The organism is Candidatus Nitrotoga fabula (assembly GCF_905221025.1).
GTDB lineage: Bacteria > Pseudomonadota > Gammaproteobacteria > Burkholderiales > Gallionellaceae > Nitrotoga > Nitrotoga fabula.
Genome location: NZ_CAJNBL010000008.1, coordinates 57672 through 115342, shown reverse-complemented (window position 1 = coordinate 115342; position 57671 = coordinate 57672). Strand labels below are relative to the sequence as shown.

Sequence of the window (57671 nt, the reverse complement as noted above, 5' to 3'; positions counted from 1 at the left end):
GCATCCCTTGCCAACGCGCGCATGCAGAATATCCAGGCCATCTATAACTGGCACATCGCCAAGGCAGTCCTGGCCCAGTCGATGGGCATGCTGGACTTTCCGGCCCAGGCCCCGGGCAAAACCAGCCGTTAACCGTTATCTGGATGCATCTATGAAACCAAAGCAATCGCGGTTGTTGAAAATCATGGGGATGCTTGCGCTGATCCTCCTCGGCGCAGGCGGATACCTGTACTGGAAGCAGCTGCATACCGTGCCTCTCCAGGAGCGCTATCATTTCCAGGCGCTGGAGAAGGGAGATATCACCCAGACCGTTTCCGCCAATGGCACGCTTAATCCCGTGGTTCTGGTGAATGTCGGCACCCAGGTTTCAGGTACGGTCAGGAAACTGCATGCAGATTTCAATGACCAGGTCAGCAAGGGACAGGTACTGGCAGAACTCGACCCCTCCCTGTTTCTGGCGCAGATCGGCCAGAGCGAAGCGAATGTAAGCAGCGCGCAGGCATCGCTGGAACTGGCGCAGGCCAATGAAAAAAGAATGCGCGAACTGTTCCGGCAGGAATACATATCAAGACAGGAGCTGGACCAGGCGGTGCAGGCATTGAAATCGGCACGCGCGCAGCTTGCGCTGGCGCGGGCGCAATTGCAGAGAGACCGTACCAATTACGGCTATTCGATCATCCGTTCCCCGGTTTCTGGCGTCGTGGTATCGCGTGTGATCGATATCGGGCAGACCGTGGCTGCCAGTTTTCAGACGCCTACCCTGTTCACCATCGCCCAGGACCTGACCCGGATGCAGATCAATTCCAGTTTTGCCGAGGCCGACATCGGCTTTATCGAGGTTGGCCAGGAAGTGCACTTTACCGTCGATGCGTTTCCCAGGCGCACCTTCCGGGGCACTGTCCGGCAGCGCCGGCTGAATCCCACTACCGTGCAGAATGTGGTGACCTATGACGTGGTGGTGGAAGTGGATAATCCCGAACGAATCCTGATGCCGGGCATGACCGCCTATGTCAACATTATCACCGCCCAGCGCGGGAACGTGCTGCTTGTGCCCAACACGGCGCTGCGCTTCAAGCCTGCCGATGCCGCCCCGAATAACAGGACGCAGGGCAGCAGAAAAAACGGGCAGCAGGGGAAATCCGCCGCGGCAACGGTCTATGTCCTGGAGCAGGACAGGCTCAGGCCGGTTGCGATCGTTCCCGGCATTACGGACAATAAATATACCGAAGTGCTATCGGGGAAACTGGCGGCCGGGGATCGGGTGGTAACCGGAGAAGTGGTGCCATCCGGGGAGGAAGGGCCATCGCAGGGCGTCATGAAAATGAGACTGTTCTGATGGACAAGGAGCCGATCATCCAGACCATCGGCCTCGGCAAGGATTACCTGACCGCGGCCGGCCCGGTTCCGGCGCTGCAAGAAATCAGCCTTTCCATCTATCCGGGAGAGTTTGTCGCCATCATGGGGCCTTCCGGCTCGGGGAAATCCACCTTCATGAATCTGCTTGGCTGTCTGGACATCCCCTCGGCCGGGGAATATTACCTGAACGGAACCAGCGTGCGGACGCTGGACCGGAACCAGCTGGCGCGACTCAGGAACGATGCAATCGGTTTTGTGTTCCAGGGGTTCAACCTGCTTCCCAGAATCAACCTGCTCGCAAATGTGGCGCTGCCGTTGATTTATGCCGGGGTGAGTAAGGCAGAACGGGAAGAGAGGGCGCAGCAAATGCTGGACAAGGTCGGCCTGGGCAAATACGGACTTTCGCTACCCGGCCGGATTTCAGGCGGGCAGCAGCAGCGGGTGGCCATAGCTCGCGCCCTGGTCAACCGCCCGCGGCTGATCCTGGCGGACGAGCCGACCGGCAACCTGGATACCCGTACCAGCCAGGAAATCATGAATCTGTTCACGCAGATGAACCGCGAACAGGGAATTACCGTGATACTGGTAACCCACGAACCCGATATCGCCGCCTATGCCATGCGGCTGGTGCGTTTCGTGGACGGACATCTGGCATACGACGGCGCGGTCGGGAACGATACGCAGGGAGCCCGGCCATGATCGGCGCCATGCTGGGCGAAGCCTGGCTTGCCATGGGCACGAACCGGCTGCGCACCTTTCTGACCATGCTCGGAATGATGATCGGCGTCGGGGCGGTGATTCTGATTCTGGCCATTGGCAAGGGAGCGCAGTTCATGGTGGACCAGTCCATCGCCGCGATGGGAAGCAATCTGTTCATCGTCATGTCCGGGTCAACGACCTCCGGCGGCCTGCGTATGGGCCTGGGCGCCACGCCCACGCTCACCATTGCCGATGGGCAGGCCATCTCCGAGCTGCCCGGCATTGTGGCGGTGGCGCCGAATGCCCCCGGTACGGCGCAACTGGTGTACGGCCCGAACAACTGGAGCACCCAGGTGATGGGCACTACCCCCAGTTTTCTGGAGGTGCGCGACTGGCAGCTATCTGCCGGTTATCCATTCTCGGATTCGGACGTGCGTTCTGCTACTCGCGTAGCCTTGCTCGGGCAGACCGTGGTGAAAAACCTGTTCGGAGACGAAGATCCGGTAGGCAAGACCATCCGCATCAAAAACAACCCGTACCATGTAGTGGGCGTGCTTGCTCCGAAAGGACAAAGCCTGGACGGGCGGGACCAGGATGACACGGTGGTGGTCCCGGTTACCACCGCCCAGCGCAAGTTGTTCGGTACGCAGTTCCAGGGAACCGTGCGCCTGATCATGGTGCAGGCGTCCTCGCCCCAGGCCATGCCCGCGGCGGAGCGTTCGATCACCGAGCTGTTGCGCCAGCGCCACCGCCTGCAGGAAAAGGCAGAGAGCGATTTCATGGTGCGCAACCTCACCGCCCTGGCGAATACCGCGGCTGAAACCGCGCGCGTGATGTCGTTCATGCTCGGCGCCATTGCCTCGATTTCCCTGCTGGTCGGCGGAATCGGCATCATGAACATCATGCTGGTCTCGGTCACGGAACGCACGCGGGAAATCGGCATCCGCCTTGCCATCGGCGCGCGTCAGCGCGACATCCTGCTGCAGTTCCTGCTGGAATCAATCATGATCTCCATTGCCGGCTGCGTGGTCGGGGTGGCGCTGGGCATCGGCGGGGCCCTGCTGATGAACCGGCTTGCCGATACGGCCGTGCTCATCACCCTGAGCTCCGTGCTGCTGGCGTTCATGGTGGCAACCGCAGTGGGCGTGTTTTTTGGATTCTATCCGGCCAGGAAGGCCGCACGCATGGAACCGATCGAAGCGTTGCGCTATCAGTAAATCTCGCGCTCCGGCATTCGCAGCAAATTGAAAATCCGGTCATGCGCAGAGAACTTAGGGAAGCATGGCGCGCCCTGAATACCTGAAAACAGGCTGGCCGGATAAGCAGGGGTCAGCAGGGGTGTGATCGGCGCGTATTTGCGATAGAATAATAAAATGCCCCGGTAGCTCAGTGGATAGAGCGACCCCCTCCTAAGGGGTAGGTCGGACGTTCGATTCGTCTTCGGGGTACCAGTTATTCGGAATACCAATTACTCAAACCGTTGTGTGATCAAGCCTGTGTGCTGGATTGACCCGGTGCTGTGACTTGTCACCGGTTCTTGCGATTTTATCCATTCGATTTCGGCAGATTTTTTTCCGGTCGTGGAACTAAATACTGACCTTCGACTCTGACCGTTCAGGTAATGCAAATTGCCTCACGTTTGGTTCCCCCTGGACGTGAAATCTTAACTCCCTCCTCTAAGACTGGTTAAGATACTTGCCCCTGTTCCTTCAAAGTTCAGGGGCATTTTTTTGGCCGGGATTCAGGTTCCCAGCACGGAAATGGACTCATAAATCGCAGCTGCCAGGATTGGATTTGGGACAGGGTTGGCTACCCGTGCAAGAACAACGAGGAATTTTTTTATGACCCCGTGGCATGGCTTGCTGCAAACCTTTCTTGTTGCTTATCTTCATGTGCTTAACCGTACAATTTTGCAGGGGTCAAACCTTGTTTTGAGATTTTTTTTGCGAGAGGGTAAAACTGTCTCGGCTGTAGAAAAATAGCCCTGTTTAGTGGACAATCGGGCAACCACTCAACAAGTAAAAATTTAGAATGCCTATCCTGCAATGGCTCACCCGTGAAACCGACTTGCAGACCTCGCTGTCGGTGCCATATCGCCTTCTGGAGCCTGTAGCGGTATTGTCTGCTGGTGAGCCTTCCGAAAACCTGCTGATACATGGCGACAATCTGGAAGCCCTGAAAGCCTTGTTGCCGTTTTACGCTGGCAAGGTCAAGTGTATTTACATAGATCCCCCATATAACACCAAAAGTGCTTTTGAGCATTACGACGACAATCTGGAACACACCCAATGGCTGGCCATGATTTATCCACGGCTGGAACTGCTACGGGATTTGCTTGCCGAGGACGGCAGTATCTGGGTGTCGATTGACGACAACGAGGGGCATTATCTCAAAGTAGTTATGGACGAGGTATTTGGGCGAGGGAATTTTATTGCCAACTGCATTTGGCAGAAGAAGGCTAGCCCTCAGGCTAATGCGGTTTGGTTGTCGGACAGTCATGACCATCTGTTTGCCTATGCAAAAAAGAAGGCTGTTTGGCGACCGAACTTACTGATTAGAACCGAAGAAGCCAATGCACGATATTCAAACCCTGATAATGACGAAAGAGGGGTTTGGACTTCTGGTGATTGTGCAATTAGTCTCACTGGTGGACAGCGAGGGGCTCAGTATGCAAAAACAGGGTTCTCTGAAAATATTTACGAGATAACTACCCCGTCGGGTCGTAAAGTTATGCCAGCAACTGGAACCTGTTGGCGATTTAGCGAAAAAAGATTTGCTGAGTTGGTGTCCGAAAATCGAATATGGTTTGGTAAAGAAGGCAACAATGTCCCAAGGTATAAGCGATTTCTTTCCGAAGTTCAGGATGGAATAGTCGCAATGACTGTCTGGCTAAGAACCGAGGTCGGGGACAATCAAGAAGCCAAGCGAGAGGTTATCCAATTTAATAATGAGGAAGTGTTCGCAACACCCAAACCTGAGCGGTTGTTAAAAAGGATTTTGGATATTGCAACAAAAGCTGGCGACCTTATCCTTGATAGCTTCCTCGGTTCTGGCACTACTGCGGCCGTGGCGCACAAAATGGGTAGGAGATATATCGGCATTGAAATGGGTGAGCATTGCATAACCCATTGTGTGCCTCGGTTGAAGAAAGTGATTGAAGGAGAGCAAGGAGGGATTTCCCAAGCCGTGAACTGGCAAGGAGGCGGGGGCTTTCGCTTCTATCGTCTGGGTGAGCCAGTGTTTGACGAACATGGCAAGATTAACCCCGCGATCCGCTTCGATCACCTCGCAAGCCATATCTGGTTTTGCGAAACCCGCACCGCCCTGGATAACCCTGCCAAATCCCCTTTGCTCGGAGTGTTCAATGGGGTGGCTTATTACCTGCTCTATAACGGCATTCTGGGCGACAAGCGACCCGATGGCGGAAATGTGCTGACCACTCCCGTATTGCGACACTTGCCCCCGTTTGACGGTCCCAAAGTGATTTATGGCGAGAGTTCCCGCCTTGGTGCCGAACGGCTCAAAACCGCGGGCATTACATTCAAGCAAACTCCTTACGACATCAAGGCCCGGTAATGGCTCTAACCCTAAAAACCTTCCAGCAAAAAACGCTCGATACCCTGCAAGCCTGTCTTGAAGATTCCCGTTTAATCGGGATTGCGGGGGCTTATGCCAAACATGCAAAAAGCTTGGACGGCCGTATCCCGCAATATCACACGGTTAAGGGGTTTGAGGATGTGCCATATCTCTGCCTGCGGTTGCCTACGGGCGGCGGCAAGACCTTGTTGTCTTCTCTTGCCATTCGCATTGCTGGCAAATCTTGGCTGGAACAGGATTACCCGCTCGTGCTGTGGCTTGTACCGACCAACACCATTCGGGTGCAAACACTGGAAGCCCTGAACAATTCTTCGCACCCATACCGCGAAGCCATAGACGAGGCATTTAATGGTCGGGTTCGGGTGTTTGATATTGGCGATGTGGCCAACATCCGACCCAAGGATATTCAGGACAATGCTTGTGTCGTGGTCGGCACTCTGGCCGCCCTGCGGGTGGACAATACGGACGGCAGAAAAATCTATGCTCACAACGAGAATTTTGAACCGCACTTCTCACGGGTTTCCAACACGGTTCAAGGGCTGGAGCGGATTGAGGAAGGGGCAGACACCGGAAAAATCAAGTATTCGTTTGCCAATCTGTTGCACCTGCACCGCCCGTTGGTGTTAATGGACGAAGCCCATAACGCACGCACCAAGCTGACTTTTGAAGTCCTGCAACGGGTTTCGCCTGCCTGTATCGTGGAATTTACGGCAACCCCTGACACCTCCCGCCAATCGGGTAGCAATGTGCTGTATCGGGTTTCCGCCTCGGAACTGAAGGCCGAGGAAATGATTAAATTGCCTATCATACTGACTGAACACAAGACATGGCAAGAGGCGGTCAACGGGGCAATCCTGACCCGCATGAAACTGGCTGAACTGGCGACAAATGACCCTGACGGTGTTCGCCCCTTGGTGCTGATACAGGCAGAAAACAAGGACAAGCCAGCCAATGTGAAAGTGTTGAAGCAGCACCTCATAGACAACGAGAAAATATCTCCTGAACGCATCGCGATTGCCACGGGCACGCAAAGGGAACTGGATGGTATCAACCTGTTTGCTTCCGATTGCAGGATTGAAGTGATTTTGACGGTTGAGGCATTGAAAGAGGGGTGGGACTGTTCTTTTGCCTATGTGTTCTGCTCGGTCGCCAATATCCATTCAAGCAAAGACGTCGAACAACTATTGGGCCGGGTGTTGCGAATGCCGTTTGCCAGGAAGCGGAAACAGGCTGAACTCAATCGGGCTTATGCACACCTCGCCAGCCTAAGTTTTGCCAAGGTTGCCAATGATCTCGTGGATAACCTCGTTTCCATGGGCTTTGAGCAGGAAGAAGCCAGCCAATACATTGAGCAGCAGCAGAAGGACTGGGTGGGGGTGGACGGTCTGCCACTGTTTCCAACCCCGCAACCGTTGAAAATGGTGCTGGAGCAAGTGCCTGATTTAACTCATCTCAACGAGCAGGAACGGCAATCCATTACGGTGCAGGAAATTGCCCCCAACCATGTCGAGCTGGTGGTGTCCGGTCAGTTAAACGTGATTCTGGAAGACAAAATCGTCTATGGGATTGCCGAGCCTTACCGCCTGGAAGCCAAACAGGTATTGACTGCCCACCGTGAATATCAGGAGCAGGCCAAGGCTCCGTCCGCTCGTGGTGAACCGTTTGCCGTTCCCCGTCTGTGCCTCTGGGTGCAAGACGAACTGGAACCGGCAGAAAAAGAACTGTTCCTGGATATCAACGGGTGGAATTTGCTGGATTACCCAGCCGAGTTGCCCGAATTCCGTTTCGACGAAACCGCCCATTCATTCCTGATTGACTTGGACGGTGAGCAGTTGCGGTATGAGATTTTGCGGGACAGCAAGCAAATGGCCTTGACCCACATTCCGACCCAATGGACGGATAATGATTTTGTGCGGTGGCTGGATCGGGAACTCCGCCAGCCTGATATTCAACAAGTGGTCATGCTGGAATTTTTGCGGAAATTAGTTGCCAGCCTGACGTCCGGCGGTCGTTTCGACCTGGCTACTCTTGCCCGTGGCAAATTTGTTCTCTTGAAGGTGCTACAGGAGAAAATCCGCGCCTATCGCCAGCAAGCCTGCAAGAAGGGCTATCAGGAAACCTTGTTCGGGGCTTCGGCAAGGGTTGAAACCAGCTTTGATTACGGTTTCAGTTATGACCCTGCGGCCTATCCTGCCCACTGGTTTTACAAGGATGGGCGATACAAATTTATCAAGCACTTTTATCCAGCGGTTGGCGAGCTGGACAACAAGGGCGAGGAGTTTGAGTGTGCAATGGCGATAGACCGTTTGTTCAAGGTCAAATTCTGGGTGCGCAATCTGGCTGGTCAGCCTCGCTTTTCGTTCTGGTTGCCGACTTCAAGCGATAATTTCTATCCTGATTTTGTTGCTTTGTTGGAGGACGGCAGGTTGCTGGTGGTGGAATATAAGGGCGGGCACCTTGCTACGACCGATGACACCAAGGAAAAGAAAGCGATTGGCGAGCTGTGGCAATCCAGGAGCAACGGGAAAGGACTGTTTCTGATGGCTGAAAAAATCGACAGTCAAGGACGAGGGGTTTATCAACAGTTAGAGGCTATAAGTTCTTGAGGGATCACTTTCAAGTCGGTTTTTCTGGTTGTGCTGAGAAGCCCCAGGTTTTTTCAGTGTTGAATGAGTTTGCTCAAGTAATTTCGCCGGGTTTGCATCAAGCCTGCTGACTTTATTGAGAGTTATTTTTTTTCACAGTTTCTGTGGATAACTTTGTGAGCAATGCAATGAAATGTGCGCTAACTATCCATGCCATCAGCGGTTTTTTTGAGATGCTCATATAACAGTCTAAATTTTAAATCAATAAAAACAATAAATTATAGATTGCCGTTTAAATTCTGATGGTTTCTCCATGATTTTATGGGAGTTTGGGAAGTTGTGTGGATAACCGGGCGAAATGTCAAGCATTCTGCTACACATTCAGGCCTGGTTTTATGTAAAGAAGGGTGGATGCCAGAAGTCCATGGCGGGAGAAGTGGCACGGAAGGAGATGGGCAGCGCGGGAATCATTTTTTCCATTCCGGATTGCGACTATAATCAAGAAATTTTCCCGATTTTTTTTGGATTGCGGGGATCCCCGGCAAGGTTGCACAGGGTCAGCATGGCTCAGGACCGGAGTTTTGTGGCCATGAGCGGACGCAGGCAGTGCCTGTGCAATCTCCCCGCTTCTTAATAAGGTGTGAAGAACTGCCATGCTTTGTTCCGGTTTCCGCTGTTTCCTGCGCAATGCAGTGCGCTGCCTCTGGTTAAGCCCGGGGCTGGTTCCGTTCCTGCCTGTGCTGGTGCCGGCCGCCCATGCGGCTCGGCCGATGCAGACGGACGATGCGCGCATTGTCGATGCCGGAGCGTGCCAGTTGGAAAGTTGGGTCAGGCTGAACCGTCACAGCACGGAATACTGGGCATTGCCTTCCTGCAATCCGATGGGTAATTTCGAACTGACGCTGGGGGGGGCGCACACGCATCAGGATGGTGTGGCGCAAACCACGGATGTCATGTTCCAGGGGAAAACCGTTTTTAAACCGCTGGAAACCAATGGCTGGGGCATCGGCCTGGCCGTGGGCACGGTGCGTCATCCGCAATATGCAATCCGCGGGCGGGACTGGAACGCTTATGTTCCGGCGACCTTTTCCTTTCGGGAAGATCGCGTGTTGCTGCATACCAATCTGGGCTGGTTGCGTGGCCAGGAAACAAAGCAGCATGCTGCCATCTGGGGGGTGGGGTCTGAAATCCAGCTTAGCGGGAGGATCTGGCTGATCGGTGAAACATTTGGGCAGAACCAGGGAAGACCGCTGTACCAGGCAGGACTGCGCTACTGGATCATACCGAACCGTGTGCAGATCGATACCACTGTGGGCAACCGTTTTGAGCATGAACGGGACGAGCGATGGTTTACCATCGGTTTGCGCCTGCTGTAAACCGGGCTGTCATACTTGATAATCATCGCCTGTGTTGCCAGAATTGGCAGAAGCGGGCGTTGAGGCCGGGCTATCTTTCCGGGCCATGGCCGGTAGAAGCTGTCTGGCTGCATGTGGAATTTGGTATTCACAAAGTGAAGGAAATCAGGTAGATGGATCTGCCTATATATGGTGTGCTTACTCTGCTGGTCGGATTGCTGACCGGCGCAACCTGTGTCTGGCTGGTTTTGCGTGCCCGCATTGCGGGTGCAGAATGGCAGGCAAGGGGGGAGGGGCAGGTTGAAATTGCCCGGCTGAATGAACGCCTGGCGGCTGCGCAGGAGGAGAGCCGGCGCCTTGCCGTGCAGCTGGCCGACCTGCAGAAGCAGGCCGCGCAGTGGCGCGACCAGCTGGATGCGACCGGTATGGAGCGCGCCCAGCTGGCGGAACGTGCAAATCTGGTTCCCGGGCTGATGTCCGGCCTGGAGGCGGCCAGGCAGGAGGTTGGCGCTCTCCGGCAGTCCATCGCGGACATGCGCGAGCAGGTGGGGATGGGAAATTCCACCATCGAGTCTCAAGCCAGCCAGATTGCCCAGCTCCAGCAGGAATGCGCGGCTCTGAAGGAACGCAGCGACCAGCTGTCGCGGGACAGCAGCCTGCTGAACCAGCAGGTTTCGGAGCTGAATGCGGTGCTGGAAGCGGAGCGCAGGCAATCGCAGGAAAAAATGCAGCTGCTGGTGAGTGCCCGTGAACAGCTATCCGATCAGTTCAAGGCGCTGGCCAATGAAATCCTGGAAGACAAAAGCAGGCGGTTTGCCGAGCAGAACCAGACCAGTCTTGGCGCCTTGCTGCGGCCCTTGCAGTCCCAGATACAGGAATTCAAGACCAAGGTGGAAGATATTCACCTGAAGGACACCGAGCAGCAGGCAACTCTCAAGGCCGAACTGAATCAGCTGAAGGATTTGAACCGGCAGATTACCGAGGAGGCCCATGGTCTGGCGACGGCGCTCAAAGGCCAGTCCAAGATGCAGGGCAACTGGGGCGAAATGGTGCTGGAGAACATTCTGGACCGATCCGGCTTGCGTGCCGGCAAGGAATATCGCCGTGAAGTCAGTTTCAACACCGAGACAGGCCGGAGCCGGCCGGACGTGATTGTCTATCTTCCGCAGGAAAAGCATCTTGTGATTGATTCCAAGGTATCGCTCAATGCCTATACCCGCTATGTGAATGCGGGGAGCGAACCGGAGCAGCAACTGGCGCTCAAGGAGCATGTCACCGCGATATCCAGCCGGATCCGGGAGTTGTCTGAACGGAATTATTTCGAATTGCCCGGGCTGAATTCGCCCGAGATGGTATTCATGTTTATTCCGATTGAATCCGCATTTGTGGAGGCATTGCGCGCCGATGAAACCTTGTTTCAGAAAGCCATCGAGCAGAATGTGCTGGTTGCGACGCCAACCACGTTGCTTACCAGCCTGAATATCGTGCGCCAGCTGTGGCGGTTCGAGGAGCAGAACATGCATACGGCCGAACTTGCGGATCGCGCCGCCAGGGTTTACAAGAAGCTGAACACCTTCCTGGGTTCCATGGTTTCGGTCGGCAAGCAGCTGGACAAGGCCAGGGATTCCTATAATGCGGCCATGAACCAGCTGACTTCCGGAAAAGATAATCTGGTCAAGCAGGCCAATGATTTCAGGAAGCTGGGGGTTGCAGTGCAGGCGACCTTTCCCGAGCATCTGCTGACGAGGGCAGAGCTGGAGCTGGAGCATCTGCCGGATTTAAACCTGGAAGAAAAGGCGCCATCGGAGCAGGCATGATCCATCCTCAGGTCAAAATGGACATAGACCGGCTCTGGCTGGAATTTACCACGGGGGGAATCGTCAGCTCGCTCACGATTATTGAGCAGATTTCCTGTCTGATCTTTGCCCGCCTGCTGGATATGGAAGAAACCAGGCTGGAAAAAAGCCGCACTTGCCCGGACGATGCGCCGCACCATTTTTTTCGGGCGGACCAGCAGGGCTTGCGCTGGAAGAACTGGAACACTATGCGCGACGGCGACGCCATGCTTGCACTCGTGCGCGATGAGGTGTTTCCGCATCTGCGCATGCTCGGTGGAGAAAAATACCGGTTTGGCGAATACATGAAAAACGTTTCGCTGCAAATTTCCAATCCTGCCCTGCTGGTGTCGGCTGTCCAACAGCTGGAAAAATTGCCGCTGGATGACCGCGAGTTGCGGGGGGATCTGTACGAATATCTGCTCGGCAAGCTTACCACGGCCGGGATACACGGTCAGTTCCGTACCCCGGCTGAGGTCACCCGGCTCATGGTGGAGTTGATTGATCCCCGTCCGTCTGAAACCATTGGCGATCCTGCCTGCGGAACCGGCGGGCTTCTGGTGGAGGCGGCGGAATACCTGCGCAGGACTGCGACTGAACCGGGTGAAACCCGTGAAGGGGATACCGGGGGTGGCCCGGATGGTCTGCTGCAAGTCTGTCGTGAACCTGTTCGGCAGCCCGGGTTTTACGGTTTGGATTTTGATGCCACCATGCTGCGCCTGGCTGCGATGAATCTGATGCTGCATGAGGTGGAAAACCCGGAACTCCATTATATGGACACACTTTCCAGGGCATTCCCGGAGAAGTTCCCTGTTCTGGCCGATGGCGACCAGGGCGGGCTGGATGTGATTTTGTCCAACCCTCCGTTCCGGGGTGCGATGGCCGAGGAGGTGCATCCCTCCCTGCTCCGTGTGGTGCAGACCAGAAAATCCGAATTGCTTTTCGTCGCGCTTGCGCTGCGCATGCTCAGGCGGGGTGGGCGCTGCGCCATGATCGTGCCCGACGGGGTGTTATGCGGCTCCAGCAAGGCGCATTGGGCCGTGCGCGAGCAACTGGTCGACCATAACCGGCTGGACGCGGTGATCGCACTTCCTTCGGGCGTGTTCCCGTCTTTTTCCGGGCTGGCTACAGCCATATTGGTGTTCACCAGGGGCGGATGCACGGAAAATGTGTTGTTCTACGATGCGCAGGCCGATGCGGCCTTGCGGGGAGAGGTTTGCTGGAAAGATGCAGCGCCGACCCTGTCTGAACCTGTGATCCAGTATCGTCGCTGGCGCAGCGAAAAATGCGATCTGACTGATCGGACCGCAACCGCCTTTCAGGTGCCGGCTGTGGACATCCGGGCCAATCATTTCGATCTTTCGATCGGTCGTTATCGGGAAATCCGGCAGTTGGAAACCGGTTATGAGGAGCCGGGCGCAATTCTGGAGCGTATGCGCTTGCTGGAGGCGGAAATCCAGTGTGATCTGGCGGAACTGGGGGCTATGTTGTGATGAGATCGATCAGGCTGGGGGAGGTGGCGCGGATCGTTTGCGCAGGGGCGCATGACAACCCGGGTTTATTCTACAGGGAAGACTGGCTTTCGTGGGGCGCTACGGAAGATGCCGCAGCCCGACAGGGGAGGGATGCCCAGGCAGGAGCCGCAGAATCCGGCTGGAAAGAACCTGCGGGCTTGTTGCTGGCTGACAGCCTGGTTGTGCCTGCCGGCATGGACATGGACGGGATGGGGGTTGCTGTCATGCCGGTACCTATTCATAAGGACCTTGTGGCTATTGTGGTCGAACTGGATGGGATTGACCGGAACTATTTGCGGCAGTTTCTGATCTCAAGGGCATGCAATTCCGGGTTTTGCCGGAAGGAAGGGGAGGAGAAGGGGGAGGTGGCGGATGCTCTGGAGAACATGGAGATTCCGTTGTTGCCACTCGAAGAGCAGAGGCAGGTAGCACGGATTCTTGATAAAAGCGCGAGCATTTGCCAGAAGATACAGACTGCGATCCGGCTGACAGATGACTTCCTGTTTTCGGTTTTTTCCGATATGTTCGGAGATCCGGCGAAGAACCCGAAAGGGTGGCCACACCGCCCGCTGCAGGATCTGGCGGACTGTTTTTGGACCGGTCTCGCGGACTCGGAGCCGCAGGCTGCGGTAGCCGTTGTGGACCGGGGAAGGATAGCCACTCCGGCTGGGGCTGTGCGCCATGGCCCGCTTCCGGGAGATGTGGCAGTAAGGCACAATGGAAATGCGGTGCGGTGTTTGTTCGTGACAGAGGGAGAGGATGACTGGGAGGGCGCCGCCGACTGGTATTTTCGCCCCAGGCCCGGGATGGTCGAGGCGGTTTATCTGGCTCGGGTTTTATCCGGGGTGGGGGCGAAAACCGTGCTGGAACGAATCTCGCGAAGTGTACGCATGCAAAGCCCGGGAATAGACCTTGCCGGGGAGTTGCTTGTGCCGCTCCCTCCGCTTTCAGCCCAGCAGCGCTATGCGCAGATTCACGCAAAAATGCATGTCATAAGGCAAAAGCTTGCAGGTGAACGGTCTCTTGCCAACCGGTTGTTCAGGAGTCTTGCTGCCTCGTTTTTTGCGACCTGCAGTGCAGTCTGAATTATGGGAAAAATTCGAACAGGAGGATACGGATGGCAATTTCCCGGATGGGACTGACAAAAATAGGCATCGAGAATTTCAAGGGGGTTGGTCAGGAGGTCCAGATTGACCTCAAGCCGGTCACGCTGCTTTTCGGGGCGAACAGTGTCGGCAAGAGCACAATTATGCAAGCCCTGCAGTATATGCGGGAAGTGCTGGAACGAAACAATGCCAATCCGGACCGCACCCTTCAGGGTGGGGATTTCGTGGACCTGGGCGGATTCCGCAACCTGGTCCATCTGCGGGATACAACCCGTCATATTTCGATTCAGGTTGAGATGTCGCTGGGGGGGAAGGGATTGCCGGATCTGGTTCCGGAAGCGTTTGATGACTGGCAAACCGACGATTCCAGAGTATGGGCCTTCTATAACTTGCTGCATGGAACCAAAAACCGTGTGGAGTCAGTAAGCGTCCGGCTGGAGGTGGCCTGGAGTCATCTCCGGGACAAAACGGTAGTGGTGGGTTATCAGGTGGGAGCCAATGGCGAGTGGCTTGCCGAAATCAATGCTTCTGACGATGGCCGGGATGTCAGCATCAGCATGAACGAAATCAATCCGATTTTTATGCATCCCATCCCGCAAAAGGATCCGGACAGGAACCGGGAACATTTCCTGCGAACCCATCCGGGCGCAGCCGGGCCCGGGAGCGCTGAACCCCAGAAAATCGAGACGCACTATACCGTATGGCCACATATCATCGAGACGGTAACCGATGCGGGCCTGGAAAAGACCGGGGAAGGGTTGCGCGAATGGCTGACCGGTTTTGACAGCGCATTGCCGCGGCTGGGAGAGTTGCTGCACATCCCGGCACCGGAGGTTACCGGCGCCGAGAATGTGTACATTGCCCGGGAGTTCACCGCCTTTATTTCATCCCTGATCGTGGGGCCGGGCTTGCTGGTGCGGGATGAGCTGCGCAGGCTGCGCTATGTCGGGCCGATCCGTCATGTTCCTGCACGCGATTTTGATGCCAGCCTGACCAGGGATGAGGCGGGATGGGCGGATGGCCTGGCCGGCTGGGAGGCCTTGCTGACCGGGCAGCAGAGCCTGGTAGATGATGTCAGCCGCTGGATGGCGGATGAAGACAAGTTGAATACCGGTTATGCAATCGAGCGCCGCTGGGTGCGTGAAGTGCGCGCCGAGTGGCTGGAATTGCTTGGTTCCGGAGAGCTGCCGCCGGAACGCCGGTGGATGTTGCACAAGGCGATTGAAACCCTGCAGGCCAGGCCACGCATCGGCCTGGTCGATACCCGGTCCGGCCTGGAAATGCAGCCCAGGGATGTGGGGATCGGTATTTCGCAGGTGCTGCCGGTAGTGGTGGCGGCACTGGAGCCTTCCGCAAGCCTGGTAACGATTGAGCAGCCGGAGCTGCATATTCACCCTTCGGTGCAGGTCGGGCTGGGCGATCTGCTGGTGTACAGCATTCTTCGCTACGATATGAGTTTCCTGATTGAAACGCATAGCGAGCATCTGGTCCTGCGCCTGCTGCGCCGGATTCGGGAGACTACGGAAGGAGACCTGCCGCCGGGTTTTCCGCCGGTTTTGCCGGAAATGATCGGTGTCTATTATGTCGGGCGGGGAGAGAAAGGGATGGAGATTCAGTTCCTGCCTGTGGATAAGGCAGGCGAATTTACCCGAAGCTGGCCCAGCGGGTTTTTTGATGAACGTGCCGGTGAGTTGTTCTGATGATCAAGGAATTTGCACTGGATCCGGAAGCGATTACTTCGTCCTATCGCGAGTTCTGTTACTTTACCGAGAAATTCGGCGTGAGCCAGGGACGGGTCATTTCTGCCTTTCCCAGGAAATGGAGGAAGATGGTTTGTGAGTCTGCTTTGCGAGAACATCAAGGGAAGGTCGAGTTTTCCCGGATCGTGGAAAGGCTGAACAAGCTTGGCGGAGACATTGTGTTTGATACCGGCAGGCCAAGCGGCGATGGATCGCAGGCATGGATAGACCGCGCGCTGGCGGAGCATGCGCGCAGGCCTTTTGCCGCGATTATCTCCGCTACCGCGGTAGACCATCCCGATGTACTCCAGAAGGATGAAATTGATGAAGAAAACCCGCGTTTCAGGTCCGCCCGGCAACGTGCGGTTCCCCGGACCGCAAAGGCGCTGGTAGGCTGTGCCGGGTTTCTGATCCGGCATGCTAGAATAATTAAAATTGTGGATCCACACTTTGACCTTGCCAAGCCTCGTTACTTGCGACCGCTGGAGCAGATCGCTTCCCTGTTGCAGGGCAATCAGGCTACCGTGGAAATACACCGCAGTGATGAGATTGCGGAAGATGAGCTGATTCGCCGTTTCCGGCAGTATGCTCCCTTGCTGCCTGCAGGGGTAAAGATGCAGCTGCATCTTTATGAAAAAACGCAAATGCATAATCGCTTTATTCTTACTGAAAGAGGTGGGCTGATCTACGGGGTCGGTCTCTGTGACAATGAAGATGGCGGGGGAGCCCCTGATGAGGAGGTCATCCTGATGGAAACAGAAATCAGGGATGCCCGCTGGAATCACTACAGTAAAGCCCTGCCGGTCGCTTTCTGGCCATAGCAGTAGGCCGGCATGCAACCGGAACTATGGGAATGCGTATTTTTTTACGGCATTCCGGCCAGATTGACTCGCTAATTGAATTCCTAATATTGCAGTGAATGAATTACTTTTTCTGAAATGAAATACCCTGACCATATTGATCTTCCTCCTCTGCTCAGTGCGCGGGGAACGGCACGCCTTCCCGGCTCGAAAAGCATATCCAACCGCATTTTGCTTCTTTCCGCTTTGTCTCATGGGACAACGGAAATTCATGACCTGCTGCATTCCGATGATACCGATGTCATGCTGAACGGGTTGCGCACCCTGGGAGTGTCCATCGAAGCGCTGGGGGGGCACTCCTACCGGGTACACGGGTGTGCCGGTGGCTTTCCGGTTAAGGAGGCCGGGCTATTCCTGGGAAATGCCGGTACGGCTTTCCGCCCGCTGACTGCCGCGCTTGCGCTGAGTGGAGGGTGTTACCGGCTTTCCGGGGTTCCCCGCATGCATGAGCGCCCGATTGGGGATCTGGTGGATGCATTGCGCAGGCTGGGAGCAGATATCCGCTATCTGGGCACGGAGGGTTTTCCTCCGCTGGAAATCTATCCGGCCAGTTTGAGCAGCGGCGGTCGTATTATGGTGCGCGGTGATGTTTCCAGCCAGTTTCTCAGTTCGTTGCTGATGGCGTTGCCCCTGCTCCCCGGTGCTACCATCGTGGGGGTGGAGGGTGAGCTGATTTCCAAGCCCTATATCGATATCACGCTGGCGATGATGGCCCGTTTCGGTGTCCAGGTCGCTCGGGATGGCTGGAGCTCGTTTACCGTCCCCGCCGGCAGCCGGTATACCGCGCCGGGCATGGTTCATGTCGAGGGTGATGCCTCGTCCGCATCCTATTTTCTGGCCGCGGGTGCTATTGGCGGCGGTCCGGTAAGGGTGGAGGGAGTGGGGCATGACAGTATTCAGGGGGATGTGCGTTTTGTTGAAGCGCTGCGGCAGATGGGTGCGCACATTACCATGGGGCCGAACTGGATTGAGGCAAGCGCGCCGGAATCCGGAAGGTTACAGGGGATAGACCTGGATTGTAATCATATCCCTGATGCGGCGATGACGCTGGCCGTTTGCGCACTGTTTGCCGATGGGGTAACGACGCTGCGGAATATTGCAAGCTGGCGTGTCAAGGAAACCGATCGTATCGATGCGATGGCTGCAGAACTGCGCAAATTTGGTGCAAAGGTGGAGGATGGTGCGGATTTCCTGAGCGTTTCTTTTCCCTGCGCGACTGCCGCGGTTTCCCGCCCGCCCGTGATCGATACGTATGATGATCATCGCATGGCGATGTGTTTTTCGCTGGCCGCGTTCGGTCAGACCGGGGTGCGTATCAAAGACCCGCAATGCGTCGCCAAAACCTTTCCGGATTACTTTGAATGCCTGGCCAGGGTGGTGAAGGCAGTACCTGTTATCGCCATAGATGGGCCTTCTGCTTCCGGCAAGGGTACCGTGGCGCAGCGGGTGGCAGAGGCACTGGGCTTTCATTATCTGGATAGCGGGGCCTTGTATCGGATGCTGTCGCTGGCTGCGAGGCAGCAAGGGATTGCACTTGACAGGGAAGATCAGCTGGCCGACCTGGCAGGGTGCATGGAGATTCGCTTCGAGGGAGCGGATTCCTGGCTGGATGACGTAAGGGTAACGGACGAATTGCGTTCCGAGGAATCCGCGGTGGATGCCTCCGTAGTGGCGCTCCTGCCTGCGGTGCGCGCTGTGCTGTTGGAAAAGCAGCGTGCGTTCCGCAGGAAACCCGGTCTGGTTGCGGATGGCCGGGATATGGCATCTGTAGTGTTTCCGGATGCGGCGCTGAAAATATTTCTTACGGCCAGCGCTGAAATTCGTGCCGAACGGCGTTATAAACAGTTGATAGAAAAAGGAATGAATGCTAACATTTCCAATCTGCTAAAGAGTATTCGCGAGCGGGACGAGCGGGACAGTCAGCGTAGCGTGGCACCCATGCAACAGGTATCCGGGGCAGTCTTGCTTGATACCTCCAGCCTGACGGTTGCGCAGGCGGTGCAGGAAGTGCTGGCCCGCTATCATTCCATGTCTGAAATGCCAGGGTAAAAGCTGTGAATTCAATTTGGCAGGAAAACCGTATGATGGATACGACCGCCCCGCAACCGTTTTATGGGTTCGGGTTTTTTAACTAGCCCCGCGAAATGCGGGTTTGTTCTGGATAAGATGATAAATGAATGCTAATGCTGCCGTAGTTGAGAACGATCAGGAAAGTTTCGCTTCACTGTTTGAAGAAAGCCTGACGCGCAAGGAAATGCGCGCGGGCGAACTGGTTACTGCGTATATTGTACGCATCGATCATAACGTGGTGGTGGTGAATGCCGGTCTGAAATCCGAAAGCTTTATTCCTGTTGAGGAGTTTCTCAACGCTGCAGGTGAGATTGAAGTGAAGGCTGGTGATTTTGTAACCGTGGCGATTGAATCGCTGGAGAATGGTTATGGTGAAACCAAGCTGTCACGGGAGAAGGCAAAGCGTCTTGCAGCATGGATTGAGCTGGAAGAAGCGATGAAAGAGGGCAAGATCGTTGAAGGCTTTGTGAGCGGCAAGGTAAAAGGTGGTCTGACCGCCATGGTAAATGGCATACGTGCTTTCCTGCCCGGTTCTCTGGTGGACATCCGCCCGGTAAAGGATACGACTCCTTATGAGAACAAGGAGATGGAGCTCAAGATTATCAAACTGGACCGCAAGCGTAATAACGTGGTGGTTTCCCGCCGCGCAGTTCTGGAAGCAAGCCAGGGAGCGGATCGTCAGGCCATGATGGAAAGCCTGAAGGAAGGAGCCACGGTAAAAGGTATTGTAAAAAATATTACCGATTATGGCGCATTTGTGGATCTGGGAGGAATCGATGGCCTGCTGCATATTACCGATCTGGCCTGGCGTCGTGTGAAGCATCCTTCCGAGGTGCTGGCGATCGGTGATGAGGTGGAGGCCAGGATTCTCAAGTTCGATCAAGAGAAAAATCGTGTTTCCCTGGGGATCAAACAGATGGGAGACGACCCGTGGACAGGCCTGGAACGTCGCTACCCGCAAGGAACCCGCTTGTTCGGCAAGGTGACCAATCTGACTGACTATGGTGCGTTTGTTGAAATTGAACAGGGTATCGAAGGTCTGGTGCATGTTTCTGAGATGGATTGGACCAACAAGAATGTGCATCCTTCCAAGGTGGTGCAGCTGGGCGATGAAGTAGAGGTCATGATCCTGGAAATTGACGAACAGCGCCGCCGGATTTCCCTGGGCATGAAACAGTGCAAATCCAATCCATGGGATGATTTTGCCCTGAATCACAAGAAGGGGGACAAAGTAAAAGGTCAGATCAAGTCGATTACCGATTTCGGTATATTCATCGGCCTGGATGGCGGGATCGACGGCCTGGTTCATTTGTCTGACCTTTCCTGGTCGGTTCCCGGAGAAGAGGCAGTACGCAATTACAAAAAAGGGGATGAGCTTGAGGCAGTAGTGCTGGCGATTGATGTGGAGCGTGAGCGAATTTCATTGGGTGTCAAGCAAATGGATGGCGACCTGTTCAACGGCTATATTGCGACGCATGACAAGGGCAGCGTAGTGAATGGCGTGGTCAAGTCCATTGATGCGAAAGGTGCAATTGTTACCCTGGATGGAGAGGTTGAGGGTTTCCTCAAGGCTTCCGAGGTGTCTGCGGATCGTGTTGAGGATATACGTAATCACCTGAAGGAAGGTGACACGGTAAAAGCGATGATTACGAACATTGATCGTAAGAATCGTGGCATCAATTTGTCCATAAAAGCCTTGGAGAAGGCGGACGAGACAGCAGTGATGCAGAAATTTTCTGCTGCCGCGGTTGAAAGTTCCGCGACAGCAGGAACGACCAATCTGGGTGCCCTGCTGAAAGCGAAAATGGGTACCAGCAAGGCGGACGCATCATAATTAAGGAGTGACTAGGAATGACCCGTTCTGAACTTATTGCAAAATTGGCGGAGCGTTTTCCACAACTGTTGGCCAAGGATGCCGATCTTGCAGTCAAAGAGATCCTGGATGCCATGGCAGAAACTCTGGAACGGGGCGAACGCATTGAAATCCGGGGCTTCGGCAGCTTTGCCCTGAATTATCGTCCGCCGCGGATAGGTCGCAACCCGAAATCTGGAGACAAGGTGCAGGTACCTGCGAAATATGTACCTCACTTCAAGGCAGGCAAGGAATTGCGTGAACGGGTTGATTATACGGCTTCTTGAAACCGGTTCAGCCGATCTGGATGAACCGGGGAAGGGATGGCTGTAGGAGAGAGTTTTTTCGGGAATGAAATGGACGGCCTGTCGCAAGATAGTGCCGTCTATTTTTTGGTGGCTCATGTGGCAAAAATGATTGCAGGTAAATGATGCGCTATCTGATCTGGTTGTTACGTGCGATATTGTTTCTGGTGTTTTTGGGTTTTGCCATCAAAAATGACCAACCTGTGGTGTTGCACTATATTCTTGGCTATGAATGGCATACTTCGTTGATACTCGCGTTGTTGCTGTTTTTTGCTGCAGGAATGGTTGTCGGCGTGCTTGCGGTGCTGAATAATATTCTTCGGCAACGCAGGGAGATCGCGATGCTGAAACGCGAATTACGCCTGAAAAGCAAGCTGGTAAATGAAAGCGACCTGAATTCCCCGGGAATGTAGGGTAGGGATGGAACCCGGGTCCGCTTCAGGCGAGCCTGCAAAGGACGGGATCGTTCATCTGTGCAGAGATTTTGCCTTCTGGAAAGTCAGTAACGCCTGTTTCTGCCAGGTTGGGCTGGTTGTTGTCTTTCCGCTTTGATCTGTATTCCGGTTCAATTCCATGTGATGACCATTGGTTTGTAAAATATACTGCTCATGGATTGCATCCTTTTTTAATCCGGCTTGTCTGTTATGAATTTTGAACTTTGGATGCTGCTGGTTTTTCCGCTGTTTTTTGGAATGGGTTGGGTGGCTGCGCGGATCGATATCAAGCAGTTGCTGTTTGAATCCAGATCCTTGCCACGATCCTATTTTCAGGGGTTGAATTTCCTGCTGAACGAGCAGCAGGATAAAGCGATTGAGGCTTTTATCGAAGTGGTGCAGGTGGATCCGCAAACGATCGAATTGCATTTTGCATTGGGCAATTTATTCCGTCGCCGTGGCGAAGTGGATCGTGCCATCCGGATGCATTTGAATTTGATCGAACGCCCTGATCTTGAGGAAGACAAGAAACAGCAGGCATTATTCGAGTTGGCTCAGGATTACCTGAATGCAGGGATATTAGACCGGGCAGAAGAACTGTTCCTGAAGTTGCAGGGCACTTCGTATGCCCATGCAGCGTTAAACTTTCTTCTCGAGCTGTATCAGAAAGAGAAAAACTGGGTAATGGCGATCGAGATTACCCAGCGGCTGGCGAAATTGAGCGGCAAGCCGTATGACAAGGAGGCGGCCTTTTTTTATTGTGAACTGGCTGCCGGGGATTGGGCAATGCAACGAATTGACGGGGCACGGAGCTATTTGGCGCAGGCGCTGGAAGCTAACCCCCATTCGGTGCGGGCCACGATGATGCTCGGAGACATCGAAAATGCGTTGCAAAAGTACGCAAACGCAATTGAAATCTGGCAGCGGGTCAGACATCAGGACCCACAGTACCTGCCTCTGGTTGCAGAACGCCTGCTTCAGGCTTACAGAAATCTGGGGCAGGCAGATGCAGGTATTAGTTTGTTGCAGGAATATTTGATCAATTATTCTTCGCTGGATCTGATGAATGTGCTGTTTGATGCCATCGTGAAACGGGACGGACCGGAAGCGGCATACAAGTTGGTAAGGGGGGAACTCCAGCGCAACCCAACACTGCTGGGCCTTGACAAGCTGTTGGAGGCGCGGTTGCTGGATATGTCGATGGAACATCGTTCCGATGTGGAAATGGTGAAAAATCTGGTGCACCAGCGTACCCGGCTGCTGGCCATGTATCGTTGTGCAAATTGCGGGTTCAAGGCACGGCAATTTTACTGGCACTGTCCGGCATGTCATGGCTGGGAAACGTATTTGCCGCGCAGAACGGAAGAAATCGGGCATGAAGCGAAACTATGAGAGACCCTAAAATTATTGTTGCCCTGGATTATCCCGATGCTGCTGGCGCGCTGGATCTGGTTGTGCAGCTGGAGCCAGCGCTGTGTCGCCTCAAGGTGGGCATGGAGCTATTCACTGCAGCAGGTCCCAGGCTGGTGGAACAGCTGATGCAGCGGGGGTTTGAAATTTTTCTTGATTTGAAATTCCATGACATCCCCAATACGGTGGCACAGGCATGCAAGGCTGCTGCCGCGTTGGGAGTATGGATGGTAAACGTCCATGCACTTGGCGGCCGCAGGATGATGGAGGTGGCAAGAGAAGGGCTGAGCGCATATCCCAGAGCTCCCAGGCTGATTGCTGTAACCGTTCTGACCAGCATGTCGCAGGAAGATCTGACCGGTCTGGGGATGAAGGATTCCCCTGCTGACCTGGTATTGCGCCTGGCGAAGCTGGCGCAGGATAGCGGCATGGATGGGGTCGTGTGTTCCGCCCAGGAGGCAGCTCTGCTGCGTCGGCAATGCGGTGATAAATTCTGTCTGGTTACGCCTGGTATCCGCCTGGCTAATGGCGTAGCGGATGACCAGTCGCGGGTGATGACTCCGCGCATTGCGATGGAACAGGGAGCGGATTATCTTGTGATCGGTCGCCCTGTCACTCGTGCCGCAGACCCGTTGCAGGCCCTGAACGAAATGATCCGGCAAGCTGGCGACAGGGTGTGAATTTTTTCATTCGCCATGAATCCTACGGGGTCGGGATAGCGAACGGTCTGTTGCGACCCGGGATAGCTGATCCGGATTCGGGCAGGCTTGTACATGGCCTGCCGCAGGATTGCGCGAGATTCCAGGTCAGCATCTCGGTTTCCGGAAAAATCAGGCTGGAAGATGGATTCCGGTATCCCCGAGGTTGAATAATGATATTTCTTATTTTTGAATCACGAAAGTCCACGAAACGATGAATGCTGTGTTCCAGCGGGATTTGCTGCCTCAAACGATCCTGTCCTTTCTACCGCTGACGTTATTTTTTCCGGTCGGCATCATTTATGCGTTTATTGTGCTGTTTATAATAAGCTGGCTGTATTCTGCAGGCTTTCAAGCAAAATGGCAGGCAGTCAAGATGAACCCGATGTTCACGCCGATTGCAGGCATGTTCGTTGTTTCATGCCTTGCAGCAGTTTTACTGGAGCGACCCCAGGGGACTTTCTGGTCCGGTTTTGCCCATTATCAAATCTATATTTTTCTACTGCTTTTCATCAGCGCCGGTCCCGGAGACTGGCAAAGGCAGGCGGTCAGATTCTTCTTTGCCGGCGCAGTGTATGCCGCAACCCTGTATTATCTGAATTTCATCGGACTGCTCCCGGGTTGGGGTATTTTTACCAATTATCTGGAATATAAGGGAAACAAATCCATCCTGTACGCAATCTTGCTGGCGATTGCTGCAGCGTGGATGCTCCATGAAATCGTTTCCATTGCGGATCGCAGAAGGATGTGGCTGCGAATCCTGGCATTCCTGTATGTAGTCATTGCGCTGCTGTTTCTTGCCAAATCACGAACGGCCAGCCTGATTTTCATATTGCTGTGCGCATGGATTTTCATAAAATGCTATGCCATGTCCCGGCGCAATATGCTCTGGATATTCAGCCTGGTATCCCTGTTCGCGGTTGTCTGGGTATCCGTATCGGATGTGGGGCAGCGCATACGTGGAACCTTTGGAGATATTGAGGCATTTTCACAGGGCAAGCAAATCAGCGACGACGGGATACGCCTTGAGATGTTCAGTATTACTTCCAGAATTATTGCCGAAAAGCCATGGACCGGGCACGGGATTGCAACATTTCCCATCCAGTACCGTCAATATGCGAAAGGTTTGCCAAGTGAAGGAACACACACCCCGCATAACGATTATCTGCTTTATGCTTCCGAAATCGGCTTCATCGGACTGGCAGTTCTGTTGTGGATATGGCTGACGCAGTTGATCATCGCATGGAAAATTGGCGGAACTCCCGGTATGTGGCTGGGTACGCTGGGGGTGGCTATAATGGTCGGCGGAATGTTTAATGCGATTTTGAGAGATGCAGTATTTGGCATGCCATTGATGGTGTTGCTTGCCATACCGCTTGCAGGCGTAACGCGGAGCGATCTGAATCCGATATGAAAAAAAATATTGAAGAGTCTGCCATTCCTCCCATTGCGGATATGGATGAGCGCGTCATTCTGTGCATGAAATGGGGAAGCAAGTATGGCCCAGAGTATGTCAACAGGCTATATGCGATGGTCGCGCGGAATTTGCAGGGCCGTTTCCGTTTTGTCTGCCTGACGGATCAGAGTGCAGGGGTGCGTCCCGAAGTGGAATGCCTGCCTATTCCTGATCTAGCCTTGCCTGAAGGAATTCCAGAGCGTGGCTGGAAAAAGTTGACCACTTTCGAAGCCAATCTGCATGGATTGCAGGGCACTGCGCTATTTCTTGACCTGGATGTCGTGATTGTAAGCGGCATTGACTGTTTCTTTGAGCACCCCGGGGAATTTTTGATCATTCATGACTGGAAGCGGCGGTGGCGCATTACCGGTAATTCTTCTGTCTATCGCTTCCGGCTGGGCGCGCATGCCGGGCTGCTGGAGGAATTCCGGACCGGGCAGGCTGAAATCCGGCGCAGGTTCCGGAATGAGCAGGCATTTCTATCCGACTGGTTTCACCGGCAGGGGAAACTGGGCTACTGGCCTGATTCCTGGTGCCGCAGCTTCAAATATCATTGCGTTACCCCTTGGCCAAGCAATTATTGGTGCATTCCAGTCATTCCAGATGGCGCGCGCATTCTGATTTTTCACGGGGAGGTCAACCCGCCGGATGCTTTGGCTGGGCGACGGAACCGCAGGTTTCGTTTCGTACGCCCGGCACCATGGATATCCAGGTACTGGACTGAATGAAATCCCCGTGAAAGATGGATGCCAGGTTCGGGGAATGCAGCAGCAGTTTTCTGCCAGCCAGGATATCCAAAGCGGCTGCCGGCTTTTTCAGTATCGCAGAAAGCGTGTGTGCTGAACATTCTCTTGAATCCATGTAAACTTGCTTGCCTGCCTTCAGGTTCGGTCGCTGGACTCATGCCGCGTGCACCCATTGTCAAATCAGATTGAGAAGCCCTTAACTATCGTGCGTACCGAAGTAGTCGTTTCAACTTACAATAACCCTATGGCCTTGAATTACGTACTGCTGGCCCTGGCTGCACAGCGTGGCGCTGAATTCAGCGTGTGTATTGCGGACGACGGGTCTGGCGCTCCGACGCAGAGGGTAATCGAGAGTTGGGCTGGACGAATTGGCCGGGTTCCATTGCGTCATATCTGGCAGGAGGATGACGGTTTTCGTAAAAATGCCATTCTGAATAAAGCGATCGATACTTCCCGAGCGGATTATCTGATTTTTATCGATGGCGATTGTGTAGCTCGCCCAGATTTTGTCGCCCGGCATATCTCCCGCCGTGCCGAAGGGATTTTCCTTTCCGGGGGGATGATACGGCTGCCAGACCGTTCAACGCAGGCGCTATCCGAACAGCTGGTTGCCAGCGGGGCGGTTTTCCATTTGAACTGGATAGCCGGCCAGATCGGGATACGGAAATTCAGCACCCTCCTTAAAGCTGCGGCATTACCGGCAGGGTTGGCGCGAATGCTGGAGCAGCTTTCCCCGGTCAAGCGCACCTGGAATGGTGCAAACAGTTCGGCATGGCGGGGCGATATCATTGCGGTGAATGGCTTTGACGAGTCATTGCGATATGGCGCCGAAGATGTGGAGATGGGGGTGCGCCTGACCAATAACGGCATCATCGGTAGGCACATTCGCTACAGCACCTGCTTGCTCCATATCGAGCACTCTCGTGGTTATGCCGATCCTGAAATCGTACAACGGAACAAAGAGTATGTAAGGGAAGTGAGAAAAAGAGGCATTGTCTGGACAGAAAATGGCATGGTAAAGCCCGCCGCCAGAACGGAGGAGGGGAAAGACTGTGGTCAGGCGCCGGCTTCCCGGTTGCAAGGTGCTGGCGTCCTTTCAGAGGTTGCAGCCAAATGAAACACGCATCGATTGTGGCAGCCAGGCACAGGCAGAATGAAATTTTCAGGCCGGATGATGCGGGACCGAATGGCCGGGAATTCTTTCTGCCATACAGGATGTTGCGGGATTATTTCCGTGAAGCCGGGATCGAACTTTCTACAGCCGACATGAATCGGGGGCGCGAGGTGCTTTTCGAGTTGCATGTCAATGCAAGGCGTAGCCTGCCGGAATGTCCCGCTTATGCCTATCTGTATGAAGATCCAATAGTCCGGCCGCTCAACGGCGACCCTGCATGGTTGAGCCGTTATCGCAAGGCTTTTACATCGAATGAAACCTTGATCGATCATCGGCAAATATTGCGCCTGGATTATCCAAATGACCTGAGTTTGCGGGCAGTGCCAGATTTTACCGGGCGCGACCAGTTTTGCGTGATGATCGCCTCCAACAAAGCATTGCGGCATCCCGACCCGCGCAATCTGCACGACAAGCGCATTGAAATCATCCGTTTTTTTGAGAAAAATGCCCCTGTCCTCTTTGCGCTCTATGGCAAGGGCTGGAACATTCCTGCGGTACGCCCCGGTTTGGCGGGGCGATTGATCAAGCGCGTGCACCAGTGGCGCAGCAGAATATATCCGGGCCAACCGTTCCCGAGCTATCGTGGGGTGGTGCGATCCAAAGCAGAGGTTCTGGACCGAGCCAGATTTTCCATCTGCTATGAGAATTCACGCGGCAGCCCTGGTTATCTGACCGAGAAAATATTTGACTGCTTTACCAGTGGCTGCGTACCGGTTTATATTGGTACGGCCAATGTAGCCGAGCTTGTTCCAGAAGGCTGTTATATTGACGGGGACCGCTTCAGTAATCCTGCAGAGTTGCTGTGTTTCCTGCAATCCGTAGATGCTGCCCGTTATGCTCGGTACCAGGTAGAAATCCGACGTTTTTTGGCCAGCCCGGAGAGCGTGCGTTTTACCAATGAGCATTTTTGCCGCTTTCTAGTGGATGTGATCCTGGCAGATTTGATGACGGAACACAGATTATCCAACGCATGAGATTTTTGCCCTACGAAGACGTGCTGACTGTGTATTCTGCTCTCATGATTTGCAATGGCAGTAATCCCGGCCTGCCACGAGACTGATTGGCCTCCAGGTTTTGCAGCCAGTGTGGAGAATCGTGGTGCCCTTGTAAAGATTTGTCAGGCGCTCTTGCAACTGCAGATGATCATGCAGTGTTGTCAAGGAGATAGGTTGGCGGCTGGTTGTGTCGGTCAATAAAATAAAAACATTTTGAAAGGGCGATTGCATGAAGCTGGCGATGATCGGACTGGGGAAAATGGGCGGCAGCATGGCGCGAAGATTACTCAGAGCGGGCATGGAGGTAGTGGGATACGACCATGACCCGAAAGTGGTTGCGCAATTATCTGCCAAGGATGAGATGAGTGCCGCGGCTTCGGTGGCGGATGCGGTTGCGCAATTACCCATTCCGCGCATTGTGTGGCTGATGTTGCCGAGCGGGGAGCCGACAGAGCAGCAGATTCAGGCACTTACCCCGATGCTGTCAGCCGGAGACATCATTGTTGATGGCGGAAACTCAAACTATCATGATAGCCAGCGTCGGGGTGCGTGGTTGGCAGAGCAGGGGATCGGTTTCATGGATGCAGGAACTTCAGGTGGGGTATGGGGGCTTGAGAACGGTTATTGCCTGATGGTCGGGGGAAGCGTCGGCGTTGTGAAAACCATGCAGCCCGTGCTCCAAGTGCTGGCTCCTTCCCCGGAACACGGATGGGCACGTGTCGGGCCGGTAGGCGCAGGACATTTTGCCAAGATGATACACAATGGGATTGAATACGGCATGATGCAGTCACTTGCAGAAGGCCTTGAACTGCTGCGGGGAAAACAGGAATTTGACCTTGATTTGGCCCAGATCACGGAACTGTGGCGACACGGTTCCGTGGTGCGCAGCTGGCTGCTGGACCTGACTGCAAAAGCCCTGCAAGCCAATCAGGATCTGGAAACCATTGCTCCGTATGTGCCGGATTCAGGGGAAGGCCGCTGGACAGTGATCGAATCCGTGGATCAGGGAGTGGCGACACCGGTGCTGACATCGGCCTTGCAAATGCGTTTTGCCAGCCGGAATGAAAGGGGGTATGGCTTCCGGTTGCTTTCCTTGATGCGCAATGCCTTCGGTGGGCATGCAGTAAAACGGACGGAATAAACAGGCCGGCAGGCGCGGTCAGACCAGTTGCCTGCAACAGGTTTTATTCCAGTTCCAATTCCTGAATCTTGCGCGTCATGGTGTTGCGCCCCATTCCCAGCAGGGTGGCAGCCTCGATGCGCCTGCCATCGGTATGCTTGAGTGCCTGTGTGATCAGGATGCGTTCGAACTGCCGATTCAGGCGGTCTAAAATGTCTTGCTCTCCGCGTTCCAAAGCCAGTGCTACCTGCTGGCCCAGCATAATCTGCCAGTCGCCGGAATCCATATCAGCTGTTGTGGGTGTCTCGCGCCATTCGGGTGGCAAATCGGAAATTTCAATCTGGTGGGAAGGGGTCATTACCGTCAGCCAGTGGCAGAGATTTTCCAGTTGCCTGACATTTCCAGGGAAGTCCTGTTTTGCCAGGTAACGTAGCGTGTCCTGGTTGAAGGTCTTCTGTTCGACGGACAGTTCCTCAGCTTTTTTCTGCAAAAAATATTTCGCGAGCAGAGGGATGTCTTCCCGGCGTTCGCGCAGGGGGGGTAGATAGAGGCGAATGACGTTTAGACGGTGGAACAGGTCTTCGCGAAACAATCCCTGCTTTACCCGCTCTTCCAGGTTCTGGTGTGTGGCCGCAATGATGCGTACGTTGGTTCTGATCAGTTGATTTCCGCCAACGCGGTAATAATTTTTGTCCGACAGCACACGCAATAATCGCGTCTGTAGTTCTGCCGGCATGTCTCCGATTTCATCCAGGAACAGAGTACCGCCTTCAGCCTGTTCAAAGCGGCCCCGGCGGCTTGCTGCCGCACCCGTGAATGCGCCCCGCTCATGGCCGAATAATTCGGATTCGAGCAAATCCTTGGAAATGGCCGCAGTGTTAATGGCGATGAAAGGCTGGCTGGAGCGCGGACTGTGCCGGTGTAATGCATGTGCCACCAGTTCTTTGCCAGTGCCGGATTCGCCATTGATGATCACGGTTGCATGGGAATGCGATAGCCGTCCTATCGCGCGGAACACTTCCTGCATGGCTGGCGCCTGTCCCAGGATATGCGGAGTGGCAATGGACTGTTCTGCAGGTACACTGGAGCGCATGCTCTGTTCCAGAGCGCGCCGGATCAATGCAACGGCCTGGTCGATGTCAAACGGCTTGGGCAGATATTCGAATGCTCCGCCCTGGAATACTGACACGGCGCTTTCCAGGTCGGAATAGGCAGTCATGATGATGACTGGCAAACCAGGATGTTTTTTCTGCAGTTCATATAGCAGTTTCAGCCCTGAGCTGCCGGGCATGCGGATATCGCTGATAACGACCTGGGGCGGATCATGATCCTGCAATGCTGCCATGGCTTCATCGGCCGAGGTGAAACTTGTGAAGAGAATATCCGAACGCGTCAGGGCTTTTTCCAGTACCCAGCGTATGGAGCGGTCATCGTCAATGATCCAGGCGGTTTTCATGGGCAACGTTATGATATGGCTTGGTTTCTTGGATGGGTAGTATAACTGTAAAGCAGGTGCGTCCCGGTTCGCTTTCAAATTCGATGATGCCTTTATGCTGGCTGACATAGTCCTGTGCCAGGGTCAGTCCAAGGCCATGCCCGTTATCGCGGCCGGAGACCAGTGGATAAAATATTTTGTCATGCAAATGCACGGGGATGCCAGGGCCATCGTCAATGACCTGAATGGATACCGCCAGACGGTGGCGTTCCTTCAATAAAGTGACCTGACGCAAGATACGCGTACGCAGCAGAATGTTTCCTTTCCCCTGTATTGCCTGGGCAGCGTTGCGCACGATATTCAGGGTGATCTGGATTAACTGTTCCTTGTCGCCAGTCAACAGGGGCAGACTTGGATCGTAATCACGCTGCATGTGCAGGTCTTCCGGGTATTCGGCAAGCATCAGGCTGCGAACCCTCTCAAGCACTTCGTGTATGTTAAGCGAACGGACATCGGGTCTGGATCGCGGGGTGAGGAACTGGTCCATTAGTGAAGTCAGCCGGTCAGTTTCCTGAATAACAACCTGTGTGTACTCACGCAGGCCTGGTTTTTCCAATTCGTGTTCCAGCAACTGTGCAGCGCCTCTTATGCCCCCGAGAGGATTTTTGATTTCATGGGCGAGATTCCGCAGCAAATGTCGGTTGGCCTGTGTCTGGTCCAGCATTTGCTTTTCGCGCGCGAGTTTTAATGAGCGGTCAATCGTATGGAATTCCAGCAGTAAAAATGAGTTTGGCTGCACCGGCGTAGCTGTGCAGCGTAAATGCAACTTGCTGCCAGGCGGAACCCCGAGCGTAAGATCATGTTCCGTATAACTGGCACCATGAGACAGGGCATGCTGTATTGCGGCAGCGAGTTGCTCGGTTTGGGTGAACACCTCCAGCAGCGGAAGGCCGATCAGGCTTTTGCTGCTTAATGCAAACAGATTTTCTGCAGATGGGTTGAGGTAAGTGATATGCGATTTTTCATCCAGTACAATGACTGCAGTTGTGAGATGTTCGATAGCAGGCAAACAGGTATTGGCCGGAAGCATGGTAATTTTGAAAGTAATACGTTTATTTCAGGCAGCAGGCAGTCGCTTCATAAATTCAAATTACCCGATAAAAATGATTTGGGCAAGAAATATTAAGACGCCGATGCAGGGAGTTACCCCCTGGGCGTGGATAAGAACAGGGCAGAGGGAGCATGAACAGTGGTAGAAAGACATATCCGGCAGGATGAACCTTGGGTCGGTGCCTGCGGCAAGTAATGTCCGGCTTTCTCTCTGGCGCATTCCAACCACTGGGTAGGACTTAATTTCTGGGCAAGGTCGTCTCTAATGGTTTCTTGTTGTAAGATACGTCCGGGTGGAGAGATTTCAGAATTTGGGGCTCATTTATTTTTAACGATTACATGCAATATTTTACCTTCCATCATCAAGATCTGTACCGCTCCGCTCAACGTGGACCAACCTGTATGGGGTTTACGGGATGCCTGCGTACCGGGTTGATGATGGGATGCCTGCTGTTCCTGTATGGATGTATTAATGTAGGGCCAGATTTCAAACGGCCTGACCCGCCGGATGTGGCAGGTTATACGGCACAGAAGCTGCCAGAAAAAACGGAATCTGCCCCGGTTAAACTGGGCATGGCACAGCGTTTTGTCACCCGGAAAAATGTTGAGGCGGAATGGTGGAAGAGTTTTGGATCGGCGAAACTGGATGCCCTGATTGAGCAAGCCCTGCTGGCCAGCCCAACCCTTGAGGCTGCACAGGCTACCTTGCAGCAAGCCCGGCAAACTTATGCTGCACAAAGGGGCGCTACGCTGTTTCCGCAGGTGAGCGCCAAACTGAGCGCGCAGCGCCAGGAATTTAATCCTGCAATTTTCGGGCAGCAGGGAAATTCCAAGATATTCGATTTGTATAATGCCGGAGTCACGGTCGGTTACAATTTTGATCTCTTCGGTGGTAATCGCCGCACTCTCGAATCACTAGCAGCGCAGGCAGACTACCAGCGTTACCAGTTTGAAGGCGCGCGGCTGGCGCTGGCTGCCAATATCGTTACTACTGCCATCTCACAGGCGCAGCTTGCCGAGCAGATCAAGGCAACAACCTCCATTCTGGCAGACGAAGAAAAGCAGCTTGAAATTACCAGGCAACGTTTTAAGCTCGGGGCTGTGCCGCGAAATGATGAGTTTGCCCTGGTAACCCAGGTGGAGCAGACACGTGCCAGCATCCCGTTGTTGCGCACCAGTCTTGAGAAAACCGGAAATCTGCTTGCCGTGCTGGTGGGGCAGCCACCCGGTGCGGCGCAGATGCCAAAATTTTTCCTGTCTGATTTCAAGTTGCCCACGGAACTGCCTGTTGTCGTGCCTTCCGGTCTGGTGCGCCAGCGGCCGGACATCCAGGCATCCGAAGCATTGCTCCATGCAGCCAATGCACGGCATGGGGCGGTCGTGTCCACCATTTACCCGAAAATTGATCTGTCCGGAAATTTGAGTTCGCTGGCGGTGGCTACGTCCGGCCTGTTCGGGGCGGAATCGCTGATCTGGAGCATTGTCGGTCAGGCAGTGCAGCCATTGATCAATTTCGGCTACAAGGACGAGGTCCGGGCAGCCGAATCAGGTTATCAAGCAGCCGCAGCGAATTACCGCCAGACCCTGCTACAGGCATTCCGCAATGTTGCCGACGTACTGTATACCCTGGACAATGACGCGCAGGTACTGCAGGCACGAGCCACGGCCCGTACTTCTGCGCAAGCGTCGCTGATGATTACCCGGCAGCAGTTTTCCCTGGGAGGGGTGGGTTATTTACCGTTGTTGATTGCGCAAATTCAGGCGCGCAATGCCGAGATCAATCTGATTTCCGCGCAGGCCCAGCGTTTGACGGATACGGCTGCGCTGTATCAGGCGATGGGTGGCGGCTGGATGGCTGCTTCCGGGCAGGAAGGGACCCATCAGGAACAGCCTGTCCGGCTGCCCGTACAGAATGCATTGCATGCGCAATCCGTTCAGCACGGGTTGAGCCGCAATTGAGCATGGAGTATTTGCATGGCTAAGGGAATGACCAAACGCTTGGTTATCATGCTGCTGCTGACTGCCTTGGTGTTCGGCGGGATTTATGCATTCCAGCAGTTTCGCAATAAAATGATTCAGCAGTCGATCAGGGGCATGGCAAACCCGCCGCAAAGCGTATCCACCACCGTGGTGCAATTTTCTGCCTGGCAGCCTGCATTTGAAGCGGTGGGCAATCTGCGTGCTTCAAATGGAACTAGTCTGGCAGCCGAGGTCAGTGGCCTGGTTACCGCAATTCATTTCGATTCTGGAGCTACGGTGAAAGCTGGGCAGCTGTTGCTGGAATTGAATGCATCCCCTTTCAAAGCCCAGCTGGGGCAACTCAAGGCTGCAGCCCTGCTGGCAAAACAGAATTATGACCGTGATGTTGCACAGTACAAAGTGCAGGCAGTCAGCAAGGCTGCTGTGGAAGTTTCCGCCGCCAACCTGAAAAGCGCCCTGGCACAGATTACCACGCAGGAAGCGATCATTGCCCAGAGAAGTATACGCGCCCCCTTTTCCGGCCGGCTAGGAATACGACAGGTTGATCTTGGACAATATCTGGCTCCGGGTGCTGTCCTGGTCAACCTGCAAAAACTGGATCCGATGTATCTGGACTTTAGCGTGCCCCAGGCCCATATGGATCTGGTTCGTGTTGGAGAAACCGTCGCGGTGCAGACCAGCGCGTTCCCTGGCAGGGTTTTCATGGGAACCGTTTCTGCGATTGAACCCCAGGTGGAAATCAGTACACGCAACATTAAAGTAAGGGCCAGTATCCGCAATCCAAAAAATGAACTGATTCCTGGTTTGTTTGCTACGGTAAGGGTGAACCGGGGCGGACAAAAAGAATATCTGACGCTGCCGAATGCAGCCATTTCCTATAATCCTTACGGAAGCACGGTATTTGTAGTAAAAAGGAAGGGAAAAGATGCCAGTGGCAAGCCGTTGCTGGTGGCGGAACAGCGCTTTGTCACAACCGGCCCAACACGCGGTGATCAGGTGGCCGTGCTGTCCGGCCTCAAAGCGAACGAGATTGTGGTGACTTCCGGTCAGTTGAAGCTGCGCAATGGGACTCCGGTATTGGTCAATAACAGCGTGCAGCCGTCCAGCAACCCCAACCCTGATGTTCAAGACGAATGAGCCACGCTGCTGAAGCCGCGATGCGAAAATTTACTGATATTTTCGTCGAACGACCGGTTCTGGCAACCGTGATCAGTCTGGTCATACTGGTTCTGGGATTGCGTTCGCTTGGTTCGCTGCCGATCCTGCAATTTCCCTATACACAAAATGCCGTAGTCACCGTTACCACCTCCTATCTTGGAGCCGATGCCAATCTGGTGGCGAGCTTTATCACAACCCCGCTGGAAACCTCGGTAGCCCAGGCGGATGGCATTGATTACATGACATCCACAAGCAGCCAGGGAGTGAGCGTCATTACTGCCCACCTGCGGTTGAATCATGATCCGGATAATGCGCTGACCGAGATCAATACCAAGGTCAATGCCGTTCTGAATCAACTGCCGCCCCAGGCGCAGAAACCCACCCTTTCCGTCAGTATCGGGCAGACCATCGATGCGATGTATATCGGCTTTTACAGTGATGTGCTCCAGTCCAATCAGGTTACGGACTATCTCGTACGTTCGGTGCAGCCCAGGCTCCAGGCAATCGAAGGGGTCCAGGTTGCAGAATTGCTGGGGTCGAAGAATTTCGCCCTGAGAGCATGGCTGGACCCGCACAAACTGGCTGCGGTTGGCCTGACCGCAGCCGATGTGCACAGTTTCCTGGCTGCAAACAATTTTTTGTCTTCCAGCGGGCAATCCAAGGGGCAAATGGTACAGATCAACCTGAGGGTATCTACTTCGTTGCACTCGGTGGATGATTTCAGGCGGATGGTCATCAAGCAGCAGGGTAATTCGGTAGTGCGTCTGGAAGATGTCGCGACGGTGACCCTGGGTGCTGATGACTATGATAACAGCGTGGCCTTTGACGGCAAGAAAGCGGTGTACGTCGGCATACAGATTGCTCCGGGGGCAAATCTTCTGGAGGTGCTCGCCCGTGTGCGCGATGCCATGCCTGGAATTCAGGCCCAGCTTCCACAGGGTTTGCACAGCAATATCGTTTACGATTCAACCAAATTCGTCAGTTCTTCCATCAATGAGGTGGTGAAAACATTGCTGGAAGCGGTCCTGATTGTCACGGTTGTGGTCTTCGTATTTCTCGGCTCGCTGCGTTCGGTGCTGGTTCCCGTCGTGGCGATACCACTTTCGCTGGTAGGCACGTTCACAGTGATGCTGGCGCTGGGGTATTCCATCAATCTGCTCACGCTGCTGGCTCTGGTTCTGGCTATCGGGCTGGTTGTGGATGATGCAATCATCGTGGTGGAAAACGTAAACCGCCATTTGGAGCAAGGTCTGACCCCCTTTGAATCTGCTGTCAGGGCAGCCCGCGAACTGGCCAACCCGATCATCGCCATGACGATTGTGCTGGTTGCGGTATATGTGCCGATCGGCTTCATGAGCGGGCTGACTGGTGCGCTGTTTACCGAGTTTGCTTTTACTCTGGTCGGAGCTGTGACGATCTCCGCGGTCGTCGCCCTGACGCTCTCACCCATGATGTGCTCCCGTTTTCTGCATACCCCGAGCCGCGAGGGTGGGAGCTGGCAGGACCGTTTGCAGCTTTGGCTGGATCAGCGCTTTGAACGCCTGCATCTTCGCTATGAAAAAAGCCTGCGCGGGACGCTGGATTTCGTGCCGGTCATCGCCGTGTTCGCGGCTCTGATAATCGGAGGCATCTATTTCCTGTATGCCACTTCAATGTCCGAGCTTGCTCCGCAGGAGGACCAGGGGGTACTGCTTGCGGTTTCTTACAATGCGCCGGATGCCACGCTGCGTCAACGCGAACTGTTTGGCGATCAGGTTCATCATGTGTTCAAGTCCCACGCTGAAACCGATCATACTTTCCAGCTTAACATGCCGTCTCAGGTTATTTCCGGCATGGTCCTCAAGCCCTGGGATGAGCGCGTAAAAACCGCCATGATACTGCAGCCCCAGATTCAGAATGAACTGGCGAAAATTGCCGGTTCGCAGAATGCCGTTTTCCAGCCGCCCCCGCTTCCCGGAGCGAGCGGAATGCCGATCCAGTTTGTGATTACCACCTCGGAATCTTTTCACAGGCTGCATGATGTGGCGCAGCAATTCTTGCAGGAGGCCGAGAAAACAGGAGAGTTCATTTTTGTGCAGACGGATTTGCGCATAGACCTGCCGCAAACCCGTGTGGTTATCGATCGCAACATGGCATCACAGCTTGGTCTGAACATGCAGGATATCGGTTCGGCGCTTTCCTCCATGCTGGGAGGCAACTATGTAAACTATTTCGAACTGGAAGGCCGCTCCTATAAGGTCATTCCCCAGGTGGCGCAGCGCTTCCGTCTGAACGTGGACCAGCTCTCCCATTATTATCTGCGGGCCGCGGACGGGCAGATGGTGCCGTTGTCCACAGTCGCGCATATGGAAACCACTACCGAGCCTGAAACCATTAATCACTTTCAGCAGCAAAACATGGCCACCATACAGGGAGTGGCTTTCCCTACCTCCTCGCAGGGGCAGGTACTGGAACGGCTGAAAACCCTGGCGGAAAAAAACCTGCCTGCGGGATACAGCTATGATTATGCAGGGACCTCCAGGCAGTTCATACAGGAATCCGGCGGGCTCATGCTCACTTTTTTCTTTGCTATCGTGATTATTTACCTTGCACTTGCGGCACAGTTTGAAAGCTTTCGCGACCCAGCCATCATCCTGGTATCGGTACCCATGTCTATTGTCGGAGCGCTGATTTTCATTAATCTTGGCATCGGACAGACCAAGCTTAATATTTACACCGAAGTCGGCCTGATTACCCTGGTTGCACTCATATCCAAGCATGGCATTCTGATTGTGGAATTTGCCAATAATCTGCAGCAGTCAGGGTTCAGCAAGCGGAACGCCATAGAAAAAGCAGCGGGATTACGCCTGCGCCCGATTCTGATGACCACCGCAGCCATGGTTCTGGGGGTCCTGCCGCTGATCACCGCGAGTGGTGCCGGCGCATTGAGTCGGATCAACATGGGTATCGTGATTGCAAGCGGCCTGTCGATCGGCACATTGTTCACGCTGTTTGTCGTGCCCGGGATGTATATGATGCTTGCAACGGACCGCAATCATGCGGTGAAGATGCAAGGAGAAACTGCCCGGACACAAGGTTAGGCGCAGGCCAGATTACAGGCCAGGAACCGTTGCGCCTGTCCTCGTGCCGGTTGAATTCTGCTATGGATTTCCGGGAGTAGGGTTACGGATCACAATCCAATCTCAGTCTGGCATGGATCGTATACTATCCGGTCAGAGCACCTTCCCGCCGAAAGCTTCTGCGACTTCCGCGCGTAGCAGCGGCCAGTCGCAGGGTCTGTAGCGCGAGGAAAAATGCATCGGGATGACGCAGCCTGCCCCGGCTGCCCGCGCCACTTCCCCCGCCTGGCGTGCAGTCAGATGTGATTTGCGTTGCCCGTGCGCGGCATCGCGCTCCATGAAGGCGGCCTCGATGTATAGCAGGTCTGCCTGATTTGCCAGTTCAACCATGGCATTCCGGTTATTTTCGTGCCACGCGGCATCGGTGATATAGGCAATTTTTTGGCCCGGCACGATGCGTAGTGCAGATTTCAGTTCTCCCAGGGGCACGCTACGCTCTTGCCCGGCATTTTTTTCGCGCCAGCTTACTTGTATTGCTTGCTGCTCCGGGGCATTGCACAATACCGCCTGTTTCAGGTCGCGCAGCCAGGGGCCTGTAGCCAGGCCGAGTGCGTGCAGGCGGTTTTTCCACAGGTTGACATGGGCGGTTTCTTCCAGAGCATAGGCCAGGCATGGGATGCCTCCATGATCCAGCAATGCGTAGCGCACCTGCATGGCAGGCTCACGCAGCAATAGATTTCCTGGAACCGGCACACAGGATGCATGCTCGCGGCGAAATGCGCGGCAGCAGCAGAAGCTGGCGCGCTTCGCGGTATCGCTGCCGTCCAGTTCGGTAACAATCAGGGTCAGGTTGGTGGCATAGTTCTGTACCAGATTCCAGGTATAAGCGAACAGCTTGTGCTCTACCTGGGCAAGAAAACCGGGAGGGCCATACAGATGCAGAGTTTTTTCACGGCCCAGCATGAGACGCAGGAGCCAGCCAAAACCGATGAAGTGATCCATGTGGGTATGGCTGACGAATACATGGCGGATGCGCAGCAGTTTGCGTGGGGGTAATGCCCGGATGTCGCCGAGGTCGAAAAGCAGGGCGCGCTGTTCGAACTGGCAGTCTATGAACAACGCGATATCGCCTGCCGGGCCGTTGACCAGCTGCGGACGGAAAATAGTACGCATGCTGTTTCCAGGTCTATCTGCCGGCCTGTACAGGACGAATCATTTTTCAGAGGATTGCTGGTGGCTCGGATTCGGCCTGCATGCCGCCAGGATCTGCACCACTTCCTCGTCGCTCACCTGGGGGAAGGACTGGTAAAACTGTCCCACTGCAGAAAATGATTCCGGTGCAAGCAGGCATATTACCTCGTCTGCATAGGAGGACACCCTGGCCAGGGTATCGGGCGGCGAAACTGGCACAGCGCAAACCAGTTTCTGCGGATGCCGTGCACGTAAGGCATGCAGCGCGGCGATCATTGTGGAGCCGGTTGCCAGCCCATCATCCACCACGATGACGGTGCGGCCCGCAGGTTCAAGCGCGGAATGCACCGGAGTGTAGCTGGCGCGGCGCTGGCGCAGGATCTCAAGTTGCGCAGTCTTTTCGGCCTCAATATATTGCTGGCCTCCGGCAATTTGTTCGGCATATTCGGCAAGATAGGTCCAGCCGGATTCGTCTACGGAACCGATGGCAAATTCCGGGTTTCCCGGCGCGCGCAGCTTGCGCACCAGCACCACGTCCATCTCTCCATCCAGTGTCTCGGCAATGATTTTTGCCATGGGCACTGCACCGCGCGGTATCGCCAGGATCAGGGGATGCGTGCCGCGATATCGGAGCAGTTTTTGTACCAGTTTACAGGCTGCATCTTTGCGATCCCTGAACATGCCGTTTTCTCCTTTTCAGCGGTTCATCTGCGCCGTGCGGTCTATAGGATTGCACGTCATCAGGATTATTCCAGATCGCCCGCTTCAATGGTAGATGCCGATAGTACATTTTTTGCGACCGGCAGGCTCGCCATCAGGTTCGACGTAGAAAAGCAGTGCTCTGTGCAACGAATAGCGGTGGGTGATTTCCGCTGAAATCCTGCTCCCTGTGCAGGATTTGCTGCATCCGGGCAGCTTCTGGCCCGTTCAGGGTAAGTAGTTCATAATGCGTCTGGAGTTCGGACTGTAATCCACATAGCAAACGCACCCCGCTGTCCCAACAGTGCAGGCAAGTCTGTTACACTGCAATTTCTCATTTACCCGTTTGGAGAGACACCATGACAAAATTCTTTGATGAAATTTCCGATAAAATCAGCAAAGCGGTAGCCAGCAGCCCGGCAAAAGATGTTGAGAAGAACGCCCGCGCCCTGCTGGCACAGGGATTTTCCAAGCTGGACCTGGTCACGCGCGAAGAATTTGATGTCCAGGTTCAGCTGCTCGCACGGACCGTGGAAAAACTGGAGGCGCTTGAAGCCAGGGTCGCTGCCCTTGAAGTTCAGCATAACCCTCTTGTGGGTGGCGATACAGCCAGTAACGGCTAGCTGCGGTTTGAACCATAGCGCAGCACCGGGATAATGAGCCTCGCGGTACTATACAGCCGTGCCCTTTCCGGCATGGATGCCGCGCTGGTTACGGTAGAGGTGCACCTGGCAAATGGCTTGCCGAGCTTTACCATCGTTGGTCTGCCTGAAACTGAAGTCAAGGAAAGCAAGGATCGCGTGCGAGCAGCCTTGCTGACCTGCCGGTTTGAGTTTCCATCCCGCCGTATTACGGTCAACCTTGCTCCTGCCGATCTGCCCAAGGAAAGCGGACGCTTTGATTTGCCGATCGCGTTGGGTATCCTCGCCGCATCCGGACAGATCCCCTCCACCCATCTGGGTGACTATGAATTTGCCGGTGAGCTGGCGCTTACGGGGGAACTCAGGCCGGTACGCGGAGCGCTGGCCATGACCTACCACGCGACATCCAACGGCCGGGGATTTATCCTGCCGGAAACCAATGCAGTCGAAGCCGCCCTGGTAGAGGATGCAGCCGTGTATCCTGCACGCTCCATACTGGAAGTCGCAGCCCATCTGTCCGGGCATGCTCCGCTTGCACGTCAGACAAGCAGCGCGCAGATGGAAAGGCAGGACTATCCGGATATGCGCGAAGTTAAGGGACAGGGGCAAGCCAAGCGTGCGCTGGAAATTGCTGCTGCCGGTGGACACAGCGTATTGATGAGTGGTCCGCCCGGTACCGGAAAATCCATGCTTGCGCAGCGTTTTCCGGGAATCCTCCCGGCCATGACCCAGACCGAGGCATTGGAGAGCGCTGCCATGCAGTCTTTGGGCGGAATGTTCGACATCAGCCGCTGGAAAATCCGCCCCTTCCGTGCTCCCCATCACACCGCTTCCGCCGTAGCTCTGGTCGGCGGAGGCAGCAACCCGCGTCCCGGTGAAATCTCGATGGCGATGCATGGAGTGCTGTTCCTGGACGAATTGCCGGAATTTGAGCGGCAAGTGCTGGAAGTCTTGCGCGAGCCGCTGGAAAGCGGGCGGATCGCTATTTCGCGCGCGGCGCGCCGAGCGGATTTCCGCGCGCAATTTCAGCTGCTTGCTGCCATGAATCCCTGTCCCTGCGGTTATTTTGGTCATTACAACGGCAAATGCCGCTGTACCCCGGATCAGATCGCTCGCTATCGCGGGAAAATTTCCGGCCCGCTATTGGACCGTATCGACATACTGATCGAAATTCCGGCCGTGCCGCAGGAAAACCTGCTCAGACATACAGACGGAGAATTCAGCAGCGATATTCGCGCTCGCGTGAATGCTGCGCGGCAGCGGGCATTACACCGCCAGAATAAACCCAATGCAGGACTTACGGTCAGCGAACTGGACACTTTCTGTGTGCCATGCGAACAGGGCGCGGTTCTGCTGCAGCAGGCCATTCACCGCCTGAACTTATCTGCTCGCGCCTATCACCGAACCCTGAAAGTCGCGCGCACGATTGCTGACCTGGCGGGCAGTGCAAATATTACCCCCGCCCATATTGCCGAAGCCGTGCAGTATGGCAGGATGCGCATGCAGGGGTAGCTTTTCGGCTTCCTTGCTAGGGCTGATTTTAAAATTGCCTGGGTTAAATTTAACAAACTGAAGGTGATCCAACGGGCACCGAATAACGCAAAACCGGTTTGCCATACGATTCGATCGGAAATGCTACCATTTTATGGATTGCCCGGCGTGGATATGGTTTTTCTGTTTCTGGAAATGGTATGAAGAAGCTGGATTCATACGTCGGTTCGACCCGCAATATCCTCGTCCCAGAGACCCGGTTTTTCTTTGATGAAATTATCCATCAATTCCGTGCATTTTTTATCCTCCAGCAAATCTACCTGAACACCGTGACTCCGGAGAAACTCGATGTTGCCACGGAAATTACGATTTTCTCCGATCACAACACGAGTCACTCCAAACTGGAGAATTGCTCCACTGCACATCATGCACGGACTGAGCGTAGTATATAAGGTGACTCCGTTATAGCTGGATTGACGACCAGCCCGGCGTAAACAGTCAATCTCGCCATGTGCTGTCGGGTCTCCATCCTGCACACGTCTATTGTGTCCAGCCGAGATCACCTCGCCATCTTTTACCATGACGGCTCCAACGGGAACCCCCCCTTCCAAATAGGATTTATATGCTTGCTGGTATGCCAGCCCCATCATTTTTTGATCTTGATTGTCGCTCATGATTCCACCTTGGATCGCATGAAGTGTAGTGTATACAGTGAACCTGCCCACAGGACGATATTCTACGGCAAAGCATGATCTCTTTCGGGCGGAATGGCAAATACAAACCGGCTCTCTGCTTTGTGAGGGTTTCAACAGATAACCTGATTGCAATTTTTGTGTTGTCGTTTTGATTAAGGTTAAAAGTATATTACACAGTTATACAATAAATATATGTTGAAAGTTATTTAATGTATGGTTAGAATAAACCTGTCCTACAACAGGACCATCCAAATCGAACCATCAATACTGAGGATATAACCATGAAAAGAAAAGACATCCCACTGAATAATGCACGCCGCACTGCCCTCAAGGCTGGATTTGCCGTCAGTGCACTTGCTGCAATCAGCCTGACAACCGTGAACAGTGCCAATGCCGGTACGGGTAACGATACCCGGCATGATCTGGCCATTCTGAATGCGGCTCTTGATCTGGAAAATCAGGCAATCTGGGCCTATGGGGTGGCTGCTGGAAAATTGAGTGACAGTAAAGTTGGAAATGTCATCAAAACACTGGCATTGCGCAATCAGGCAGATCATATCCAGCACCGTGATATTTTTATATCCACGATCAATGGGCTTGGCGGTACTCCCGTCAAGGCAAGGGAAAACTATGATCTTTCCGCCTACATCCAGGCGAAGGAAGGAAATCTTGATTCAGACGCCAATATCGCCAGACTGGCGCTTGCGCTGGAAGTGGATGCAGTGCTTGCCTACGCCAGTGCTGTCAGAAAGCTGCGCACACCAGACCTGATTGCTGCCGGACTGACTATCCTGCCGGACGAATCTGCGCATGCTGCAGCCATACGTGCTGTGTTCGGTACGCTGGATCCTGCTATTCATGCCGTTCCCTCCGGACAGCTGAGTAAGGAAACACGCAACCTATGGATACTGTCCGTTTGAAGACATGCGCTGCACGATGAAAATGCTTATAACATTTCCTGTAAGGATCCACTGGGCACTGGCTGTTTTGATGACAATTGGTGTCATCCACACAGCTGAAACACACGCGGCGCATCCTGATGCCAAGCAACCTGTTATCGTAAATATTGATGCTTTTCAGTATCAACCCGATATCATCAAAATTCAACGCGGTCAGAGCATAATTTTTATGAACCGTGATGACGTTCCCCACACCGTGACACCCGGAAAAAATGCGCGTTTTATTTCCTCCGGTCTGATCAAGGGTGGGGAACAGCATGAGGTGAAATTTGAATCAACGGGGATTCAAGATTACTCGTGTGATTTTCATCCCAGCATGCAGGGGCAGGTGCAAGTACAATAAAGTATTGGCGAGGAATGGGTAGCGGTCATCCTGCTTCTCGTGTGTGAAGGCAGCCTTGCTGTCCTGTTATTGGGAATTTCAGATGGCCTAATCTCGGACCGGATCAGTTTCTGTGGGCGATCCGGTCTTGGTCTTTTGCATCCTTCTCTGTATTGGATGCCAGCTCCAAATGTGTGGAAAATTGTGATTTCACCCTGCACGTAGTCTGTTTTACAATAAACAGGAAATTGTTGAAAAACAAACATGCTGAAGGAATCTGGAATGCTAGAAATGTTAGGGAGTCGCCAGCAGCAACTTTTGCGACTTCTGCAAAAAAACAAGGGTGGCCTGACTTTGGAAGAGCTTTCAGTACATCTGGATATCAGCCGGAATGCCGTGCGTCAACACATCGCTACGTTGGAAAGCAATGGATTCGTAACTTTGGGAATAATGCGTCCCTCCGGAGGAAGACCAGAACAGCTTTACGTGCTGACTGAGGAAGGAATGGAATTCTTTCCGCGTCATTATTCCTTGTTTGCGCAATTACTGGTCGAATCCATCGCCCAGGAATCCGGGGTATCAGGGCTAAGAACGCGGCTGGAAGCGATGGGAGCGAGAGTCGCCCAGCAGCTGCTTGCCCAGAATCCTGGGCTCCAGGTTGGCGCACAGAGGGTGGAAAAGCTTGCAGAAATCATGGAGTCGCTTGGTTATAGCGCCCGAAGCATTGCCATGACCGGCGGGTTACCCGTTATTGAGGCGGACAACTGTGTTTTCCATAACCTTGCGATGAAAAACCCGGAAATATGTCATTTTGATCTGGCCTTGCTAACCACCTTTACCGGCAGTGGGGTAAACCATGAAAAATGTATGGCCAAAGGCAGCCATGTTTGCAGATTCAGGTTTGACATTGAAAGCTGAGAGGCCTGGATAAATGATTGCGTTTTAAGGATGCGCTTGTCTAACACCCCTCGGAGATTAAGTGCTTTTGCATTCTGGGTTCGGGTATAGGTCGCGTGCTATATCCAGCATATTTGTGTCGGGCGGACAGTTGTTGCGTCCCAGTACGAACAAATAATTTGTGTGCATTATCTTCCACTTAATGCTAAACGGGTAACCGAGACTTATCAACTGCATAAAAACCAGTTCCGGTTCCACCCGGTTCAGCTTGCAGTCATTAAAATCATTCGGTGTGGTGATTTGTGCCGTCATATCATGCGCCTTTCGATGCCTCGTTTTTGCCATGCCCAAGGTATTTTTGACCAGTTTGTCCACTTAACTCATACCGGCGGCATAGTGGAATCGGTCAGCAATCACCCAATAATTTTGAAAGGAGGCTTGGAAAATCAGAAAAATCTTTGCGTCAGACAGCAGATTTGATACCCTGCAGAAGATTAGTAAACCGTCCGGTTAAACGGGGTAATTCCAAAATGGCAAATGCACTTCGATTCATCATTGTCCCAAAAGTCTCGCATCCTTGGTTCGACGAGGTGAATAAAGGTGCGCAGGCCCAGGCCAAAATTCTAAGCCATAAGCTTGGTGTGGAGGTTGTGGTCAACTATATGCCGCCATCCGTTGCTGACGTCGTCGAGCAGAACGCGATCCTGGAGCAGGCCGCGAAGAGTCGCCCGAGTGGCATCGCTGTGGATCCCGTTGACGCAGTAGGCCATATGACGGCGCTCAACCGCATCAGGAACCAAGGTATTCCGGTGGTTCTTTTTGATTCACCATCGCTAGATAGCAGTATCACGAGCGTCGGCAACAACTTTACTCAGCAGGGAATCATTGCGGCCGAGCGTCTTGCCAAGCTGATCGGGTACGCTGGCAAAGTGGCTGTGATGCAGGGATATCCCACGGCACCCAATCACAAGGAACGATACGAAGCCCAGTTGGCGGTATTAGGAAAATATTCCGGTATAACTGTTGTGGACGGTGGCATTGATAATGACGACATTGAGACCGCCCGCCAACAAGCTTCGGCTGTTCTCGAATTGCATCCTGATCTGAGCGGTTTCTTGTGCTGCGATGCTTCCGGTCCGATAGGCATTGCAAGCGCTATCAAAATGGCTGGGAAGGCCGGCAAAGTAAAAGTAGTTGGCATGGATGGGATCAAGCCCATACTCGATGCCATTAAAGAAGGCGTGATCGACTCCTCCTCAGCAACCATTCCGAAAATGCAGGGTTCGATATCAGTCCTGATGTTATGGCAAGCATCGCTGGGCGTTCAGATCCCTCAGGCGGTTGATACAGGCATTGACGTGATTACGCAGGAGAACGTGGATAGCTATCTCGCTGGCACAGCCTGAGCAGTAAACAGTTATCTGTTTACATAAAATTCTGGGCATCCCCGGGCGATTCACTTTTTATGTCGACGCCGGTTGGAAACTGACCAAGAGAATAAACGTCTAACGCTCTTGTACATCCATATTATAATCAAAATCATTGGCTTAAGCAATGGGAGCTCCTTCTCCTCACCTAAGCGCCGCGCCAGTTCGTCGTAGACAGCATCTGCCTCTTTGCTCCGCCCTATATTCTCGAGCACAACGCCCTTGCTCAGCAGCGTTTCAGATACTTTCATACGCAATGGCGTCTCCTTCTCCTCGCCGAAGAGCCGCGCCACTTCGTCGTAGACAGCAATTGCCTCTTCGTCCCGCCCCATCTTGCCGAGCGTCTTGCCCTTGTTCATCAGCGCTGTAGCCACTTGCTCACGCAACGGCGCCTCCGTCGCCTCGCCGAAGCGCCGCACCACTTCATCGTAGGCAGCAATTGCCTCATTGTTCCACTCCATCTGGTCGAGCGTACCACCCTTGTTCACCAGCGCTGTAGCCACTTGTTCACGCAACGGTGCCTCCGTCGCCTCGCCGAAGTGCCGCACCACTTTGTCGTAGACAGCAATTGCCTCTTCGTCCCGCCCCATCTTGCCGAGCGTCTTGCCCTTATTCATCAACGCTGTAGCCACTTGCTCACGCAACGGCTCCTCCGTCGCCTCGCCAAAGCGATGCACCACCTCATCGTAGGCGGCAATTGCCTCTTCGTTCCGCCCCATCTGGGCGAGCGCGGCGCCCTTGTTTACCAGTGCTTTTGACAGCTGAATCGGTTCAGAAGAGACTTTTTCGGCCCTAATAAATTGCGTTAACGCAACCTCATATTTTGCAGATTCAAAAGCTTGAATACCCAGCATGTTCCAATCTTCGAAGCGGTACTTATTGGGTGCTCTGGATTCTATTTCCTGTGCTGCTTCTTGCACCTTCTCTCTCTGTTTCTCACTTAATGGTTTAGTCGTATCAATTGAGTGGCTAAGATTAATCATTGCTCTCTCGTGCCGCGCTTGGAGTTCCAAACTCTTGTCATTAATCATTTGAGTTGTACGTCTTTCATCCTCCAGTTTATTGAGCACATTAGTTGCTTTGTTATCGATTTCACCCAAAGCTATTGCAATCTTAGGATTTAGCGTATCTTCAACTTTTTTAACGAGTTCCTGCTTGCCATCCTTGTCAAGCCAGGATTCAATAATATTTTTTGCTTGTGCCTTAACTTCATTTCGGGCTTCGTCTTTTGCAGCCTGCACTGCTTCCCTAGTTGAACGGAAACTAAAGAACACCACTATCACGGTCATTAACACACCAAAACAAGACAGATAAAAATTAAGGTCACTAATCCGTTTGTCTTGCAGGTCAAGCCGCTCTTTGAAAAACTCGAGTTTTTGCTGCTGTAACTTGAGGTTAGTTGAAATATCCGATGCCTGGGACGTTATTTGAATTGCCCCGGGTTTAGAGGGCAGCTTAGCTGGCTGTACAGGCGCTGCCAGTGTAGGTAAAAAAAGAAAAAACATTCCGCATAATATGATTGATATAATTTTTTTCACAATCTCTCACCTATTGATAACAATAACGGACAGTTCATGGTTTTATTAGTTCTCGCCGATTTAAATGTGAAGTGCAACGCCTGACTTGAAGAATACCTGATTAGGTGTTTGGTATCCAAGTCGCTTTCTGGGTTGGTTGTTCAATCTTTCCATTGCTGCACCCATCTTCTGCTGTGTAATCGTGGTAAAGTCCCGGTTTTTGGGAAAGTACTGTCGAATCAGTCCATTCGTATTCTCGTTCGTTCCTCGTTCCCATGAAGCGTAAGGGTGGGCGAAATAGAAGTCTGTATCCAGTTGGTTGTTGATCTCCTTGTGTTCGGCGAATTTTCGCTCGTCGTCGGAAGTAATCGTATGCACCCGTCTTTGGTGTGGGTTGAGCAGGCTGGTAGTTGTTTTTGTCACCGTCTTGGCGGTCTTTCGCTTGCCCAAGCTGACGATGGTCTGTCGGTAATTCTGGCCGATGATGGTATCTGCCTCCCAGTCGCCAATACGACTTCTGGCATCGACGATAGCCGGACGTTGTTCGATGGGCTGGCGGTTGGTGATGATGCTGCGCCGATCTGTTTTGCCATAACTCTTCCGGCGCTTCTTCTGGATTGTAATGCCTTTGAGTGTTATTTCTGAAGTATAAAAAAACCATTCTGTCGTGAGTGCTCGAATTAATTTTTGTGCTAAAGTCTCCAGGGACATCCTTGTTGGCCTGAACAAGCGTATGTCAGAAATTTTATGCTTCCGCGGCTCTGATGAAAAATCTGATCATCCTTCACCTTGAAAGCATCACCCGGCAACGGCTGGTTTCTTTTGCATCGTCGTTTCCCAATACGCGGCGTCTGATGCGGGATGCGACCGTGTTCGACAATTATTTCTCATCGGCGACTTCCACGTTGATGGTGGTCACTTACCTTTTCTATGGCAATGATTTTGAATTTGATGCAGAACCGGAATTCGAGGGGATGTGCCCTGCGGGAAACAACCCGCATCTTTTTTCCGTTCTTCAGCGCCATGGTTACCACGCGAATCTGATATGCCTCAATGCGTTTTATCCGGCAAACCCGACAAAGCTGGATTCCTGGACCGATGATCTTCCTCCGGTGTGGAGCACGAATGATTTTCCGACCCTGCTCGATCGCTTTGACAAATTAACCGATGAAGCGCCTTTTGCCCTGTATGTATGGGATCTCATCACTCATATCGAGCATAGCCTGGCGCTGGCGTCAATTGCTGATGGGCTGACAGATCAGATCCGGCGTGCATGCAAAATGGCGGATGATGCGATTGGCGTAATGCTGGCGATGCTCGAGAAAAAAGGTCTCCTTGAAAATACGACCATCGTGCTGTATGGCGACCATGGCGATGACTACTGGACGCATGGATTCAAAGGCGGCATGGTGCATGCCACGGAGCCGTATACGCAAATCACCTGGGCGCCACTTGCGATAAGCGGTCCCGGCCTGGCTCCAGGAGTCAGGCAAGCCCTGGCCAGTACGATAGATATCGCGCCAACCTGTCTTGCTCTCCTTGGCATTGAAGCGAACTCCGGGTTCCGGTATTCCGGGGTCAATTTGTTTGCAAAGCCTCATGACTTCGTGTTTTCGCAGAACTTTACGGCAAGTCAGCCCGACAGCCGAAAATGGGGTATTGCCCGGTCATTTTCAATAACGGACGACACGTATCATCTTGTCGTGAGTTCACGTGGACTCGAACTGTACGCATATCATCTGGATTCGGGAAATCATTGCAATCTGCTGTATTTTTTCAATCTCCTGCCGGATGGCAAACTGGAGTTGAGGGATTATCCGGATGCTGCAGGACATTTTCAGATGGCTTTGACAAAGAATCCGCGAGCAGTATCCAACATTGACGCACGTTTCAGAATACTGAGAGCCAATCTGGAAAAGCGTATTTTGGCCAAGCATGAGTATATTCAAGAGCATGGCGCCAGGCCTGTCTCTTTGCTCGACCCGGGTTGTCTGAATCTGATTGCAGAGGGCTCCCGGAAAGCCTTTTTCGGTACTGCAGAATCACCATCGCCAGCGCGTACCCAGAGCCCTGCATTGGCATCCTGGATGAATCTGCGCTGAGATGATCGCTTTAATCTGCCCGGTTTAATTCATGCGCTATCTGATCCTTCTGGCAGGCATTGGAAAACGCATGGGGAGCAAGCTTGGCGGACTCCCAAAATGTCTGATTGATATTCATGGCGAACCTTTGATCAAAAGGCTGTTACGGCAAATCAGAAACAATGATCCCCACGCGGACATCCACGTTGTTTTGGGGTATAAAAACGAAATGATCCTGCCGTTTCTCGATAACTGCAAGATTTTCATTAACCCGTTCTTTGACATCACCTGCATCAGCGCTTCGCTGTGGTTTGCGCGCTCTTCATTCGATCAACCTCTGATGATCATACATGGAGATGTAGTACTTTCCAGCGAACTGGCAGCGGATCTGTTTCCAGCCGAAGCCGAGCTGCTGATTGCATACGACAGCAGCATTCTGGACCCCAAAGAAATCAATATTGCAGTGAATGACACCCGTGTAACGCACTTTGGTGTCAATTTTTCCGGTTACAGTGGCGTCTATGCGTGCGTGTTCAAGCTCTCTGCGGATGCTGCGCGCATGTTCGCGGACTTGCTCGATCAGCGCATGCGGCGGGGATTCAACAAACCACATACCTATTACTTTTCCATCATGCGCAAGCTGATCGGTAACCCAGACCTGGAATGGATACCGTTTGACTTTTCCCGCTATCGCTGGAAAGAAATCGATCATTTTGAGGACATTGCCATCGCGCGGGTGAAGATCCGTGGGCAGTAAGCTGTCAAGTCGGGATTATGTTTTTGCGGACGGACTTTTGCCCGGAATACGGATGCAGGTTCGGCGCCGGGGTTTGCCCCAATAAATGAATTTCCGGTTTCGCGTGAATGGTGAGCAGCAGCACACATCCAATTTCCGGAACAGACTGTATGGCAGGGACGGCGAGTGGCACCCGATTCCTTTCGAACGGACACCCCAGCAGTATCCATGCTTGACATGTCATCCATCCAGTCCATACCATCGCGATCTTTTGTTAATTTTAATTGCCAGCGTTTTCTGGTCGCCATAATTGGGGGTTCGTTGTGTCGTTCGAAGCCATAAAACAATCTCTTGCCCCGGACATGTCCGTAGTGGACAGAGTGATCCGTACCCGTCTGCATTCGGAGGTGGCGCTGATCAATCAGATGAGCGGATATATCATCCACAATGGCGGCAAACGGCTGCGTCCGGCGCTGGTCGTGTTATCTGCCCAGGCGCTGGGATATACCGGGGAACATCATCATGATCTGGCGGCTGTGGTGGAATTCATCCATACCGCAACCCTGCTGCATGACGACGTGGTGGATGAATCTGCATTGCGCCGCGGACAGGCATCCGCCAGCGCCCTGTTCGGAAATGCTGCCAGTGTGCTGGTGGGCGACTTTTTGTACTCCCGTGCTTTTCAGATGATGGTGGAAGTAAGCAATATGCGGGTAATGCAAACGCTGGCGGATGCCACCAATACGATTGCAGAGGGGGAGGTGCTGCAATTGCTGAATTGTCATGATGCGAGTGTGGATGCAGCCAGCTATTTGCGCGTCATCTACTGCAAGACTGCCAAGCTGTTCGAGGCCGCAATGCGTCTGGGCGCGATTCTGGCGCAGGTGGATGCTGGTGTCGAAGAAGCTGTTGCAAAGTATGGCATGCATCTGGGAACTGCATTCCAGCTGGTGGATGATGTGCTGGACTATTCAGGCGATGAGCAGGAGACCGGAAAAAATCTGGGAGATGACCTGTCGGAAGGCAAGCCTACCTTGCCTTTGATCTACGCTATGCAGCATGGCGATGCCGTTCAGGCTGCCACGGTGAGACAGGCCATCGAGCAGGGGAGTATTGGGGAGTTTGCCGCGGTCATGCAGGTGGTCCAGCAAACCGGAGCCCTGGAATATACCCGGAGGCAGGCACAGAAAGAATCCGATGCGGCATGCGCTGCGCTGGCTTGCTTGCCTGAAACGGAATATAAAAGGATATTGCTTCAATTGGCTGATTTTGCCGCTACCCGTAAATTCTGAGTGCATTCCGGCCGGCTTTGGACGTTTTGGAGCGAGGCAGCCAGAAAACCCGGATCATCCTCTCCAGGCACTGATTTGGTGCATGGCAGCGTCAGTGATGCGTGCCTGTTGTGCGAAAATCCCGTTCCTCCCGGAATAGCTGCTGTACTCTGTTGTTTTAATTAAAAAAATATATTGGCATGGAATTTGCTTCATGTTGATTGGGTATTTGTTTCTTCTCAATCCTGGAAAGCATAGCCATGTACAATATCAATGCATTTATTTTCACATTGGGCGCCTTGTTCATGCCTGCGGCCATGGCTGCAGACGAGTCTCCCTCTCTGCTCAAGAAATTTGGCATTCAGGCCGGGGGCTGGGTGAATGCCGGCATTTCCCTTAATACGAACAATCCAATTGATGGATTTAATGGCCCGGTTACTTTTGCCGACCGCTCAAATGAACTACAACTGAACCAGTTCAATGTGTATCTCCAGCGTCCCATAGCGAAGGAAGGGAAAGCGTGGGATTTTGGAGGACGCTTGGATGTCATGTTCGGTACCGATGCCATTTTTGCCCAGGCATACGGAATCCCGTCTTTTGATGTCAATACGGGACAACCGTTAAGGCGGAGTAAATGGGATCTGAATCTCTGCTGTGAGGGGAGCCGTTTTTACAATATGGCCTTGCCCCAGGCGTATCTGGAAACCTATGTGCCGGTTGGAAGCGGGCTGTCGGTAAAGATCGGACACTTTTATTCGCCAACCGGATATGAAACGGTTCCTGCCCCGGACAATTTTTTCTATACACGGTCTTACACTTTCAGTAACGGGGAGCCGTTTACCCATACCGGTCTGGTGGGCAACTATACTACCAATAAAAACTGGTCATTCATGGGTGGGGTCATTACTGGCAGCTCAACTGGTGGGTGGGATGGGGGTATGGACAAGGAGTTGAGCAACTGGGGAGGGCTGGCCGGGGTAACCTGGACCAGTAACAGTAAGAGAACCTCGGTTAACCTGACTGGTTCCTACAGCGAAACCTCTACTCGAAGCGATGAGCCGTGGGGCTTTTATAGTCTGGTTGTGCAGCACAAGGTTACTCCTGAAACGCTACTGGTTTTGCACCAGACCTTTGGTTACGCGGGTGGAGTCTTTACGCCTGCAGGTAACCGGAATGCTGAATGGTATGGGATTGACCTGCAGTTGCAACATGAGCTGGCAAGCGATTTGTCCGTGGGTGTTCGTGGAGAATGGTTCAGTGATAAAAGTGGATTTCGCGTTTGTTCACCGGTTCGGGTTGCCCAGGCAACGAACAGCGTGCACATCAGTTTTGCCGCCAATTTTGAGGCTACCTGCGTACCCGCCGATTATTTCGACATTACCATGGGGATGAACTGGAAACCGGCAAAGAAGCTCAAATTGGAGCATACTTTGATGCAGAACCTGAATATCCGTACCAATATCCGCTATGACTCGGTGGATGGGTTTGGGCGGGCATATTTGCCGTTTGATAACAGAAGGAATCAATTGCTGATTTCGCTCGATGCAACGCTTCCGTTTTGATTCTCCAATGGCTCGTATATACCAGGTTTTTTCAGGCACAGCCGTTCGCAGAGGATTTATGGCAAAGCGCTCTGGCGATTGGGGCAGGTTGGGCGAAAAGTTTTCAAGTTTTTAAACACACATCAGGAGTCCGGATTATGAAAATGATTACTGCAATTATCAAGCCTTTCAAGCTCGATGAAGTTCGGGAGGCACTTACCGCGATTGGCGTGCTGGGCATTACTGTGACGGAAGTGAAAGGGTTTGGTCGGCAAAAAGGACATACCGAGCTGTACCGGGGTGCGGAATATGTGGTGGATTTCCTGCCCAAGGTTAAGGTCGAGGTCGCCGTTCAGCAGGAGATGCTGGATACGGTGGTGGAAGCGATTGAAAAGTCCGCACATACCGGCAATATTGGAGACGGAAAGATATTTGTCCATACGATCGAACAGGTCATCCGTATCCGCACAGGGGAGACCGGCATAGAGGCTCTGTAGGGCAGGGATGGGGACATTTCTTAAGATTCTGCCCATATGTAATTGATATCCAATGTCAGACGCCGGGAAGCATGGTTCCCGGCGTCTAGCCTTGCCCGTGCATCCGATTATCTCCGGGGCATGGTCTTGGTCATGTTTCATCGGTCCCGACGAATGACTGCACCTCGGCACTGTATCAACAGAGGACGGCAGGAGAGCAGGTCAGTGCTGACTGGCTGGATGCGTGTCGCCGTGAGAAGGTGCCATCAGGCGATCGATGTAGGCCATGGCAACGGCCGAAGCCACAAAAGTCATGTGAATGACCGTTTGCCACAGCATGGTTTTTTCGGTCAGGTTAGGGGCATTGATAAACGTTTTCAGCAGATGGATGGAGGATATGCCGATGATGGCGGTGGCCAGTTTGATCTTGAGCAGATTGGCATTGACGTGAGATAACCAGTCCGGTTCGTCCGGGTGACCTTCCAGATCGAGGCGTGAAACAAAAGTTTCATAGCCCCCTACGATTACCATGATCAGTAGATTGGAGATCATGACTACGTCGATCAAACCGAGCACGATCAGCATGATGTCGGCTTCAGCCAGGTGCGGAACCTTTTCAACCAGATGAGTTAGCTCGACCATGAAATGAAATACATAAACGCATTGAGCGACGATTAGCCCAAGATATAGGGGCAGTTGCAGCCATCGGCTGCCAAACAGGATGCTGGTCATGGGCTTGAAACGCGGAGAGGTATTTTTGTATTGCATTGTTTTCCTTAAGTATTAGACAGATTGATTGCGCGGTGCCGGCAAGGAGGTTGAATCCGGCCGGGAAGTTTGCCAATCGTAGCTTTTCCGGCCAGGATTCTAGTAATGTCAGCAAATATTCCCATGCCCCATATGATACTGGATTTATCTCGATCTCTGCAGTGCTTTGTCCGGGCGAATCCTGGTACGGCATGCAAGAATGAAAGGCATCGGGGCCCCGGCAGAATGTTCAGGTATCCACCTTGCACAAGACAGGTCGGGATTTTGCAGAATTTACCCTTGCTTTAAGAATATCCAGCGGCATGCAGGACGCTGGAGAAGTTGCCGCAGGGGACAGAAGGTTCGACATGAGGCTTTTAAGCGCCTTGTTCCGGAACAGACCCGTCCGTATTACATTCTGCAGTCGTCTTGTGCGATGCGGATTTCCAGGCGCTGACGTAGCGACCATTCGCCAATCGCTGCCCAGCTTATTACATTTAATTATAAGGTAAGAACAAAATGTTATAAGTAAAATCCACGGGAGTGTGGTTTGATAATGCCAGGGAGGTGCGCTACCATGCGCGCCGTTTTAGGGAGTTTGGATGGACTGGCTATATACATTTTCGGGTTTCGTGGTCGGCTTTGTAGTAGGCGTTACGGGGGTGGGGGGCGGTTCTTTGATGACTCCGGTTCTGGTGCTGCTGTTCGGGGTCGCCCCGGCCACAGCGGTGGGTACCGATTTGCTGTATGCCGCGCTCACCAAGATGGGGGGGAGCTGGGTACATGGGCGACGGGGCACGGTAGACTGGAAAGTGGTAAGGCTGCTGGCAGTGGGCAGTCTTCCTGCCGCTTTATGCAGCATGATTCTGCTTCATTACCTTGCGCTTGACGAGAAGCATTTGAAATCGCTCATTACCAGCGTGTTGAGCGTTGCTTTGTTGTTGACTGCGGCAGCCATGCTGTTCAAGCCCTATCTGGAAAAAATCGGCAAACGTCAGGACGGATTGATTTTCGAGCTGCATGCGCACCATTTGACCGGTGCAACGGTGATGACCGGTGCCGTACTCGGAGTGCTGGTAACCATTTCATCGGTCGGGGCTGGCGCCTTGGGAGTGGTGGTGCTGCTGTTTTTGTATCCGCGTGCGCCGATGTCCAAAATAGTCGGTACCGATATTGCCCATGCCGTTCCGCTCACGCTGGTTGCCGGACTGGGGCATGCGGTGCTTGGAACAGTGGATTATGGACTACTGGGGAGCCTGCTGTTGGGCTCGCTGCCTGGGATCTATCTGGGAAGTCACATTGGGGTCAAGGTTCCTGACCGGGTGTTGCGCCCGATTCTGGCGAGCATGTTAACGATTATCGGTGTCAAGCTGATGCTGCACTGAACGTGGTTTCCAGACATGTGGCCGGAAAAGTGCAATAAATATTCGCAAGCGAGGGCGGGTTTGGCTTGGCGTGGCTTATAATAAGTAGTTTCTGTAAGGAAATTAAAAATGTATAAATATGATGTGTATGATCAGCAGATTGTGAATGAGCGTGTCGCCCAGTATCGTGATCAGGTGCAGCGCCGCTTGTCCGGCGAGCTGACAGAAGATGAATTCCGTCCATTGCGGCTGCAAAACGGGCTGTACATGCAAATCCATGCTTACATGCTGCGGATTGCCGTGCCCTATGGTTTGTTGTCTTCCAAGCAGATGCGCATGTTTGCACATATTGCCCGTAAATACGACCGCGGCTATGGTCATTTCACTACGCGCCAGAATATCCAGTTTAACTGGATCAAACTGGAAGAGACGCCGGATATTCTGGCCGACCTGGCGTCGGTTGAGATGCACGGCATCCAGACATCCGGAAACTGTATCCGAAATATTACATCCGATGAATTTGCAGGGGTTGCTCCGGATGAGATTGTTGACCCCCGCCCCTATGCGGAAATATTGCGCCAATGGAGTACTTTCCATCCGGAATTCGCCTATCTGCCGCGCAAATTCAAGATTGCGATAAGCGGCGCTGCAGAAGACCGCGCAGCGATTGCTGTACATGATATTGGGTTGTCTGCAATCAGGAATGCGCAGGGCGAGATTGGTTTTCGTGTGCTGGTGGGAGGAGGAACGGCTCGTACTCCGATCATAGGAAGCGAAATCTGTGACTTTGTGCCCTGGCAGCATATGCTGACATACATTGAGTCCATCATGCGTGTTTATAACCAGTATGGTCGTCGCGACAATATGTACAAATCCCGTATCAAGATACTGGTAAAGGCACTCGGAATCGAAGAGTTCAGACGTCAGGTCGAAGCGGACTGGGCGGACATCAAGGGTGGTCCGGGTACGCTGACGGTGGAAGAGGTAAAGCGGGTCGCGGAATATTTCGCCCCGCCCGGATATGAGGTTTCGGCAGAAAAGGACCCCGCACTGGATCTGTTCAAAGAGCAGAACAAGGCTTTTGCCGATTGGATGCAGCGTAATGTCAGACCGCACAAGATGCCTGGCTATGCAGCGGTATTGTTGTCGCTGAAGAAAACCGGCGTGGCTCCCGGAGATGTAACGGCCGACCAGATGGACCGGATTGCAGACATGGCGGACCGCTATAGCTTTGGCGAACTGCGTGCCACCCATAAGCAGAACCTGGTCCTGGCCGATGTGAAACAGTCCGATCTTGTCAGCCTCTGGAAAGAGGCGTCTGCGCATGGTCTGGCAACGCCGAATATTGGTTTGTTGACGGATATGATCTGCTGCCCCGGTGCGGATTTCTGCACGCTGGCATTCGCCAGGTCGATCCCGCTGGCGAAAATGATTTCCGATCGTTTCGACCGTGCAGATTTCCTGCATGATATCGGCGAGATTGAATTGAACATGTCCGGGTGTGTGAACGCATGCGGTCATAACCATGTCGGCCATATTGGTATCATCGGCGTCGACAAGAAGGATGGAGGAGAGTGGTACCAGGTTTCCATCGGGGGCGCGCAGGGAAATCAGGCCGCGATCGGTAAAATTCTGGGTCCGTCGTTCAATTTCCAGCAGATGCCGGAGGTGATCGATCGGATTTTGCAGGTGTATCTGCGTGAACGCCTGGAAGAGGAGCCGTTCATTGACACGGTTCGCAGAATAGGCGTAGAACCCTTCAAAGAGTGGGTGTATGCAACTCCGATTGAGGCGGACGACTCTGTCGATAAAACCAATTACGGGTTCATGGAGAAACCGGATCATTATACGGTACAACGTAAATCGAGGTTATAGCAGAAATGATTATTAAAGACAAAGCGGTAGTCAGTGATGACTGGACGATCCTGCGCCTGCAAGAAAATGAAACGCCAGAATCGGCTTCCGTTC

At 53.5% G+C, this 57671-nt stretch carries 50 protein-coding genes and 1 tRNA gene (2 of these 51 cut by a window edge); 43 read left to right on the top strand and 8 right to left on the bottom strand.

Annotated features, from left to right (window positions below):
- From KJA68_RS03590 to gnd, 26 genes are all read left to right on the top strand, one after another.
- A protein-coding gene (locus KJA68_RS03590; protein WP_213035566.1) for a TolC family protein crosses the window boundary here: on the top strand, positions 1 to 132 show its 3' portion. The gene continues 1323 nt to the left of window position 1, outside the view; the window shows 132 of its 1455 coding nt (coding positions 1324-1455); its start codon lies beyond the left edge, outside the window; the stop codon is at positions 130 to 132.
- A gap of 19 nt (positions 133 to 151) precedes the next feature.
- Positions 152 to 1336, top strand: a complete 1185-nt coding sequence (locus KJA68_RS03585; RefSeq protein WP_213035565.1) for an efflux RND transporter periplasmic adaptor subunit — start codon at positions 152 to 154, stop codon at positions 1334 to 1336.
- Positions 1336 to 2055, top strand: a complete 720-nt coding sequence (locus KJA68_RS03580) for an ABC transporter ATP-binding protein (protein WP_213035564.1) — start codon at positions 1336 to 1338, stop codon at positions 2053 to 2055. Before KJA68_RS03585 ends, KJA68_RS03580 begins: the two co-directional genes overlap by 1 nt.
- Positions 2052 to 3272, top strand: a complete 1221-nt coding sequence (locus tag KJA68_RS03575) for an ABC transporter permease (protein WP_213035563.1) — start codon at positions 2052 to 2054, stop codon at positions 3270 to 3272. Before KJA68_RS03580 ends, KJA68_RS03575 begins: the two co-directional genes overlap by 4 nt.
- 158 nt (positions 3273 to 3430) lie before the next feature.
- Positions 3431 to 3506, top strand: a tRNA-Arg gene (locus tag KJA68_RS03570).
- Between the two features lie 580 nt (positions 3507 to 4086).
- Positions 4087 to 5631: a site-specific DNA-methyltransferase gene (locus tag KJA68_RS03565; RefSeq protein ID WP_213035562.1), complete on the top strand. Its 1545-nt coding sequence runs from the start codon at positions 4087 to 4089 to the stop codon at positions 5629 to 5631.
- On the top strand, positions 5631 to 8258 hold the full coding sequence (locus KJA68_RS03560; RefSeq protein WP_213035561.1) for a DEAD/DEAH box helicase: 2628 nt from the start codon (positions 5631 to 5633) through the stop codon (positions 8256 to 8258). Before KJA68_RS03565 ends, KJA68_RS03560 begins: the two co-directional genes overlap by 1 nt.
- Positions 8259 to 8595: 337 nt before the next feature.
- A complete protein-coding gene (locus tag KJA68_RS03555) occupies positions 8596 to 8871 on the top strand; it encodes a hypothetical protein (RefSeq protein WP_213035560.1) in 276 nt (91 codons plus the stop codon).
- Between the two features lie 19 nt (positions 8872 to 8890).
- On the top strand, positions 8891 to 9613 hold the full coding sequence (locus KJA68_RS03550; protein WP_246487048.1) for a hypothetical protein: 723 nt from the start codon (positions 8891 to 8893) through the stop codon (positions 9611 to 9613).
- Between the two features lie 152 nt (positions 9614 to 9765).
- Positions 9766 to 11409 carry a DNA recombination protein RmuC gene (locus KJA68_RS03545; protein WP_213035559.1) on the top strand — a complete coding sequence of 548 codons (1644 nt, stop codon included), beginning with the start codon at positions 9766 to 9768 and terminating at the stop codon, positions 11407 to 11409.
- Positions 11406 to 12920, top strand: coding sequence for a class I SAM-dependent DNA methyltransferase (locus KJA68_RS03540; protein WP_213035558.1), 1515 nt, complete (start codon positions 11406 to 11408; stop codon positions 12918 to 12920). Before KJA68_RS03545 ends, KJA68_RS03540 begins: the two co-directional genes overlap by 4 nt.
- Entirely contained in the window at positions 12920 to 14026 is a 1107-nt protein-coding gene (locus tag KJA68_RS03535; protein WP_213035557.1) for a restriction endonuclease subunit S domain-containing protein, read from the top strand. The genes KJA68_RS03540 and KJA68_RS03535 overlap by 1 nt, the downstream gene beginning before the upstream one ends.
- 32 nt (positions 14027 to 14058) lie before the next feature.
- The gene (locus tag KJA68_RS03530; protein WP_213035556.1) at positions 14059 to 15747 is read left to right on the top strand and encodes a DUF3696 domain-containing protein; all 1689 of its coding nucleotides are present in this window, start codon (positions 14059 to 14061) and stop codon (positions 15745 to 15747) included.
- A complete protein-coding gene (locus KJA68_RS03525; RefSeq protein WP_213035555.1) occupies positions 15747 to 16607 on the top strand; it encodes a hypothetical protein in 861 nt (286 codons plus the stop codon). Before KJA68_RS03530 ends, KJA68_RS03525 begins: the two co-directional genes overlap by 1 nt.
- A 117-nt stretch (positions 16608 to 16724) precedes the next feature.
- A complete protein-coding gene (locus tag KJA68_RS03520; RefSeq protein ID WP_213035554.1) occupies positions 16725 to 18695 on the top strand; it encodes a bifunctional 3-phosphoshikimate 1-carboxyvinyltransferase/cytidylate kinase in 1971 nt (656 codons plus the stop codon).
- A 124-nt stretch (positions 18696 to 18819) separates the two neighbouring features.
- Positions 18820 to 20550, top strand: coding sequence for a 30S ribosomal protein S1 (gene rpsA / locus KJA68_RS03515; protein ID WP_213035553.1), 1731 nt, complete (start codon positions 18820 to 18822; stop codon positions 20548 to 20550).
- A gap of 17 nt (positions 20551 to 20567) precedes the next feature.
- A complete protein-coding gene (locus tag KJA68_RS03510) occupies positions 20568 to 20855 on the top strand; it encodes an integration host factor subunit beta (RefSeq protein WP_213035552.1) in 288 nt (95 codons plus the stop codon).
- Between the two features lie 140 nt (positions 20856 to 20995).
- Positions 20996 to 21286 (top strand): LapA family protein, encoded by a 291-nt coding sequence (locus KJA68_RS03505; RefSeq protein ID WP_246487047.1) that lies wholly within the window; start codon positions 20996 to 20998, stop codon positions 21284 to 21286.
- Between the two features lie 231 nt (positions 21287 to 21517).
- Positions 21518 to 22699, top strand: coding sequence for a lipopolysaccharide assembly protein LapB (gene lapB / locus KJA68_RS03500; RefSeq protein ID WP_213035551.1), 1182 nt, complete (start codon positions 21518 to 21520; stop codon positions 22697 to 22699).
- Positions 22696 to 23397, top strand: coding sequence for an orotidine-5'-phosphate decarboxylase (pyrF, locus tag KJA68_RS03495; RefSeq protein ID WP_213035550.1), 702 nt, complete (start codon positions 22696 to 22698; stop codon positions 23395 to 23397). Before lapB ends, pyrF begins: the two co-directional genes overlap by 4 nt.
- The gene (locus KJA68_RS03490) at positions 23394 to 23585 is read left to right on the top strand and encodes a hypothetical protein (protein WP_213035549.1); all 192 of its coding nucleotides are present in this window, start codon (positions 23394 to 23396) and stop codon (positions 23583 to 23585) included. Before pyrF ends, KJA68_RS03490 begins: the two co-directional genes overlap by 4 nt.
- Positions 23586 to 23629: 44 nt before the next feature.
- Positions 23630 to 24829, top strand: a complete 1200-nt coding sequence (locus KJA68_RS03485; RefSeq protein WP_213035548.1) for an O-antigen ligase family protein — start codon at positions 23630 to 23632, stop codon at positions 24827 to 24829.
- Positions 24826 to 25599: a hypothetical protein gene (locus KJA68_RS03480; RefSeq protein ID WP_213035547.1), complete on the top strand. Its 774-nt coding sequence runs from the start codon at positions 24826 to 24828 to the stop codon at positions 25597 to 25599. The genes KJA68_RS03485 and KJA68_RS03480 overlap by 4 nt, the downstream gene beginning before the upstream one ends.
- A gap of 181 nt (positions 25600 to 25780) precedes the next feature.
- The gene (locus tag KJA68_RS03475) at positions 25781 to 26734 is read left to right on the top strand and encodes a glycosyltransferase (protein WP_213035546.1); all 954 of its coding nucleotides are present in this window, start codon (positions 25781 to 25783) and stop codon (positions 26732 to 26734) included.
- Positions 26731 to 27765 (top strand): glycosyltransferase family 10 domain-containing protein, encoded by a 1035-nt coding sequence (locus KJA68_RS03470; protein ID WP_213035545.1) that lies wholly within the window; start codon positions 26731 to 26733, stop codon positions 27763 to 27765. Before KJA68_RS03475 ends, KJA68_RS03470 begins: the two co-directional genes overlap by 4 nt.
- Positions 27766 to 28015: 250 nt before the next feature.
- Positions 28016 to 28927, top strand: a complete 912-nt coding sequence (gnd, locus tag KJA68_RS03465) for a phosphogluconate dehydrogenase (NAD(+)-dependent, decarboxylating) (RefSeq protein ID WP_213035544.1) — start codon at positions 28016 to 28018, stop codon at positions 28925 to 28927.
- 43 nt (positions 28928 to 28970) lie between these two features.
- On the opposite strand, the gene ntrC is transcribed toward gnd, so the two are convergent.
- On the bottom strand, positions 28971 to 30362 hold the full coding sequence (gene ntrC, locus KJA68_RS03460) for a nitrogen regulation protein NR(I) (protein ID WP_213035543.1): 1392 nt from the start codon (positions 30360 to 30362) through the stop codon (positions 28971 to 28973).
- Positions 30340 to 31431, bottom strand: a complete 1092-nt coding sequence (gene glnL / locus KJA68_RS03455; protein WP_213035542.1) for a nitrogen regulation protein NR(II) — start codon at positions 31429 to 31431, stop codon at positions 30340 to 30342. The genes ntrC and glnL overlap by 23 nt, the downstream gene beginning before the upstream one ends.
- A gap of 422 nt (positions 31432 to 31853) precedes the next feature.
- Between glnL and KJA68_RS03450 the strand changes: the two genes are divergently transcribed.
- The 3 genes from KJA68_RS03450 to KJA68_RS03440 are packed head-to-tail and all read left to right on the top strand — an operon-like array spanning position 31854 to position 37669.
- Complete coding sequence (locus tag KJA68_RS03450; protein ID WP_213035541.1) at positions 31854 to 33410, top strand: efflux transporter outer membrane subunit; 1557 nt, start codon at positions 31854 to 31856, stop codon at positions 33408 to 33410.
- Between the two features lie 15 nt (positions 33411 to 33425).
- On the top strand, positions 33426 to 34568 hold the full coding sequence (locus KJA68_RS03445; protein ID WP_213035540.1) for an efflux RND transporter periplasmic adaptor subunit: 1143 nt from the start codon (positions 33426 to 33428) through the stop codon (positions 34566 to 34568).
- Entirely contained in the window at positions 34565 to 37669 is a 3105-nt protein-coding gene (locus tag KJA68_RS03440) for an efflux RND transporter permease subunit (protein WP_246487046.1), read from the top strand. Before KJA68_RS03445 ends, KJA68_RS03440 begins: the two co-directional genes overlap by 4 nt.
- A gap of 132 nt (positions 37670 to 37801) precedes the next feature.
- Here KJA68_RS03440 and KJA68_RS03435 read toward each other — a convergent pair whose 3' ends face one another.
- Complete coding sequence (locus KJA68_RS03435; protein ID WP_213035539.1) at positions 37802 to 38821, bottom strand: ribonuclease Z; 1020 nt, start codon at positions 38819 to 38821, stop codon at positions 37802 to 37804.
- A 39-nt stretch (positions 38822 to 38860) separates the two neighbouring features.
- Positions 38861 to 39520 carry a phosphoribosyltransferase gene (locus KJA68_RS03430; RefSeq protein WP_213035538.1) on the bottom strand — a complete coding sequence of 220 codons (660 nt, stop codon included), beginning with the start codon at positions 39518 to 39520 and terminating at the stop codon, positions 38861 to 38863.
- A gap of 377 nt (positions 39521 to 39897) precedes the next feature.
- Here KJA68_RS03430 and KJA68_RS03425 point away from each other — a divergent pair, with 377 nt between their 5' ends.
- Both KJA68_RS03425 and KJA68_RS03420 read left to right on the top strand, forming a co-directional pair.
- A complete protein-coding gene (locus tag KJA68_RS03425) occupies positions 39898 to 40161 on the top strand; it encodes an accessory factor UbiK family protein (protein WP_213035537.1) in 264 nt (87 codons plus the stop codon).
- 33 nt (positions 40162 to 40194) lie between these two features.
- On the top strand, positions 40195 to 41691 hold the full coding sequence (locus tag KJA68_RS03420) for a YifB family Mg chelatase-like AAA ATPase (protein WP_213035536.1): 1497 nt from the start codon (positions 40195 to 40197) through the stop codon (positions 41689 to 41691).
- Between the two features lie 194 nt (positions 41692 to 41885).
- Here KJA68_RS03420 and KJA68_RS03415 read toward each other — a convergent pair whose 3' ends face one another.
- Positions 41886 to 42344 (bottom strand): nucleoside deaminase, encoded by a 459-nt coding sequence (locus KJA68_RS03415; protein ID WP_213035535.1) that lies wholly within the window; start codon positions 42342 to 42344, stop codon positions 41886 to 41888.
- 302 nt (positions 42345 to 42646) lie between these two features.
- Between KJA68_RS03415 and KJA68_RS03410 the strand changes: the two genes are divergently transcribed.
- The 4 genes from KJA68_RS03410 (at position 42647) to KJA68_RS03395 (ending at position 45949) form a co-directional block, all read left to right on the top strand.
- Positions 42647 to 43285, top strand: coding sequence for a ferritin-like domain-containing protein (locus KJA68_RS03410; RefSeq protein ID WP_213035534.1), 639 nt, complete (start codon positions 42647 to 42649; stop codon positions 43283 to 43285).
- A 16-nt stretch (positions 43286 to 43301) separates the two neighbouring features.
- The gene (locus KJA68_RS03405; RefSeq protein ID WP_213035533.1) at positions 43302 to 43667 is read left to right on the top strand and encodes a cupredoxin domain-containing protein; all 366 of its coding nucleotides are present in this window, start codon (positions 43302 to 43304) and stop codon (positions 43665 to 43667) included.
- Between the two features lie 261 nt (positions 43668 to 43928).
- A complete protein-coding gene (locus KJA68_RS03400) occupies positions 43929 to 44564 on the top strand; it encodes a helix-turn-helix transcriptional regulator (protein WP_213035532.1) in 636 nt (211 codons plus the stop codon).
- 509 nt (positions 44565 to 45073) lie between these two features.
- The gene (locus tag KJA68_RS03395; protein ID WP_213035531.1) at positions 45074 to 45949 is read left to right on the top strand and encodes a substrate-binding domain-containing protein; all 876 of its coding nucleotides are present in this window, start codon (positions 45074 to 45076) and stop codon (positions 45947 to 45949) included.
- 50 nt (positions 45950 to 45999) lie between these two features.
- Here the strand turns inward: KJA68_RS03395 and KJA68_RS03390 are convergent, their stop codons facing one another.
- Together KJA68_RS03390 and KJA68_RS03385 are read right to left on the bottom strand one after the other, a co-directional pair.
- The gene (locus KJA68_RS03390) at positions 46000 to 47508 is read right to left on the bottom strand and encodes a tetratricopeptide repeat protein (protein WP_213035530.1); all 1509 of its coding nucleotides are present in this window, start codon (positions 47506 to 47508) and stop codon (positions 46000 to 46002) included.
- A gap of 60 nt (positions 47509 to 47568) precedes the next feature.
- Positions 47569 to 48198, bottom strand: a complete 630-nt coding sequence (locus KJA68_RS03385) for an IS30 family transposase (RefSeq protein WP_213035529.1) — start codon at positions 48196 to 48198, stop codon at positions 47569 to 47571.
- Between the two features lie 53 nt (positions 48199 to 48251).
- On the opposite strand from KJA68_RS03385, the gene KJA68_RS03380 reads away from it, so the two are divergent.
- The 5 genes from KJA68_RS03380 to KJA68_RS03360 all read left to right on the top strand — a co-directional run bounded on the left by KJA68_RS03380 (position 48252) and on the right by KJA68_RS03360 (position 53613).
- Entirely contained in the window at positions 48252 to 49589 is a 1338-nt protein-coding gene (locus KJA68_RS03380; RefSeq protein ID WP_213035528.1) for a sulfatase-like hydrolase/transferase, read from the top strand.
- Between the two features lie 31 nt (positions 49590 to 49620).
- Positions 49621 to 50325, top strand: coding sequence for a phosphocholine cytidylyltransferase family protein (locus tag KJA68_RS03375; RefSeq protein ID WP_213035527.1), 705 nt, complete (start codon positions 49621 to 49623; stop codon positions 50323 to 50325).
- Between the two features lie 302 nt (positions 50326 to 50627).
- Positions 50628 to 51596, top strand: coding sequence for an octaprenyl diphosphate synthase (gene ispB / locus KJA68_RS03370; protein WP_213035526.1), 969 nt, complete (start codon positions 50628 to 50630; stop codon positions 51594 to 51596).
- A 239-nt stretch (positions 51597 to 51835) separates the two neighbouring features.
- Positions 51836 to 53137: a porin gene (locus KJA68_RS03365; RefSeq protein ID WP_213035525.1), complete on the top strand. Its 1302-nt coding sequence runs from the start codon at positions 51836 to 51838 to the stop codon at positions 53135 to 53137.
- Positions 53138 to 53274: 137 nt separating this feature from the next.
- Positions 53275 to 53613 carry a P-II family nitrogen regulator gene (locus KJA68_RS03360; protein ID WP_213035524.1) on the top strand — a complete coding sequence of 113 codons (339 nt, stop codon included), beginning with the start codon at positions 53275 to 53277 and terminating at the stop codon, positions 53611 to 53613.
- A 201-nt stretch (positions 53614 to 53814) separates the two neighbouring features.
- On the opposite strand, the gene KJA68_RS03355 is transcribed toward KJA68_RS03360, so the two are convergent.
- Positions 53815 to 54360 carry a TIGR00645 family protein gene (locus KJA68_RS03355; RefSeq protein WP_213035523.1) on the bottom strand — a complete coding sequence of 182 codons (546 nt, stop codon included), beginning with the start codon at positions 54358 to 54360 and terminating at the stop codon, positions 53815 to 53817.
- Between the two features lie 581 nt (positions 54361 to 54941).
- On the opposite strand from KJA68_RS03355, the gene KJA68_RS03350 reads away from it, so the two are divergent.
- The 3 genes from KJA68_RS03350 to KJA68_RS03340 form a co-directional block, all read left to right on the top strand.
- Positions 54942 to 55724, top strand: a complete 783-nt coding sequence (locus tag KJA68_RS03350; RefSeq protein ID WP_213035522.1) for a sulfite exporter TauE/SafE family protein — start codon at positions 54942 to 54944, stop codon at positions 55722 to 55724.
- 108 nt (positions 55725 to 55832) lie between these two features.
- Complete coding sequence (locus KJA68_RS03345) at positions 55833 to 57578, top strand: nitrite/sulfite reductase (RefSeq protein WP_213035521.1); 1746 nt, start codon at positions 55833 to 55835, stop codon at positions 57576 to 57578.
- Between the two features lie 5 nt (positions 57579 to 57583).
- On the top strand, positions 57584 to 57671 hold the 5' portion of the coding sequence (locus KJA68_RS03340) for a DUF934 domain-containing protein (protein ID WP_213035520.1). Its footprint extends 440 nt past the window's final position; the window shows 88 of its 528 coding nt (coding positions 1-88); its start codon is at positions 57584 to 57586; the stop codon falls past the right edge of the window.

What these genes read in the sequence shown, in the direction of transcription:
- KJA68_RS03585 (WP_213035565.1), top strand. Translation starts at nt 152, where the DNA reads ATGAAACCAAAGCAATCGCGGTTGTTGAAAATCATGGGGATGCTTGCG.
- KJA68_RS03580 (WP_213035564.1), top strand. Translation starts at nt 1,336, where the DNA reads ATGGACAAGGAGCCGATCATCCAGACCATCGGCCTCGGCAAGGATTAC.
- KJA68_RS03575 (WP_213035563.1), top strand. Translation starts at nt 2,052, where the DNA reads ATGATCGGCGCCATGCTGGGCGAAGCCTGGCTTGCCATGGGCACGAAC.
- KJA68_RS03565 (WP_213035562.1), top strand. Translation starts at nt 4,087, where the DNA reads ATGCCTATCCTGCAATGGCTCACCCGTGAAACCGACTTGCAGACCTCG.
- KJA68_RS03560 (WP_213035561.1), top strand. Translation starts at nt 5,631, where the DNA reads ATGGCTCTAACCCTAAAAACCTTCCAGCAAAAAACGCTCGATACCCTG.
- KJA68_RS03555 (WP_213035560.1), top strand. Translation starts at nt 8,596, where the DNA reads ATGTCAAGCATTCTGCTACACATTCAGGCCTGGTTTTATGTAAAGAAG.
- KJA68_RS03550 (WP_246487048.1), top strand. Translation starts at nt 8,891, where the DNA reads ATGCTTTGTTCCGGTTTCCGCTGTTTCCTGCGCAATGCAGTGCGCTGC.
- KJA68_RS03545 (WP_213035559.1), top strand. Translation starts at nt 9,766, where the DNA reads ATGGATCTGCCTATATATGGTGTGCTTACTCTGCTGGTCGGATTGCTG.
- KJA68_RS03540 (WP_213035558.1), top strand. Translation starts at nt 11,406, where the DNA reads ATGATCCATCCTCAGGTCAAAATGGACATAGACCGGCTCTGGCTGGAA.
- KJA68_RS03535 (WP_213035557.1), top strand. Translation starts at nt 12,920, where the DNA reads ATGAGATCGATCAGGCTGGGGGAGGTGGCGCGGATCGTTTGCGCAGGG.
- KJA68_RS03530 (WP_213035556.1), top strand. Translation starts at nt 14,059, where the DNA reads ATGGCAATTTCCCGGATGGGACTGACAAAAATAGGCATCGAGAATTTC.
- KJA68_RS03525 (WP_213035555.1), top strand. Translation starts at nt 15,747, where the DNA reads ATGATCAAGGAATTTGCACTGGATCCGGAAGCGATTACTTCGTCCTAT.
- KJA68_RS03520 (WP_213035554.1), top strand. Translation starts at nt 16,725, where the DNA reads ATGAAATACCCTGACCATATTGATCTTCCTCCTCTGCTCAGTGCGCGG.
- rpsA (WP_213035553.1), top strand. Translation starts at nt 18,820, where the DNA reads ATGAATGCTAATGCTGCCGTAGTTGAGAACGATCAGGAAAGTTTCGCT.
- KJA68_RS03510 (WP_213035552.1), top strand. Translation starts at nt 20,568, where the DNA reads ATGACCCGTTCTGAACTTATTGCAAAATTGGCGGAGCGTTTTCCACAA.
- KJA68_RS03505 (WP_246487047.1), top strand. Translation starts at nt 20,996, where the DNA reads ATGATGCGCTATCTGATCTGGTTGTTACGTGCGATATTGTTTCTGGTG.
- lapB (WP_213035551.1), top strand. Translation starts at nt 21,518, where the DNA reads ATGAATTTTGAACTTTGGATGCTGCTGGTTTTTCCGCTGTTTTTTGGA.
- pyrF (WP_213035550.1), top strand. Translation starts at nt 22,696, where the DNA reads ATGAGAGACCCTAAAATTATTGTTGCCCTGGATTATCCCGATGCTGCT.
- KJA68_RS03485 (WP_213035548.1), top strand. Translation starts at nt 23,630, where the DNA reads ATGAATGCTGTGTTCCAGCGGGATTTGCTGCCTCAAACGATCCTGTCC.
- KJA68_RS03480 (WP_213035547.1), top strand. Translation starts at nt 24,826, where the DNA reads ATGAAAAAAAATATTGAAGAGTCTGCCATTCCTCCCATTGCGGATATG.
- KJA68_RS03470 (WP_213035545.1), top strand. Translation starts at nt 26,731, where the DNA reads ATGAAACACGCATCGATTGTGGCAGCCAGGCACAGGCAGAATGAAATT.
- gnd (WP_213035544.1), top strand. Translation starts at nt 28,016, where the DNA reads ATGAAGCTGGCGATGATCGGACTGGGGAAAATGGGCGGCAGCATGGCG.
- ntrC (WP_213035543.1), bottom strand. Translation starts at nt 30,362, where the DNA reads ATGAAAACCGCCTGGATCATTGACGATGACCGCTCCATACGCTGGGTA.
- glnL (WP_213035542.1), bottom strand. Translation starts at nt 31,431, where the DNA reads ATGCTTCCGGCCAATACCTGTTTGCCTGCTATCGAACATCTCACAACT.
- KJA68_RS03450 (WP_213035541.1), top strand. Translation starts at nt 31,854, where the DNA reads ATGGGGTTTACGGGATGCCTGCGTACCGGGTTGATGATGGGATGCCTG.
- KJA68_RS03445 (WP_213035540.1), top strand. Translation starts at nt 33,426, where the DNA reads ATGGCTAAGGGAATGACCAAACGCTTGGTTATCATGCTGCTGCTGACT.
- KJA68_RS03440 (WP_246487046.1), top strand. Translation starts at nt 34,565, where the DNA reads ATGAGCCACGCTGCTGAAGCCGCGATGCGAAAATTTACTGATATTTTC.
- KJA68_RS03435 (WP_213035539.1), bottom strand. Translation starts at nt 38,821, where the DNA reads ATGCGTACTATTTTCCGTCCGCAGCTGGTCAACGGCCCGGCAGGCGAT.
- KJA68_RS03430 (WP_213035538.1), bottom strand. Translation starts at nt 39,520, where the DNA reads ATGTTCAGGGATCGCAAAGATGCAGCCTGTAAACTGGTACAAAAACTG.
- KJA68_RS03425 (WP_213035537.1), top strand. Translation starts at nt 39,898, where the DNA reads ATGACAAAATTCTTTGATGAAATTTCCGATAAAATCAGCAAAGCGGTA.
- KJA68_RS03420 (WP_213035536.1), top strand. Translation starts at nt 40,195, where the DNA reads ATGAGCCTCGCGGTACTATACAGCCGTGCCCTTTCCGGCATGGATGCC.
- KJA68_RS03415 (WP_213035535.1), bottom strand. Translation starts at nt 42,344, where the DNA reads ATGAGCGACAATCAAGATCAAAAAATGATGGGGCTGGCATACCAGCAA.
- KJA68_RS03410 (WP_213035534.1), top strand. Translation starts at nt 42,647, where the DNA reads ATGAAAAGAAAAGACATCCCACTGAATAATGCACGCCGCACTGCCCTC.
- KJA68_RS03405 (WP_213035533.1), top strand. Translation starts at nt 43,302, where the DNA reads ATGAAAATGCTTATAACATTTCCTGTAAGGATCCACTGGGCACTGGCT.
- KJA68_RS03400 (WP_213035532.1), top strand. Translation starts at nt 43,929, where the DNA reads ATGCTAGAAATGTTAGGGAGTCGCCAGCAGCAACTTTTGCGACTTCTG.
- KJA68_RS03395 (WP_213035531.1), top strand. Translation starts at nt 45,074, where the DNA reads ATGGCAAATGCACTTCGATTCATCATTGTCCCAAAAGTCTCGCATCCT.
- KJA68_RS03385 (WP_213035529.1), bottom strand. Translation starts at nt 48,198, where the DNA reads ATGTCCCTGGAGACTTTAGCACAAAAATTAATTCGAGCACTCACGACA.
- KJA68_RS03380 (WP_213035528.1), top strand. Translation starts at nt 48,252, where the DNA reads ATGAAAAATCTGATCATCCTTCACCTTGAAAGCATCACCCGGCAACGG.
- KJA68_RS03375 (WP_213035527.1), top strand. Translation starts at nt 49,621, where the DNA reads ATGCGCTATCTGATCCTTCTGGCAGGCATTGGAAAACGCATGGGGAGC.
- KJA68_RS03365 (WP_213035525.1), top strand. Translation starts at nt 51,836, where the DNA reads ATGTACAATATCAATGCATTTATTTTCACATTGGGCGCCTTGTTCATG.
- KJA68_RS03360 (WP_213035524.1), top strand. Translation starts at nt 53,275, where the DNA reads ATGAAAATGATTACTGCAATTATCAAGCCTTTCAAGCTCGATGAAGTT.
- KJA68_RS03355 (WP_213035523.1), bottom strand. Translation starts at nt 54,360, where the DNA reads ATGCAATACAAAAATACCTCTCCGCGTTTCAAGCCCATGACCAGCATC.
- KJA68_RS03350 (WP_213035522.1), top strand. Translation starts at nt 54,942, where the DNA reads ATGGACTGGCTATATACATTTTCGGGTTTCGTGGTCGGCTTTGTAGTA.
- KJA68_RS03345 (WP_213035521.1), top strand. Translation starts at nt 55,833, where the DNA reads ATGTATAAATATGATGTGTATGATCAGCAGATTGTGAATGAGCGTGTC.